53 protein-coding genes and 1 pseudogene (2 of these 54 cut by a window edge) are annotated in these 56,989 nt (G+C 65.0%); 36 read left to right on the plus strand and 18 right to left on the minus strand.

The genetic code is table 11. The features are described 5' to 3' along the window. From AC56LU_RS09425 to AC56LU_RS09440, 4 genes are all read right to left on the minus strand, one after another. Positions 1-971, minus strand: the 5' portion of a protein-coding gene (locus tag AC56LU_RS09425; RefSeq protein WP_497175328.1) for a glycosyltransferase. The gene continues 421 nt to the left of window position 1, outside the view; the window shows 971 of its 1,392 coding nt (coding positions 1-971); the start codon lies at positions 969-971; the stop codon falls past the left edge of the window. A gap of 25 nt (positions 972-996) precedes the next feature. Beyond that, positions 997-1,995, minus strand: a complete 999-nt coding sequence (locus AC56LU_RS09430; protein ID WP_497175329.1) for a glycosyltransferase family 2 protein — start codon at positions 1,993-1,995, stop codon at positions 997-999. 191 nt (positions 1,996-2,186) lie between these two features. After that, positions 2,187-2,504, minus strand: coding sequence for a hypothetical protein (locus AC56LU_RS09435; RefSeq protein ID WP_497175330.1), 318 nt, complete (start codon positions 2,502-2,504; stop codon positions 2,187-2,189). Then, the gene (locus AC56LU_RS09440; RefSeq protein ID WP_497175331.1) at positions 2,501-3,070 is read right to left on the minus strand and encodes a hypothetical protein; all 570 of its coding nucleotides are present in this window, start codon (positions 3,068-3,070) and stop codon (positions 2,501-2,503) included. Before AC56LU_RS09440 ends, AC56LU_RS09435 begins: the two co-directional genes overlap by 4 nt. A 320-nt stretch (positions 3,071-3,390) precedes the next feature. On the opposite strand from AC56LU_RS09440, the gene AC56LU_RS09445 reads away from it, so the two are divergent. The 6 genes from AC56LU_RS09445 (at position 3,391) to AC56LU_RS09470 (ending at position 9,583) form a co-directional block, all read left to right on the plus strand. Then, the gene (locus tag AC56LU_RS09445) at positions 3,391-3,699 is read left to right on the plus strand and encodes a KGG domain-containing protein (protein ID WP_497175332.1); all 309 of its coding nucleotides are present in this window, start codon (positions 3,391-3,393) and stop codon (positions 3,697-3,699) included. A gap of 157 nt (positions 3,700-3,856) precedes the next feature. Beyond that, positions 3,857-4,261, plus strand: coding sequence for a hypothetical protein (locus AC56LU_RS09450; protein ID WP_497175333.1), 405 nt, complete (start codon positions 3,857-3,859; stop codon positions 4,259-4,261). Between the two features lie 29 nt (positions 4,262-4,290). Further along, a complete protein-coding gene (locus tag AC56LU_RS09455; RefSeq protein ID WP_497175334.1) occupies positions 4,291-5,412 on the plus strand; it encodes a M14 family metallopeptidase in 1,122 nt (373 codons plus the stop codon). 16 nt (positions 5,413-5,428) lie between these two features. Next, a complete protein-coding gene (locus tag AC56LU_RS09460; protein ID WP_497175335.1) occupies positions 5,429-5,902 on the plus strand; it encodes a CYTH domain-containing protein in 474 nt (157 codons plus the stop codon). Continuing rightward, entirely contained in the window at positions 5,899-7,062 is a 1,164-nt protein-coding gene (locus tag AC56LU_RS09465; RefSeq protein WP_497175336.1) for a serine hydrolase domain-containing protein, read from the plus strand. Before AC56LU_RS09460 ends, AC56LU_RS09465 begins: the two co-directional genes overlap by 4 nt. Positions 7,063-7,315: 253 nt before the next feature. Further along, the gene (locus AC56LU_RS09470; RefSeq protein WP_497175337.1) at positions 7,316-9,583 is read left to right on the plus strand and encodes a catecholate siderophore receptor Fiu; all 2,268 of its coding nucleotides are present in this window, start codon (positions 7,316-7,318) and stop codon (positions 9,581-9,583) included. Between the two features lie 23 nt (positions 9,584-9,606). On the opposite strand, the gene AC56LU_RS09475 is transcribed toward AC56LU_RS09470, so the two are convergent. Next, a complete protein-coding gene (locus AC56LU_RS09475) occupies positions 9,607-10,314 on the minus strand; it encodes a carboxylesterase family protein (RefSeq protein WP_497175338.1) in 708 nt (235 codons plus the stop codon). Between the two features lie 148 nt (positions 10,315-10,462). Further along, the gene (locus tag AC56LU_RS09480) at positions 10,463-11,716 is read right to left on the minus strand and encodes a DUF2863 family protein (RefSeq protein WP_497175339.1); all 1,254 of its coding nucleotides are present in this window, start codon (positions 11,714-11,716) and stop codon (positions 10,463-10,465) included. A gap of 212 nt (positions 11,717-11,928) precedes the next feature. Between AC56LU_RS09480 and AC56LU_RS09485 the strand changes: the two genes are divergently transcribed. Both AC56LU_RS09485 and AC56LU_RS09490 read left to right on the plus strand, forming a co-directional pair. Beyond that, positions 11,929-14,280, plus strand: a complete 2,352-nt coding sequence (locus AC56LU_RS09485) for a TonB-dependent receptor (RefSeq protein WP_497175340.1) — start codon at positions 11,929-11,931, stop codon at positions 14,278-14,280. An 86-nt stretch (positions 14,281-14,366) separates the two neighbouring features. Continuing rightward, positions 14,367-15,050 carry a Fe2+-dependent dioxygenase gene (locus AC56LU_RS09490; RefSeq protein WP_497175341.1) on the plus strand — a complete coding sequence of 228 codons (684 nt, stop codon included), beginning with the start codon at positions 14,367-14,369 and terminating at the stop codon, positions 15,048-15,050. A gap of 64 nt (positions 15,051-15,114) precedes the next feature. Here AC56LU_RS09490 and AC56LU_RS09495 read toward each other — a convergent pair whose 3' ends face one another. From AC56LU_RS09495 to AC56LU_RS09530, 8 genes are all read right to left on the minus strand, one after another. After that, a complete protein-coding gene (locus AC56LU_RS09495) occupies positions 15,115-15,261 on the minus strand; it encodes a lmo0937 family membrane protein (RefSeq protein WP_497175342.1) in 147 nt (48 codons plus the stop codon). A gap of 144 nt (positions 15,262-15,405) precedes the next feature. Beyond that, entirely contained in the window at positions 15,406-16,167 is a 762-nt protein-coding gene (gene budC / locus AC56LU_RS09500; protein ID WP_497175343.1) for a meso-2,3-butanediol dehydrogenase, read from the minus strand. Positions 16,168-16,219: 52 nt separating this feature from the next. Further along, positions 16,220-18,337: a hybrid sensor histidine kinase/response regulator gene (locus AC56LU_RS09505; RefSeq protein WP_497175344.1), complete on the minus strand. Its 2,118-nt coding sequence runs from the start codon at positions 18,335-18,337 to the stop codon at positions 16,220-16,222. Between the two features lie 2 nt (positions 18,338-18,339). Then, positions 18,340-19,551, minus strand: a complete 1,212-nt coding sequence (locus tag AC56LU_RS09510; RefSeq protein ID WP_497175345.1) for an ABC transporter substrate-binding protein — start codon at positions 19,549-19,551, stop codon at positions 18,340-18,342. Between the two features lie 186 nt (positions 19,552-19,737). Next, positions 19,738-22,446: an aconitate hydratase AcnA gene (acnA, locus tag AC56LU_RS09515; protein WP_497175346.1), complete on the minus strand. Its 2,709-nt coding sequence runs from the start codon at positions 22,444-22,446 to the stop codon at positions 19,738-19,740. A gap of 74 nt (positions 22,447-22,520) precedes the next feature. After that, positions 22,521-23,063, minus strand: a complete 543-nt coding sequence (locus tag AC56LU_RS09520) for a hypothetical protein (RefSeq protein ID WP_497175347.1) — start codon at positions 23,061-23,063, stop codon at positions 22,521-22,523. Further along, a complete protein-coding gene (locus AC56LU_RS09525; protein WP_497175348.1) occupies positions 23,063-24,052 on the minus strand; it encodes an HpcH/HpaI aldolase/citrate lyase family protein in 990 nt (329 codons plus the stop codon). The genes AC56LU_RS09520 and AC56LU_RS09525 overlap by 1 nt, the downstream gene beginning before the upstream one ends. A 95-nt stretch (positions 24,053-24,147) precedes the next feature. Then, positions 24,148-25,137: a malate dehydrogenase gene (locus tag AC56LU_RS09530; RefSeq protein WP_497175349.1), complete on the minus strand. Its 990-nt coding sequence runs from the start codon at positions 25,135-25,137 to the stop codon at positions 24,148-24,150. Positions 25,138-25,396: 259 nt separating this feature from the next. On the opposite strand from AC56LU_RS09530, the gene AC56LU_RS09535 reads away from it, so the two are divergent. The 14 genes and pseudogenes from AC56LU_RS09535 to ybgF all read left to right on the plus strand — a co-directional run bounded on the left by AC56LU_RS09535 (position 25,397) and on the right by ybgF (position 37,651). Continuing rightward, a complete protein-coding gene (locus AC56LU_RS09535) occupies positions 25,397-26,161 on the plus strand; it encodes a GntR family transcriptional regulator (protein ID WP_497175350.1) in 765 nt (254 codons plus the stop codon). A gap of 256 nt (positions 26,162-26,417) precedes the next feature. Continuing rightward, on the plus strand, positions 26,418-26,831 hold the full coding sequence (gene sdhC, locus AC56LU_RS09540) for a succinate dehydrogenase, cytochrome b556 subunit (protein WP_497175446.1): 414 nt from the start codon (positions 26,418-26,420) through the stop codon (positions 26,829-26,831). Between the two features lie 2 nt (positions 26,832-26,833). Next, positions 26,834-27,202: a succinate dehydrogenase, hydrophobic membrane anchor protein gene (sdhD, locus tag AC56LU_RS09545; RefSeq protein WP_497175351.1), complete on the plus strand. Its 369-nt coding sequence runs from the start codon at positions 26,834-26,836 to the stop codon at positions 27,200-27,202. Positions 27,203-27,204: 2 nt separating this feature from the next. Then, complete coding sequence (gene sdhA / locus AC56LU_RS09550; RefSeq protein ID WP_497175352.1) at positions 27,205-28,983, plus strand: succinate dehydrogenase flavoprotein subunit; 1,779 nt, start codon at positions 27,205-27,207, stop codon at positions 28,981-28,983. Positions 28,984-29,035: 52 nt separating this feature from the next. Continuing rightward, entirely contained in the window at positions 29,036-29,746 is a 711-nt protein-coding gene (locus AC56LU_RS09555; RefSeq protein WP_159703315.1) for a succinate dehydrogenase iron-sulfur subunit, read from the plus strand. Positions 29,747-29,953: 207 nt separating this feature from the next. After that, positions 29,954-30,244, plus strand: a complete 291-nt coding sequence (locus AC56LU_RS09560; RefSeq protein WP_497175353.1) for an FAD assembly factor SdhE — start codon at positions 29,954-29,956, stop codon at positions 30,242-30,244. 56 nt (positions 30,245-30,300) lie between these two features. Beyond that, positions 30,301-31,602, plus strand: coding sequence for a citrate synthase (gene gltA / locus AC56LU_RS09565; protein WP_497175354.1), 1,302 nt, complete (start codon positions 30,301-30,303; stop codon positions 31,600-31,602). Between the two features lie 159 nt (positions 31,603-31,761). After that, the gene (locus AC56LU_RS09570; protein ID WP_497175355.1) at positions 31,762-32,790 is read left to right on the plus strand and encodes an SIR2 family protein; all 1,029 of its coding nucleotides are present in this window, start codon (positions 31,762-31,764) and stop codon (positions 32,788-32,790) included. A 7-nt stretch (positions 32,791-32,797) separates the two neighbouring features. After that, positions 32,798-34,543, plus strand: coding sequence for an ATP-binding protein (locus AC56LU_RS09575; protein ID WP_497175356.1), 1,746 nt, complete (start codon positions 32,798-32,800; stop codon positions 34,541-34,543). A 123-nt stretch (positions 34,544-34,666) separates the two neighbouring features. Continuing rightward, a pseudogene (locus AC56LU_RS09580) lies at positions 34,667-34,858 on the plus strand (citrate/2-methylcitrate synthase); the annotation flags it as partial. Between the two features lie 111 nt (positions 34,859-34,969). After that, positions 34,970-35,851, plus strand: a complete 882-nt coding sequence (locus tag AC56LU_RS09585; protein WP_497175357.1) for a PhzF family phenazine biosynthesis protein — start codon at positions 34,970-34,972, stop codon at positions 35,849-35,851. Positions 35,852-35,878: 27 nt separating this feature from the next. Then, positions 35,879-36,412 carry a DinB family protein gene (locus AC56LU_RS09590; protein ID WP_497175358.1) on the plus strand — a complete coding sequence of 178 codons (534 nt, stop codon included), beginning with the start codon at positions 35,879-35,881 and terminating at the stop codon, positions 36,410-36,412. 110 nt (positions 36,413-36,522) lie between these two features. Beyond that, complete coding sequence (locus AC56LU_RS09595) at positions 36,523-36,879, plus strand: excalibur calcium-binding domain-containing protein (RefSeq protein WP_497175359.1); 357 nt, start codon at positions 36,523-36,525, stop codon at positions 36,877-36,879. A gap of 1 nt (position 36,880) precedes the next feature. After that, entirely contained in the window at positions 36,881-37,651 is a 771-nt protein-coding gene (gene ybgF, locus AC56LU_RS09600; protein ID WP_497175360.1) for a tol-pal system protein YbgF, read from the plus strand. A 37-nt stretch (positions 37,652-37,688) separates the two neighbouring features. On the opposite strand, the gene AC56LU_RS09605 is transcribed toward ybgF, so the two are convergent. Next, on the minus strand, positions 37,689-38,933 hold the full coding sequence (locus AC56LU_RS09605; RefSeq protein ID WP_497175361.1) for a glycoside hydrolase family 1 protein: 1,245 nt from the start codon (positions 38,931-38,933) through the stop codon (positions 37,689-37,691). Positions 38,934-39,073: 140 nt separating this feature from the next. Here AC56LU_RS09605 and AC56LU_RS09610 point away from each other — a divergent pair, with 140 nt between their 5' ends. The 8 genes from AC56LU_RS09610 to AC56LU_RS09645 all read left to right on the plus strand — a co-directional run bounded on the left by AC56LU_RS09610 (position 39,074) and on the right by AC56LU_RS09645 (position 48,460). Next, complete coding sequence (locus tag AC56LU_RS09610; protein ID WP_497175362.1) at positions 39,074-39,442, plus strand: hypothetical protein; 369 nt, start codon at positions 39,074-39,076, stop codon at positions 39,440-39,442. Between the two features lie 61 nt (positions 39,443-39,503). Continuing rightward, positions 39,504-41,492 carry a TonB-dependent receptor gene (locus tag AC56LU_RS09615; protein ID WP_497175363.1) on the plus strand — a complete coding sequence of 663 codons (1,989 nt, stop codon included), beginning with the start codon at positions 39,504-39,506 and terminating at the stop codon, positions 41,490-41,492. 74 nt (positions 41,493-41,566) lie between these two features. Next, a complete protein-coding gene (locus AC56LU_RS09620) occupies positions 41,567-41,953 on the plus strand; it encodes a hypothetical protein (protein WP_497175364.1) in 387 nt (128 codons plus the stop codon). A gap of 76 nt (positions 41,954-42,029) precedes the next feature. Next, positions 42,030-43,238, plus strand: a complete 1,209-nt coding sequence (locus AC56LU_RS09625) for a TolC family protein (RefSeq protein ID WP_497175365.1) — start codon at positions 42,030-42,032, stop codon at positions 43,236-43,238. Continuing rightward, on the plus strand, positions 43,235-43,798 hold the full coding sequence (locus AC56LU_RS09630) for a hypothetical protein (RefSeq protein WP_497175366.1): 564 nt from the start codon (positions 43,235-43,237) through the stop codon (positions 43,796-43,798). Before AC56LU_RS09625 ends, AC56LU_RS09630 begins: the two co-directional genes overlap by 4 nt. A 2-nt stretch (positions 43,799-43,800) precedes the next feature. After that, a complete protein-coding gene (locus tag AC56LU_RS09635) occupies positions 43,801-44,910 on the plus strand; it encodes an efflux RND transporter periplasmic adaptor subunit (RefSeq protein WP_497175367.1) in 1,110 nt (369 codons plus the stop codon). A gap of 7 nt (positions 44,911-44,917) precedes the next feature. Beyond that, the gene (locus AC56LU_RS09640) at positions 44,918-48,025 is read left to right on the plus strand and encodes an efflux RND transporter permease subunit (RefSeq protein WP_497175368.1); all 3,108 of its coding nucleotides are present in this window, start codon (positions 44,918-44,920) and stop codon (positions 48,023-48,025) included. 60 nt (positions 48,026-48,085) lie between these two features. Continuing rightward, positions 48,086-48,460 (plus strand): hypothetical protein, encoded by a 375-nt coding sequence (locus tag AC56LU_RS09645; RefSeq protein WP_497175369.1) that lies wholly within the window; start codon positions 48,086-48,088, stop codon positions 48,458-48,460. Positions 48,461-48,486: 26 nt separating this feature from the next. Here the strand turns inward: AC56LU_RS09645 and AC56LU_RS09650 are convergent, their stop codons facing one another. After that, positions 48,487-48,933: a hypothetical protein gene (locus AC56LU_RS09650; RefSeq protein WP_497175370.1), complete on the minus strand. Its 447-nt coding sequence runs from the start codon at positions 48,931-48,933 to the stop codon at positions 48,487-48,489. A 115-nt stretch (positions 48,934-49,048) separates the two neighbouring features. Here AC56LU_RS09650 and AC56LU_RS09655 point away from each other — a divergent pair, with 115 nt between their 5' ends. From AC56LU_RS09655 to rnk, 6 genes are all read left to right on the plus strand, one after another. Continuing rightward, positions 49,049-49,390, plus strand: coding sequence for a TfoX/Sxy family protein (locus tag AC56LU_RS09655; RefSeq protein WP_497175371.1), 342 nt, complete (start codon positions 49,049-49,051; stop codon positions 49,388-49,390). A 280-nt stretch (positions 49,391-49,670) separates the two neighbouring features. Continuing rightward, complete coding sequence (gene paoA / locus AC56LU_RS09660; RefSeq protein WP_497175372.1) at positions 49,671-50,333, plus strand: aldehyde dehydrogenase iron-sulfur subunit PaoA; 663 nt, start codon at positions 49,671-49,673, stop codon at positions 50,331-50,333. Next, the gene (locus tag AC56LU_RS09665; protein ID WP_497175373.1) at positions 50,330-51,280 is read left to right on the plus strand and encodes an FAD binding domain-containing protein; all 951 of its coding nucleotides are present in this window, start codon (positions 50,330-50,332) and stop codon (positions 51,278-51,280) included. The genes paoA and AC56LU_RS09665 overlap by 4 nt, the downstream gene beginning before the upstream one ends. Positions 51,281-51,294: 14 nt before the next feature. After that, positions 51,295-53,553 carry a molybdopterin cofactor-binding domain-containing protein gene (locus AC56LU_RS09670; protein ID WP_497175374.1) on the plus strand — a complete coding sequence of 753 codons (2,259 nt, stop codon included), beginning with the start codon at positions 51,295-51,297 and terminating at the stop codon, positions 53,551-53,553. A 120-nt stretch (positions 53,554-53,673) separates the two neighbouring features. Beyond that, positions 53,674-54,618, plus strand: coding sequence for a hypothetical protein (locus tag AC56LU_RS09675; RefSeq protein ID WP_497175375.1), 945 nt, complete (start codon positions 53,674-53,676; stop codon positions 54,616-54,618). A 326-nt stretch (positions 54,619-54,944) separates the two neighbouring features. After that, complete coding sequence (rnk, locus tag AC56LU_RS09680; protein ID WP_497175376.1) at positions 54,945-55,352, plus strand: nucleoside diphosphate kinase regulator; 408 nt, start codon at positions 54,945-54,947, stop codon at positions 55,350-55,352. Here the strand turns inward: rnk and AC56LU_RS09685 are convergent. Continuing rightward, entirely contained in the window at positions 55,349-56,578 is a 1,230-nt protein-coding gene (locus AC56LU_RS09685; RefSeq protein ID WP_497175377.1) for an ATP-binding protein, read from the minus strand. The genes rnk and AC56LU_RS09685 overlap by 4 nt on opposite strands. Beyond that, positions 56,565-56,989, minus strand: partial view of a response regulator transcription factor gene (locus tag AC56LU_RS09690; protein ID WP_497175378.1) — the 3' portion only. Its footprint extends 277 nt past the window's final position; the window shows 425 of its 702 coding nt (coding positions 278-702); its start codon lies off the right edge, out of view; it ends in the stop codon at positions 56,565-56,567. The genes AC56LU_RS09685 and AC56LU_RS09690 overlap by 14 nt, the downstream gene beginning before the upstream one ends.

Consider the following 56,989-nt stretch of genomic DNA (forward strand, 5'->3'; position numbering starts at 1 on the left):
AGGTCGGCAGCGACACCCCGCAGGCGCGCCAGTTCGAAACCGTCGCCCGGATGGCCGGCCGCGCCGTGGCCGGCGTCGCCGCCGACCACCAACAGTTGCGCATCGGCGCCGTGGCGGTGGCGCAGCATGGCGACGCCCTGGATCACGGTGTCGACGCCCTTGCGCGGCACCAATCGGCCGAGCTGGAGCACGATGAAGCGGCTCTCGTCGAGACCCAGGCGGGCGCGCGCCTCGTGCATCGGAACCGGCCACAGTTCGTCCGGCGAGAAGCCGCAGGACGCGATGGCGATGCGCGAGAGCGGGGCGCCGTAGAGCCGCTCCATGTCGAGGCGGTCTTGCGGGCATTCGGCGATGATGCGGTCGGCCGCGCGCATCAGCGAGGCTTCGATGCGCATGCGGGCAATGGGGAAGGTGTCGGCGGTGCCCTGCGCCAGCCGGCGCACCCGCCCCAGCGAATGGAAGGTGAGCACGAAGGGCAGCCCGAGTGCCGTCTTGAGGTGCTGGGCCACCATGCCCGACATGAAGAAGTTGGCGTGCGCGATGTCGTAGTGATGCGGCTGGCGCCGCGCGAAGCGGGTGACGTAGCGCGAGAACGCATCGACGTGCGGCAGCATCTGCTCTTTCGCCACGTAGTGCGGCGGCCCGGCCGGCACGTGGATGACGCGGATGTTCTCGAGCCAGTGCACGAGCGGCCGCTGCCCGGGTGCGTCACGCCGCGTGAACACGTCGACCAGGTGCCCGGCGCCCGCCAGTTCGCGCGCAAGCTGGGCCACGTAGACGTTCTGGCCGCCGCAATCGACCTTGCCGAGCCCTGCCAACGGCGAGGCATGCTCGCTGATGATCGCGATGCGGCGCCGCGCGCCAACGATGGCGGCGGGCCGCTGTGGGATCGGGTGTGCCCCCGATTGCATTGCCGTTTCCATCGCTTCCATCGCTGCGTCGGAAGCCGGCGTGGCCTGGACTTCATTCAAACCTGGGCCTCCACGCATGGCGGCCTCATGCGAAACGGACGCGGTAGCGCACCGCGCCGGCCAGGCGCCAGAACACGGCCAGCGGCGGCAGCAGCGCCGACGTGATCACCATTTCCGCCACGTGCGCCGGGGTATGCGTGACGCCGCGCAGCCGGTGCGCGCACAGGCGGCCGGTGAGCAGCACCCAGGCCGCGAAGGTCAGGCCCGCCAGCACCGGCAGGCCGGCCAGCAAACCGGCCAGCGTGAGCAGCAGCACGCCGACGATGGCATAGTGGTCCCAGCGCGGGCGCGCCTCGACTTTCTGGCGGTACAGGGCCGGGTGTTTCTTGTAGAGCAGGGCATCGAAGACCGCGTGGCGGATCTGCAGCAGGCTCGCGCCCCAGGGCACGGGCCGCACCGGGTGGACCACCAGCGCACGCGGCGCGCGCATGATGGAGACGCCGTGCTCCAGCAGCCGGAAGTACATGTCGGCGTCGCTTCCGCGCGGCACGCTGAAGCGTTCGTCGAAGCCGTCGAGCCGTTCGAGTACCGGTTTGCGGAAAAAGCAGCTGGCGCTGGTGAAGTCGGCGGCGTCGTGCCCGTGGGCGCTGCGCTGGTATTCGGTGGGGCGGGCCGGGACCGGGGTCTGGATGCGCCCGCACACCACTTCGCCGTCATTGGCGAAGGCGGCCATGCCCGCGGCCAGCCAGCCGGGCTCCGGCACCGCATCGTCGCTGGTAAAGGCAACGACGGGGCCGCGCGCGGCGCGCCAGCCGCGGTTGCGGCTCGATGCCGGCCCGACCGGCCCCGGGTTGGCAACGTAGGACAGGCGCGGTCCGCGCTCGAGCATGCGGGTGCGCCAGCCGGCGACCAGGTGTAGTGTGTTGTGGTTGGGCTCGTCGTCGACGACGACGATTTCGAAGTGTTGCGGATCGAACTGCTGGCGCATCAGTGCGTCCAGGCAGCGGTCGAGCAGGTCCATGCGGCCACAGGCGGGGACCACCACCGACACCGCGATTCTTGCGTCATCCGTCGTTGCAGACATCACTCTTCTCCGCGTCGAGGCACGTGTGCCGCCACCGCGACGTGCGGACAACGGGACGTGTTCAGTGCGGTTGGAGTCGCGCCGGAACGGATGGGTTCCGTTAGAGAAGTGCCGCTTGGAGCTGCATCAATGTTCGGCCCGGATGAAAGCCGGTTGAGTGCGTGGCCGGCGCTGCCGGCCACGCCAGGCGCCTACTTGCGCGAGAAGCCGGTATCGTCGTCCATCTTGCGGTCGCCCGCCAGGCGGTTGGCGCCGGCCGGGCTCTTCGGCAAGCCGCCGGCGACGTCGTTCGACTCGTGGACCGGGTTCTTTTCCGCGTCCACGCTCTGGGCTGGCAGCCAGCCCGGGTTGTCGCTGCGCGGGCCGCTATTGCCCGGGCTGCGCGGCAACCCGCCGGTGGTGTCGTTCGATTGATGTCGCTCGGCTTTTCCTTCGTTTCCGGAAGGACCCGTCTGCGAACCGCTGCGGTCGGTGCTGTCCTGACGGTTCTGATTCGACTCCTGGCTCATGGTTCCCTCCGTTGCTGGTTGCGATGCGGGCCGACTGCCATCCCGGTGCCTTCGTGACTACCAGGCGCGCTCTGCCGGTTTCCCTCCCCGCCCCGCAGCTCCGCTTGCGCCGCGTCCTGCGGATGCATCGCGTGCGCATGCAGGTCGGTGCCGGAATGTTTGTCGCGGTTGCCGACAGGCTGCTCGAGCAGGCCCCAGGCGCCCGAGTGCTGTTCCATCTGGCGCTGGTGGCTGTCGGTAATGCCTTGCTGCGGACCCGAGCCGCCGGTCTGCTGGCTTTGCAGCGAGCCGCCCGGCAGGTCCGACTCGACGGCGCCGGGCAGGGTGGCCTCATGGCCGGCGTGTCCGCCGTCCTCGGCTGCCACTTCCTGCTGGCCCATGCGCGAAGGATCCTGCGCTGAATGCATTTGGTTCTCGCCGCGGATCGCGTTCTGCCGGCCCGGCCCCTGCGGGTAGGTGTGGTCCATCGGGCCGCTCCCGGTATTGCCCTTGGCGCCCGGCGTCCACTTTTCGTTGGCGCCGTTATTGGTCTGGTTATTGACCTCGCTACGTTGGTTCGCGTCCATATCGACTCCTTTCGTGATGCTCATCCTGCCATGATGCGCGCGCTCTCTTGAATGCAGTATAGGAAGGCGTAGGGGGTCTGTGTAGGACGGATACTGAAGGGTTTTGTTGACGACTGGAAGTACACTTTCGCAGATGCATTTTCTGTCGCGTGAATTCCTACAAAGTCATCTGAAAACGTCCTATACCCTCATTCATCAGTGCTACCTAAGATGATTTCGCCGGTCACTCATCTGGCCTCGAACGCGGGCTTTCGAACGTGATGGGTAACAGCCTGCCGCAGGACGCGGCGGTTCAATAGCGTACAAGGGAGAAGATCATCATGGCCTCAAGTAATCAAGCTAGCAAGCAAGGCAGCAACCAGGGCGGCAACAGTCAGAGCAGCGGTACCCGCAACCGCGGTTTCGCTTCGATGGATCCGGCCCGCCAGCGCGAAATCGCCAGCCAGGGCGGCAAGGCTGCCCACGCCAAGGGCACGGCCCACGAGTTCACTTCGGAAGAAGCCCGCCGGGCCGGCAGCATGAGCCACGGCAACCGCCAATCGGCCAACGCCGGTTCGGGTGGTCCTTCGCGCGCCGCTTCGAGCAAGGGCGGCCGCAGCTCGCAAGGCGGCCGCGGCTCGAAAGAGTAAGCCGTCGCCGCCGCTCCAAGGGAGCGCACCGGCAACCTCGACACGGGGAGCGCAAGCTCCCCGTTTTGCATTTTGCACTGCGGATAGCACACAACAGGACGGTGGGATGCGGTAGAATCGCTGCGCCTTTTTCAACCTTTTCCCTAGGAATATCGTCGTGAAACCTGCGCTTATTCGTGAAGTCAAGACCATGGCCATGTCGTGCGATCGCGTCGGCAACCTGTTGCTGGTCAAGTTCGCCTGCAAGGGCGCGAGCGACGTGGGCATCTATATGCCGGCTTCGATCGTGTTCTGGCTGCTCAAGCATCTGCCACCGAACCGCGACCCGAACCTGGCTGCGCCACCGCAGTCCGCACCGGTGACGCAGCAGGATTGGGACAATCCCTATACGCCGCGTGCCGAATACGTGCAGTGCCGGGAACTGCGCGGTGCGCTGCGCATGACCTTCGTCTCCAACGCCAAGGAAGACCTGACCGTCGTGCTGGACCGTAGCAACGTCGAACTGATGCGCCAGATCATGATCATGTACGCCAAGGACCTGATCGACCTCGACGCGCAGTAAGCTCGTCGTCTTTCACGAAAGGAGTCGCCATGTCCATCAAAATCAGCCAGAGCTTCGATTCCGGGGCCATCGAAGTCGTGCGGGCCGATGGCCCGAAGGCGATCGACCTGAACCTGCGCAAGGATTCGCACGCCGACATCCACCAGTGGTTCCATTTCCGCCTGCAGGGCGCGCGCGGCCAGGCCTGCACGATCCGCTTCCTGAACGCCGGGCAGGCCACCTATCCGAAGGGCTTCGAGGACTACCAGGTCGCGGCCAGCTACGACACCGAGAACTGGTTCCGCGTTCCCACCAGCTTCGACGGCCAGGTGATGACGGTCAATCACACGCCTGAACTCGACAGCATCTACTACGCATACTTCGAGCCTTACACCTGGGAGCGCCACCTGCGCCTGCTGGGCGAAGTGGCCGAGAACCCGATTGCCCGCGTGCACGACATCGGCACCACGGTCGACGGGCGCGACATGAACCTGGTCGTGATCGGCAACCCGCAGGCGGAAAAGAAGATCTGGGTGATCGCGCGCCAGCATCCGGGCGAGACCATGGCCGAATGGTTCGTCGAGGGCATGATGGATGCGCTGCTGGACAACGCCAACCCGGTGGCGCGCAAGCTGCTGGAGCGCGCCGTGTTCTACATCGTGCCGAACATGAACCCGGACGGCTCGGTGCGCGGCAACCTGCGCACCAATGCGGCGGGCGCCAACCTGAATCGCGAATGGATGACGCCTTCGCGCGAGCGCAGCCCGGAAGTGCTGTGCGTGAAGAACAAGATCCACGAGACCGGGGTCGACATGTTCTTCGACATCCATGGCGATGAAGCACTACCGTACAACTTCGTGGCGGGCAGCGAGATGCTGGCCGACTTCACCCCGGAGCGCCTGGCCTCCCAGAATGCATTCATCGAGCAGTACATGGCGGCCAGCCCGGACTTCCAGAACGTGCATGGCTATGCGGCCAGCAAGTACAACGAAGAACTCCTGACCCTGGCCTCCAAGTACATCGGCCACACCTTCAAGTGCCTGTCGCTGACGCTGGAGATGCCGTTCAAGGACAATGCCAACCTGCCCGACCAGCACACCGGCTGGAACGGTGCGCGCAGCGCGGCGCTGGGTGCGGCGATCCTGCAGCCGATCCTGCAGTCGCTGGACTGAGGGGTAGGAACCAGGCATGGGCGTCGAAATCGAGCGCAAGTTCCTGCTGGCGGGCGACGGCTGGCGCCAGCTGGGTGAGCCGACCCTGCTGCGCCAGGGCTATTTATGCTCGGACCCCGAGCGCACGGTGCGCGTGCGCATCGAGGGCGATACCGGTGTCCTCACCATCAAGAGCAAGAGCACGGGCGCGACCCGCGGGGAATGGGAATATCCGATTCCGCTGATGGAAGCCGAGGAACTGTTAGAGCGCCTGTGCAAACGCCCGCTGGTCGAGAAATACCGGCGCCGCATTCCCTACGCCGGCTTCACTTGGGAAGTCGATGAATTCCTGGGCGAGAACGCCGGCCTGGTGGTGGCCGAGATCGAGCTGCCGTCGGAAGACGCGGCGTTCGACAAGCCCGACTGGCTAGGTGCGGAAGTCACCGGCGACAAGCGCTACTACAACTCCAGCCTGATCCGTTATCCGTTTTCCCAGTGGACCAATCCATGACTCACGTTTCACGCCGCGGCGTGCTGGCCCTTGGCCTCGCCGCGCTGCTGCCCCTGGTCGCGGGCTGCGCCGCAACCCCGGGCGTCACCACCTCCGCAAGCTACTTCCCCCCCGCCGGCGAATGGGCCCGCAAGTCGCCCGCCGAGCTCGGCATTGACGTGAAGGCCCTGGCGGCGGCCGTGCAGTTCGCGCAGTCGCGCGAAACCGCGCGTGCGGTCGATTTCTCGGACCAGGAAGCGACTTTCGGGAGTCGCCTGGGTTCGATGCCGACCAAACGCGCCCGCACCAATGGACTGGTGATCTACAAGGGCTATGTGGTGGCCGAATTCGGCGACACGCAATTTGTCGACCCGACTTATTCGGTGGCCAAGAGCATGCTGGCCACGGTGGCCGGCGTGGCCGTGCGCGATGGCCGCATCGCGGTCGACGAGGCGGTGGGCAAGCGCGTGAGCGATGGCGGCTACGCTTCGCCGCGCAATGCCCAGGTGACATGGAAGCAGCACCTGCAGCAGGAGACGGAGTGGGAGGGCAGCCTGTGGGGCAAGAACGCCGACTTCATCGGCAAGGAAGCGTTCGGCGCGGGCGAGCGCAAGCCGCGCGCGCTGCAGGCGCCGGGCAGCTTCTACGAGTACAACGACGTGCGCATCAACCGCTTCGCCTTGTCGCTGCTGCGCGTCCTCAAGCAGCCGGTGCCGGAGGTGTTCCAGCAGCAGGTGATGGACCCGATCGGCGCCTCGAACAGCTGGAAGTGGGTGCCCTACCATAACAGCTACGTCGAACTGGACGGCAAGCCAGTCGCCTCGGTCAGCGGCGGCACGCGCTGGGGCGGCGGCATGTGGATCAATTCCTGGGACATGGCGCGCTTCGGCTACCTGTGGCTGCGCGGTGGCGCCTGGGACGGCAAGCAGGTCCTGCCGCCGTCCTACGTGAAGGAGGCGCTTACGCCAAGCGCCCACGGTCCCGACTATGGCTACCTGTGGTGGCTCAATACCAAGGGCAAGAACCTGCCGGGCCTTCCCGCCAGCGCCTATGCCGCACTGGGTGCGGGCAGCAACACCATCGTCGTTTCGCCCGAGCACGATCTGGTGATCGTGTGGCGCTGGCACGCCGGCAATCCTGCCGAGTTCGCCACTAAAGTCATCGCCAGCCTGCCGCGCTGACATCCCGCCGGCCTGCGCCCGCAGGCCGTCCTTACCGGCAGCTGCGATGTCGCGCTGCCGTTCAGATTCCCTCCAATCTTCCGTGCCCGTTGAATCGTCGGCTGCTCCTGCTCGTCCATGGCGGGGTTTGTCATCAATGCGAATGTAAACGATAATGAGAATGATTCCTGTTTACATGTCAGAGCGTTTTCTTTACAATAATTTTCATTGATGACCTTTTTCCCAACTTTTGACTGCCAAGGAACAGCTTCGTATGAAAACAATAAAAAGCGCAATAAAAAGCCGCAAACACCCTCAATCGCGCGTGGTGGGCACCGCCCTGGCTGCCGTCCTGCTGCCGATGGCGGCGCATGCGAGTGGGGTCGACGTCGCGGCGCTGGACATCGCACCCGCGTCCACCGTGGAGGTCGTTGGCAAGGCGGAAAACGCCTTCAAGGCCGAGCACGCCTCGTCGCCGAAGTACACCGAGAAGCTGGTCGACACCGCGCAGACGGTGCAGGTCATCAAGAAGGAATTGTTCGAGCAGCAGGGCGCGCTGACCCTCACCGAAGCGCTACGCAACACGCCGGGCGTGGGCGCCTTCTTCCTGGGCGAGAACGGCAACACGAATACCGGCGACGCGATCTTCATGCGCGGCTTCGATACCTCCGGCAGCATTTTCGTCGACGGCGTGCGCGACATCGGTTCGGTCTCGCGCGACGTCTTCAACCTCGAGCAGATCGACGTCCTCAAGGGACCGGCGGGCACCGATACCGGCCGTGGCTCGCCGACCGGTTCGGTCAACCTGGTGAGCAAGAAGGCGCAGATGGCGGATGCGGCAAGTAGCTCCCTGACCGGCGGCAGCGCTTCGCAGAAACGGGCCACGGCCGACCTGAACACGGTCTTGAGCGCCGAACGCGGCATCGCGCTGCGCCTGAACGTGCTGGCCCAGGATTCCGGCAATCCGGCGCGCGATGTGGTCAAGAACAAACGTTGGGCAGTGGCGCCGAGCCTGGGCTTCGGCCTGAACGGCCCGACCCGCGTGCACCTCGATTTCCTGCACGTGGACCAGGACAACGTGCCGGACGGCGGCGTGCCCACCATCGGCCTGCCTGGCTACACCAGCCCGGACCTGACCCGTCCGTTCATCGGCAACGCAGCGCCGGTCGATCCAGACAATTTCTACGGCTCGGAAAGCGACTACGACAAGGTCAAGGCCGACATGGCAACCGTGCGCATCGAACACGCGTTCGCGCCGAACCTGCGCCTGTCGAACGTCAGCCGCTACGGCCGCACCAAACAGGACTACCTGTTGACCGCCTGGCTGGCCAGCGCCGCCAATTTCAAGACGCCGGTCGAATCCGATCCCTCCACCTGGACCGTGGCGCGCAGCACCCGCACCGTCAAGGACCAGGAAAACAAGATCCTCACCAACCAGACCACGCTCACCGCCGACTTCACGACCGGTGCGCTGCGCCACACCCTGGTGACCGGCCTCGAATTCGTCAACGAAACCCAGGTGACCTACGGCCGCACCGGCCTCGGCAGCATGCCGGCTGCCAGCTTGTACCACCCGAACCCGCGCGATCCGGTCAGCGGCATGACCATGGCCCGCACTGGCGCCTTCAACGAAGGCGACGTCGATACCCAGAGCCTGTACGCCTTCGACACCATCAAGTTCGGCGAGCGCTGGATCTTCAATGGCGGCGTGCGCGTGGACCGTTTCCGCGGCGACTACAACGTGGTGGCGCTGACCAATAACGTGCTTGTGCCGACCCGCTTCAGCGTCAGCGACACCTTTGTGAACGGCAAGGCCTCGCTGCTGTACAAGCCAAGCACCAACAGCAGCGTGTACGCGCTGGTGGCCAGCTCCAAGCTGCCGCCGGGTTCGAATTTCACCGTGTCCGGCAACGTGAACAGTGCCCAGAACCCGATCTACGATCCGCAGTCGACCCGGACCTACGAGCTGGGCGGCAAGCTGGACCTGCTGCGCCAGAAACTGTCCCTGAGCGCGGCCCTGTTCCGCACCGAGGTGAAGAACGAGCTCGAGCAGGACCCGGTCGACCTCAAGTGGTACCAGACCGGCCACAAGCGCGTGCAGGGGATCGAGCTGGGCGCCACCGGCGCGCTGGCCGCCAACTGGCTGGTGAGCGCGGGCTACCTGTACATGGACACCAGCGTGGAAGCGGGGCGCATGGTGACCGCACTCGGCGAGAACGGGCTGAGCTATACGCCGAAGTCCTCGTTCACGCTGTGGACGGCCTACGATGTCACCCCGGACTTCAAGATCGGCGGCGGGGCGCGCTTCAGCGACGAACTCAAGCGCGGCACCGACGGCGCGATCGGCACGCCGAAGTATACGGAGTCGTATTGGGTGTTCGATGCGATGGCGTCGTATCGCATCAGTCCGAACCTCGACCTGCGCCTGAACGTGTACAACATTGCGGACGAGCGCTATGTCGCGAGCATCAACAAGAGCGGTTACCGCTATACGCCGGGGGCGCCGCGCTCGGCCAGCCTGACTGCCAACTTCCGGTTCTGAGCCGAGTGATCAGGGCGCCGGCATCACTGCCGGCGCTGCTGCGCCAGCCACTCGAACAAGCCGGCCTCGCCGTAGGCATGCACCCATGCCGCGATGTGGCCGGCTTCCGGCAGCACCGTATATTTCACGTTGCCACCCTCCGCCTTCAGCGCCTCGACCATGCGTGCCGATTCCTGTTCCGGCACCGCGTCGTCCTTCAGGCCGTGGAAGGCCCACACCGGAATGTCCTTCAGCCGGCCCGCAAGGCGCGGGATGCCGCCGCCGCAGATCGGGGCGACCGCGGCGAAATAGTCCGGATAGCGCGACGCGAAATCCCAGGCGCCGTAGCCGCCCATGCTGATGCCGGTCAGGTAGACGCGCTTGCGGTCGACGTTGTAGCGCTTCAGCACGTCGTCGAGCATCGATTTCAACAGGTAGGCATCCCACCACTGGCCTTCCCCGACCTGGGGTGAGACCACCATGAAGGGAAAGTCCGGGTCCTTCTCGACGATGGCCGGCGGGCCCCATGCTTTCACCTTGTTCAGGTCGGTACCGCGCTCGCCGGAGCCGTGCAGGAAGACGATCAGCGGAACCTTGTCGCCCTTGGCGGAGTAGGACTTGGGGAGGAAGGTCAGGTAGTTGACCTTGGTCTTGATGCTGGTGCTGCGGGCTTGCTGGGGGGATTTGCCTGGGGCGGCGAAGACTGCGCCCGCGGTGCAGAGGGCGAGGGTGGCGACAGCGAGGCGGAGCATCGGGGGCTTCTCCATTTGGCACGGGAATCGTAGGGTGGGCGGGTCTCCCGCCCACGCGTTCAAACAGTGTATGCGTGAACGCGGCAGCAAAAATTCATATGTGATTTGAACGCGTGGGCGGCATAGCCGCCCACGCTACGAAATCCGATCAGTGGAAGTGCTCGGAACCCGCCGGCGCATCGTCCGGCATTTCAGCATGCACCAGCTCGCCGGTCGGATCGGCGAACAGGGGGCCGCCGCAGTCGTCGCAATATTCAGCCGGGTAGCGCTCGTTGATGCGCTTGATGTGGGCGATGCCGGCCTCGTTCAGGTGGGCGACGATTTCGTTGATCGGGGTCAGCGGGGCAGGGCCGGCGGCGAATGGGCCTTCCATCGGCGTGCCGCTCTCGTCTTCCTGCCCGTACAGCGGCCACACGATGCCGTACATGACATCGCTGTCCTGGCGCATGGTGAACGCCACCCGGTATTCGTCGATCTGGATGTCGGCCGACTCTTCGCCGAAGCCGGCGATCACGGCACGCAGGTCCGAAGGTTCCACGCCCAGCGTATGGGTCAAGTAGTGGACCGCGGCGCGGATCGAGATCGGGCGGATCAGTTTATCCGCTTCGCGGCAGGCCACGTAATACGCTTCCGGCAGCAGCAGCTCGACGCCGCAGCCCGGCAGCAGGCGCGCGATGTTGGCCGTGCCCTGCGTGCGCCACTGCTCCAGCGCGCGGTTGCGCTCTTCGGCGAAACCGATGTGGTGCTGCGGCTCTTGCCAGCGGAACATCGGTGCGTTCTGTGGTGCGACGATCGCCACCAGCAGGAAGCGGGTGTCGGCCAGGAAGGGCGCGGTTTCCTCCGCGCGCGCGGCCGGCTTGACCGTGCCGCCCTTGTGCGCGGCGGCGGCCAGCTTGTGCGTCAGCGCGTAGGTTTCGGCATGGGTGCGCGGCAGCTGGTCGATCGAGTACAGGGTAGGCGCCACGGCGATGCGGGTGCCTTCGGCCAGCAGGTGGGCCGAGAAGTGCGCCTGCAGCGTGCCCAGCATCTCGGCCGGGATGTTTCCGGAAGCGATGTTGAAGCGGGTCCAGGCGAGCACCGGCGCGGCCACCAGCAGGGCCTGCCAGGTGACTTCGCTGCCATCCTGCTGCTCGACCATGGTGGCCGATTCGCTCACGGCCTCGACCGCATCCATCAGCACGTCGTACGAGGCGAGGTCGTCCTTGAACAGGGCGTTCAGCGCGGCGTCGATGCTGTCCTGGTGGTTGGTCTTGAGCAGCTTCTGCAGTTGCGTGTCCAGTTGGCGCTCCCAGGTCCGTTCCTCGACCCGGCTGGCGGCCTGCATGATGGCTTGCGCAATGCTGACGAGACGCTGGCTTTCGGCGGAGAGTTTGGGGGTTGAATCTTTGGAAGGACGACGCATGGCGCTAGGGGTCTCTCTTTACAGTAATGGACAAGGTCATGATAAACCCATATCCCCGTTATTGTAGTTGATTCGGCCACATGCCACGAACACATGGTCCCTTCGGAGAGAAAAGGCGGGCTTGCAAAAAACCTGAATAGAAAACATAATGCGAATCGTTCTCATTAAAATTCAGGTTTTGGCGCTGCCGGAACACCCCAACTAAGAAGAAAATGACCACGATCACTTCGCAGGCAAGCAGCACCTTCATCAAGAGCAAGAAACACACCCGACCTTCCGCTCCCCTCATGTCGGCCCCGGCGCTTGCCGTGCTGGCGACGCTGGCCATGCCGCTCGGCGTGCACGCCAGCGGCGTGGCCCCGGCCGCCCCTGAACTGGCCGACGGCGCCACGCTGCCCAAGGTGCACGTCACCGGCGGCAACGACCGCGCCGTGCAGGGTCCCGTCAAGTCGAGCTCCGACAAGTTCACCGCGCCCCTGCTCGACACGCCGAAATCGGTCACCGTCGTCACGTCGGAAACCATCTCGCAGACCGGCGCCGTGTCGCTGACCGACGCGCTTCGCACGGTGCCGGGCATCACCATCGGCGCCTCCGAAGGCGGCAACCCGGTGGGCGACAACCTGTTCATCCGCGGCTACAACGCCCAGACCGACACCTATATCGACGGCGTGCGCGATTCCGGCTCGCAGTCGCGCGAGATCTTCGCGATCGAGCAGGTCGAAGTGGTCAAGGGCCCGAATTCGGCGCTGGGCGGTCGTTCCTCGGCCGGCGGCGGCATCAACATCGTCACCAAGACCGCCAAGGACAGCAACTTCAGCAACGCCACGGTCGGCCTGGGCACCGACAACTATGCCCGCGTCACCACCGACATCAATCGCGTCGTCGGCGACAACACCGGCTTCCGCCTGAACACGATGGTGCATACCAACGACGTCGCCGGCCGCGACGTGGTGGGCGGCGAGCGCTGGGGCGTCGCGCCGAGCATCACCTTCGGCCTGAACGGCCCAAGCCGCGCGATCCTGAGCTTCTACCACATGGAGAGCAGCGAGATCCCGGACACCGGCATCCCCTTCGACAACCCGATCGCCAGCGGCCCGAACACGGCGAAGAACGGCGGCGGCACCCCGTTTACCAATGACCGCGAAGCCTTCTATGGCCTGAAGAACCGCGATTTCCGTGACACGAACACCGACGTCGCCACCGTCGACCTGCGCCACGAATTCGCTTCGGGCCTGGCCATCCGCAACGTGACCCGCTGGGGCAAGAGCGGCCAGGACTACATCTACACCCAGCCGGACGATTCGAAGGGCAACACCGTCTTGTACGGCACCGTCTGGCGCCGCGCCAACACCCGCGTGGTCGACACCGACACGCTGGCCAACGCGACCAGCCTGAGCGGCACCTGGAACACCGCCGGCATCAAGCACAGCTTCAACGTCGGCGTCGAGTTCTCGCGCGAAGAGACCGACCGCGGCAGCTTCCTGTTCAGCCCGGGCACCAACAACCCGCTGACCGGCAGCTTCACCTGCCCGACTGCGGGCGCGGCCACCCTGTACAACTGCACCACGTTGGTCAACCCGAACCCGAACGATCCGTGGGTCCATACCCGCAGCGTGTCGCCGGCCCTGACCAATGTCGTGACCCGCACCCGCGCCGTGTACGGCTTCGACACCATCGAGTTCAGCCCGCAATGGCTGCTGAACCTGGGCGCGCGCTGGGACGACTTCTCGAGCTCCCTCTACACCGCGCCGGCCACCGCTGGCGGCGCGGCCACCCGTGCCCGCGTCGAGTCCACCTTCGATACCTACCAGGCCGGCCTGGTGTACAAGCCGAAGGCGAACGGCAGCATCTACCTGTCGTGGGCGACCTCGGCGACCCCGCCGGGCAACGACGGCGGCGACGGACTGGATGCCTTGACCGTCGCGATCCAGAACCTGCAGCCGCAGACCAGCCGCAGCATCGAGCTGGGCACCAAGTGGGAAGTGCTGCCGGGCGGCCGCCTGTCGGTGAGCGCCGCCGTGTTCAAGAGCGACATGGACAACGCCCGCGTCACCGCGCCGGACGGCACCAGCCAGAACGTGGGCCGCAAGGAACTGGAAGGCGTCGAATTCGGCCTGTCGGGCCGCATTACCAACGCCTGGACCGTGTTCGGCGGCTACACCTACCTGGATGGCGTCATCGCCGACAACGGCTTCGTGAATACTGCCGCTACCGGCGCGCCGCCGCGCTGGACCCCGTCGCCGTTCAACGGCAACGCCTTCCCGACCACGCCGAAGCACAGCGCCTCGCTGTGGACGACCTACGCGCTGGACAAGGCCTTCACCATCGGCGGTGGGGCCAACTTCGTGGATCGCCAGTTCGCCAACGTGAACAACACCAAGTACTCGCCGTCGTACACCCGCTTCGACGCGATGGCGACCTGGATGCTGAACCCGAGCGTGTCCTTGCAACTGAACATCCAGAACCTGACGGACAAGCTGTACTTCGACCGCGTCTCGTCGCCGCACTATGCGGGCGTGGGCGCAGGCCGTTCGGCTTCGCTGATGGCGAACCTGAAGTTCTAAAGACCGCGTACCACCCCCGCCGGGCAACCGGACTTTGCCCTCCTGATATGATCGGGAGGACTTTTTTCTTTGCGAGGAGTCGAACCATGATGCTGCATATCCCGGGCGTGTTGACGCGTGAGCAGGTCGCCGCCATCCGCGCCCGCATGGACAGTGCGCCGGAATGGGTGGACGGGCGCGAGAGCGTCGGTCCGCAGGGCGCCCAGGTCAAGCGCAACCGCCAGCTCAAGGAAGGCTCTCCGCTGGCGCTGGAGCTGGGGCAGGTAGTGAGCGCTTCCTTGATGAACAACCCGCTGTTCTTCTCGAGCGTGCTGCCGCTGCGGATCCTGGCGCCTTACTTCAATGCCTACGGCGGGGGCGAGCACTACGGGCTGCACGTGGACGGCGCGGTGCGCACGCAGCGCGGCGGCCTGCCGCCGGTGCGGGCCGATGTGTCCACCACTGTTTTCCTGAGCGACCCGGAGGACTACGACGGCGGCGAGCTGGTGGTGGTGGATGCCTACGGGACGCACGAAGTGAAACTGCCGGCGGGCGACGCGATCGTGTATCCCTCGGGGAGCGTGCACCAGGTGCTGCCGGTGACGCGCGGCGAGCGGGTGGCTTCGTTCCTGTGGACCCAGAGCATGGTGCGCGACGACAGCCGGCGTGCGATGCTGTTCGAGCTGGATACGAATATCCAGAAGATCCGGGCGGCGTATGGGGAGAGCGAGGCCACCGTGGGGATCACGGGGCATTATCACAACCTGCTCAGGATGTGGGCGGAAATGTGATCGCACAAACGAAAAAGCCGGAACTGTCGAGGTTCCGGCTTTTTCGTTCGGCAGCGTGTATTCGTCAGAGTACTTTTCGGCCGGTGAACAGGCGGATCAGGATGACGACGGCGGCGACGACGAGGAGAATGTGGATCAGTCCGCCACCCACCGACGTGACCATGCCGAGCAGCCACAGGACGAGCAGTACGATAGCAATGGTATATAGCATGTGTGCCTCCGCTTGGGATGAAGGGTGCAGAAGCAAGATGCTGTCTGCTTTCCCGATAAGCCATCATCCCCCGCGAGCTCCCTTGCTTCCGTGCGCAGCCGTACAGAACGCTTGTTCTTATGATATTTTCTTTGTGATCAATGATTACATGGGCGGCTGGCCGTTGGAGGCGCTCAAGCCGTTGTCGACCGGCAGGTTGACCCCCGTGATAAGGCGGGCATCGTCACTTGCCAGGAATACCATCGCCGCCGCAACGCCTTCCGGATCCTCGGGTGCACCGAGCGGCATGCGTTCCCTGAACTTCGCGACCAGCTCGGGATTGTCCACCATGTCCTCGGTCATCCGGGTCTTCGTGAAACTTGGGTTGACCGCGTTCACCCGGACACCATTCTTTGCCGCATCCATCGCCATCGCGCGCACCATGTTGGTGACGGCGCCCTTAGAGGTGTTGTAGGCGAACAGTTCCCAGTCCCCGCCCAGCCCCGAGACCGACGAGGTCATGACGATCGAACCGCGCGTCTTGACCAGTTCCGGCATCGCCGCCTTGGCCATGTGGAAGTAGCCGGCCACGTTCACCGCCATGACCCGTTCGAAGTCTTCTTCGCTGGTCTGCATGATGTCGCCCTCGGTCGCCATGCCGGCGTTATTGACCAGCACATGCAGCCCGCCGAAGCGCTCGACGGCGGCGTTGACGGCGCTTGCTGCGGTCTTCCGGTCGGCCGTATCTCCGACCTGCACCAGGATGCGGTCCTGGGGGAGTGTGGCGGCGGATTTCTTCAGGCAGGGCGCGTCGATATCGAGCAGCACGACGCGGGCGCCTTCATCCAGGAAGCGGCGGGCGACCGCCAGGCCGATGCCGGACGCCGCACCGGTCACCAGGACGACCTTGTCTTTGAAACGGTCCATTGGTTCTCCTTCGATGCTGTGTCGGTCGCGGCCACCTTATCACAAGCCTCGGCTACGGATTTTCCGATTCGGGCAGGCAAGCTCGGCGTTGCGCGCCAAGGCGTGCGATGGCGCCGGTGAGTTCGTCTGCCACGACGGGTTTGACGAAGTGTTCGGCGAAGCCGGCCTGCTGCGACATGCTGCGATCCTGCGCCTGGCCATAGCCGCTGACGGCGATCAAGGTGGCCTTGGCGCTGCGGGCCTGGCGCGACAAGGCCCCGGCCAGCGCGTGTCCGCTCATGTCCGGCAAGCCGATATCGAGGAGGATGAAGTCGAAATCAGCGTGCCCGGCCAGCGCCAGTGCAGCCTGTGCCGAGTGCTCGACCTGCACGTCGTGGCCCGATGCCTGGAGCAGCAGGGCCAGCGTTTCCGCAGCGTCGACATTGTCGTCAACCACGAGGATGCGGCTGGCGCGCGCGGGCGCCGCCGCGGCCGGCGCGGCAACTGCTGGCGCCGCGTGCAGGCTCGCAACCAGGGGCAGGCGCACGGTGAAGGCGCTGCCCCGGCCCGGCCCCTCGCTGTACGCATGGACGCTGCCATCGTGCAGTTCGACCAGCTTCTTCACGAGGGCCAGGCCCAGTCCGAGCCCGCCCTGGGCGCGGTCGGGCGTGCGCTGGCCCTGGGTGAACAGGTCGAAGACCACCGGCAGCAGCTCAGGGGCGATGCCGATGCCGTTGTCGCGTACTTGCAGCACCGCTTCCGATCCCTCGGCCTGGAGCGAGACCTGCAGCTCGCCGCCGTCCGGCGTGTACTTGGCCGCGTTATTGAGCAGGTTGGCCGCTACCTGGATCAGCCTGGTACGGTCGCCGCTGACCGGCAGCGGGCCGTCCGCCACATCCAGGCGCAGGCGGTGCCCGCGCGCCTCGATCACGGGGACGACCTGTTCCACCGCCTCGCGCAGCATGTCGCCCAGGTCGACGTGCGCCTTGTCGATCGTGACCAGGCCACGGGTAACGCGCGACACATCCAGCAGGTCGTCGACCAGGTGGGTCATGTGCGTGACCTGGCGCGAGATGACTTCGCTCGCTTGCCTGATCCGCGGTTCGCCTTTGACCAGCATGCGCAGCAGCTGGGCGGCGCTGTTGATCGGCGCCAGCGGGTTGCGCAGCTCGTGCGCCAGCATGGCCAGGAATTCGTCCTTGCGCCGGTGCTCGTGCTGCAAGTGTTCGTGCTGGTGCTGCAGCCGGTCGAGCATGCCGTTGATCGAGCGGGCCAGGGTGATGGTTTCGCTGCTGCCCGCCAGCTCGGCGCGCTGCTCGTCGATGCCTTCTTCGCCCAGCCGGCTGGCGAATTGCTCGAGCTTGCGCAGTTCCTGGGTCAGGCCGAGCGCCAGGCGCGTGCCCAGGAGGAACATGACCGCCGCGACGGCGACGGCGATGACGGCGATCAGGCTGTACTGGTGCCAGGGCGTGGCCAGCACATGCTCGAGTTCGGATGGATCCAGGCGCAGGCTCAGGCCCAGGTGCGCAAGCCGCGCGGGAACCCTGACCGGCACGTCCAGCGATCGTTCGTCCTGCACGCCGCCGGAGTGCCCCGTCCACAGCAAGGCGGACGCCGGGGTCGGATGCAGGTCGCCGATCCGCAGCTTGTACACCAGCGCGCCTTCCGGCGTATTCGTGCGCGAGTAACGCAGCAGGCTGACGCCGACCAGTTCCGCCTCGCCGGCCTGTCCGAAGATGGCGGTGCTCTCCACGCCCTGGTCGATGCGCGCGCGCAGCCAGGCGAGCTGCCCGGGCGTGAAGCGCTCGAGGCCGTTGCCCGCCACCGCCTTGCCTTCGAAATCGGTAAACAGCAGCTGGACCGGGATGCCGTTGATCTGGCGCAGGCCGCCGAGGAAGGGCGCCAGGTAGGTTTCCCTGCCCGCGCTGTCGACCAGGCCGGTTGCCAGGATGGGACTGTTCGCCACCTCGTCGATGCGGGTAACGAGGGTGGCCAGCGTGTTGCCGACAGTGCGCGCATTGAAGGCGGCGTCGCGCTGCCGCAGCAGGGTCTCCGCGGAAGCGTGCTGGCGGTCCACCAGGAAGAACGAGGCGGCCGCCACCAGCAACACCGCAGCGGCGGCCAGGATCGCCGATGCGAAGGCGAAACGCTGGGTCAGGCTCGCAGCCCGTGTCGTCAGCCAGGCTTGCATGCTCAGTCTTTGCTCGGAACCAGCACGCCGTCGGCCCGGTAACGGGCAACCAGCAGGTCGCGTACCCCGAGCGCTTCGTGACGGGCCGGCGTGAAGGGGGGAGCGTAGGTCTTCACCAGCCCGCGGTGGCTGCGCACGCGTTCGAGGGCGTCGCGCACGGCCTTGCGGTCGGCACTGCCGGCCAGGTCAATCGCCTTGGCCAGGATGTGCACCAGGTCGTAGGCATGCGCCACGCCCACCGGGCCCTTGATGTCCTCGATCCGCCGTACCGGCGACACCTTGGCGACGCTGTCCATGAAGCGCGCCAGTTGCCGCTTGTCGGCCTGGAAGAAGGAGAAGGTCTGGATCACGGAAAAATCGACCTGGTGGAGGGCCGGCCCGGCCTGGCGCACGAACTCGCCGCCGGTGACGCCCCAGTGGCTCAGGATCGGAATGCGCTCGGCCTTCGGCAGGGCGGCCACTTCGCGCACCAGGACAGCTGCCTCGTCGTCATTGGCGACCAGGACGATCGTCTCGGCGCCGGCGCTACGCAGGGCCTGGTACTTGGAGAGCAGGGTCTGGTCGCGCCAGTTGTACCAGGCGGTCTGCACGATCCGGATATTTTTGTTCGCCGCAGCATGTTTTTCGGCCGCGGCCAGGTTGCTGCGGCCCCAGGACGTATTCGTCAGCAGCAGGCCGACCTTGTGCAGGCCGCGCCGGCTTGCCGTCTGCAGCAGCTTGGGCATGGCCAGGCTGTCCCGCAGCGACAGACGGAAGACGTAATTGGGTGTCATGCCGTTGTCGATGATCATGTCGGCCGAGGACCACGGCGCCATGAACAGGGTCCTGGTCGCCTTCAGGGTCGGCAGCTCTTCGATGATCACGGGGCTGAAGCGGCCGCCGAACACGGCGACCAGCCCGGGCATGCGGGCGAACTCCTCGATATTGCGGATGCCGCGGGCCGGGATCGAGCGGTGGTCGCGGGTGACCAGTTCGAGGGGCCGGCCGTTCAATACGCCGCCGGCGCGGTTGATCTCGTGAATGGCGGTGCGCATGCCCAGTTCGACGGCCTGGGCCGAGGTGCTGTTATCCAGGCCGAATTCGGCGTCGAGGCCGAGACGCACCGGCGCCGGCTGGGCCTGCGCAGTGTGGAAAGAGATGCACAGCATCAGCAGGAGAACAAGGGCGAGGGCGCGGGCAGGCGTCCGGCCCGACGCTTGGAAAATCGAACTCAACATATCTTTGCGGAAAATGCGGTCACGTATTGTAAACGTTAACACTTTGCCTTAGTTCACAATCCAATTGTGCGCAGGAAATTCATTTTTGCAATGGGATAAGGACGGCGCATGAAAAAAGGCCGGGACCTTCGCAGGTCCCGGCCTTTTCGGCTGCTAGCAGCCCGCTCGCGCGGGCCGGTCCGATTACGCAGCCAGCAGCTGGCGCAGCACGAACGGCAGGATGCCGCCATGCTTGTAGTAGTCGACTTCGATCGGGGTGTCGATACGCAGCAGCACTTGCACTTCCTGCGATTCGCCGTTTTCGCGGTGGATCACCAGGGTGGCCAGTTGTTGCGGCTTGATCTCGCCTTCCAGGCCCTTCAGGTCGTAGGTTTCCTTGCCGGTGATGCCCAGGGTTTCGACGCTGTCGTTGCCGATGAACTGCAGCGGCAGCACGCCCATGCCGACCAGGTTCGAGCGGTGGATGCGCTCGTACGAACGCACGACCACGGCCTTCACGCCCAGCAGCTGGGTGCCCTTGGCTGCCCAGTCGCGCGACGAGCCGGTGCCGTATTCTTCGCCGCCGAAGATCATGGTCGGGGTGCCTTCCGCCACGTACTTCATTGCCGCGTCATAGATCGACAGCTGTTCGCCCGACGGCTGGTGGATGGTGATGCCGCCTTCGACCGCCGAACCGTCCGGCTTGGCCGGGATCATCTTGTTCTTGATGCGCACGTTGGCGAAGGTGCCGCGCATCATGATCTCGTGGTTGCCGCGGCGCGAGCCGTAGGAATTGAAGTCGGCCTTCAGGACGCCATGGTCCTTCAGCCACTTGCCTGCCGGGCCGTCTTCCTTGATCGAACCGGCCGGGGAGATGTGGTCGGTGGTGATCGAGTCGCCGAACACGCCCAGGGCGCGCGCGCCCTGGATGCCGGTGGCGGCTGCCTTCGGGGTCATCTCGAAGTCGCTGAAGAACGGCGGCTCGGCGATGTAGGTCGACTCAGGCCAGTTGTAGACCTGGCCTTCGGTCGAGGACACGCGCTCCCACAGTTCGCCCGGGTTGCCCTTCACGTCGGCGTAGTTCTTCTGGAACACTTCCGAGTTCATCGCGAAGCGCATCAGTTCGCCGATTTCCTGCGAAGTCGGCCACACGTCGCCCAGGTAGACGTCGACGCCGTTCTGGTCCTTGCCCAGCGGCTCGCTCATCAGGTCGCGGGTCATGTTGCCGGCGATGGCGTAGGCGACGACCAGCGGTGGCGAAGCCAGGAAGTTCGAACGGATGTTCGGGTGGATACGTGCTTCGAAGTTACGGTTGCCCGACAGGACGGCCGAGGCGACGATGTCGTTGTCGGTGATCGCGGCGTTCAGTTCCGGGGTCAGGTCGCCGGCATTGCCGATGCAGGTGGTGCAGCCGTAGGCGGTCACGCCGAAGCCCAGCTTGTCCAGGTAGGGCAGCAGGCCGGCGGCGGTCAGGTACTCGGTGACCACGCGCGAGCCAGGGGCCAGCGAGGACTTGATGTGCGGAGCGACGGTCAGGCCGCGTTCGACGGCTTTCTTGGCCAGCAGGCCGGCAGCCAGCAGCACGCTCGGGTTCGAGGTGTTGGTGCACGAGGTGATCGCGGCGATCAGGACGTCGCCGTTCTTCACGCGCACGCCGTTGGTGGTCTCGTAGACCTTGTGCAGGTCGTCCGGCGATTTATTGAAGCCGTTGGCGGTGGTCGGCTTGCTGAACAGGTCGGTGAAGGTGTTCTTCACCGAACCCAGTTCGATACGGTCCTGCGGGCGCTTCGGGCCGGCCAAGGATGGAGTAACAGTCGAGAGGTCGAGGTGCAGCACGCGGGTGTAGTCGATCTCGCCGGCCTGCGGCACGCCGAACATGCCCTGGGCCTTGTAGTAGCCTTCGAAGGCTGCCAGCTCGGCTTCGGTACGGCCGGTGCCGCGGAAGTAGTCGACGGTTGCTTCGTCCACCGGGAAGAAGCCCATGGTCGCGCCGTATTCCGGGGCCATGTTGGCGATGGTGGCGCGGTCGGTGGTCGACAGCGAGCGGGTGCCTTCGCCGAAGAACTCGACGAACTTGCCCACGACTTTTGCATGGCGCAGCATTTCGGTGATGGTCAGCACCAGGTCGGTCGCGGTGCAGCCTTCGCGCAGCTTGCCGGTCAGGTTGACGCCGATGACGTCCGGGGTCAGGAAGTAGACCGGCTGGCCGAGCATGCCGGCTTCGGCTTCGATGCCGCCCACGCCCCAGCCGACGACGCCGACGCCGTTGATCATGGTGGTGTGCGAGTCGGTGCCGACCAGGGTGTCCGGGTAGTACACGTCGCCTTGCTTCATGACGCCGCGCGCCAGGTATTCCAGGTTGACCTGGTGGACGATGCCGAAGCCCGGCGGCACGACGCCGAAGGTGTCGAAGGCCTGCATGCCCCACTTCATGAACTGGTAGCGCTCGTTGTTGCGCTGGAATTCCAGCTTCATGTTCAGGTCGAGCGCGTTCGGCTCGCGGAAGTGGTCGATGGTGACCGAGTGGTCGACCACCAGGTCGACCGGCACCAGCGGCTCGATCTTCTTGGCGTCCACGCCCATCTTGTTGGCGACGTTGCGCATCGCGGCCAGGTCGGCCAGCAGCGGCACGCCGGTGAAGTCCTGCAGCACGACGCGGGCCACGACGAACGGGATCTCGTCGGTGCGCTCGGCGGTGGCGCCCCAGTTCGCGAGCTGCTTGATGTGCTCTTCGGTGACCTTCTTGCCGTCGCAGTTACGCAGCACGGATTCGAGCACGATACGGATCGACACCGGCAGGCGCGACAGGTTCACCCCGAGGGCTTCGCCCAGCGCCGGCAGCGAGTAGTACTGGCCGGTCTGGCCGGCGCCGGCCGGGAATTCCTTCAGGGTGTTCAGGGTGTTGTGAGACATCATCTCTCCTTCAGTGGGATATTGTTATTTCAATACCAAAAAAACAGGTGGCGAACCGGGGCTTGCGCCGCGGATCAGGTTTTCTTTTCTTCAGGCAGTGCCGCGACGACCGGCTCCACCTGCTGGGCGTTCTTGCATTCGTTGGCCAGCTGGCGGTTCAGCTTGGAATCCAGCAGGATGCCCTTGGCCGGGATGCCGATCCAGATCAGCCCCCAGTGCGGGTTCTCGAAGCGCTGGGCGCCGGTGGTGGTGCCGACACGGGTCAGGCGGTGCAGGCGCTTTTTCCAGCGCAGCGCGATATGGCCGTCTGCGCCTTCGTTCTTGTAGATCGTGATCTTGTTGCCGAGTTCGCAATCGAATTCGGTGACCACCGTGTCGGTGATATCCGGCTCGTCGACGACCTCGGCGCCGTAGACCGGCGCAACGACAGCCGCGGCGGCGGCGGCCTTCTTTGCCTTGGAGGCCGGCCTGGCCTTCGCCTTGGCCTTCGCCTTGGCTTTCAGGACCGCTTCGGCCTTCGGGTGTTTTTCAGGGGCGGCGGCTGCGTTGGTGCAGATGCCTGCGGCTGCGAACGCAAATGCGCCGGCAGCAAGAATGCGGGAGAGGAGGGTGGCCATCAGTTGGAATCCGTGTAGTTGACGATCGCGGCAGCGGCTTCCGGCAGCGCCAGGCCAGCCAGTTTTGCGCGCTGCAATACGGTCCAATAATATCGGTAGCTCGCGCGGTCGTGCAAGCGGCCGTGCTGCGCGATCGGGCCCCACCCGGCGTTCATCGCCTCGGTGAGGATGTTGGTGGCTTCGTTGACTTCCGAAAGGCGCGGCGTGAAGGCCTTCAGGATCGGCTTGATCTGGTCCGGGTGGATGCTCCACATGCGGGTGAAACCGAATTCGGCGCCGGCGCGCTGGGCGTCGTTGGCGACCACCGCGCTGTCCTTGATGTCGGTGGTGACATTGTGCGATGCGACCTTGCCGTGCGCGTGGCAGGCCGCCACCATTTCGAGCTTCGCGCGCACCACCAGCGGGTGCGTGAACTGGCCAGGGGTGCGCATGGCGCTGGCCGGCACCGCGCCATAATGTGCCGATACAAAGTCCATGATGCCGAACGACAGGCACTCGACCTGGGGCAGGGCGGCAATGTCGTAGGCCGCGCGCAGGGCGCCGTGGGTTTCGACCAGCACGTGCACCGGCAAGTCCGTACGGCCGGCTTTCGCGGCATGCTGGTTGATCAGGTCGATCGCGCGGATGGTCTCGTCGACGCTCTCGACTTTCGGCAGCACCACGTAGGCCAGGCGGCTTGCCGTGGCGCCGACGATCGCGGCGACGTCGCCCGCGAAGTGTGGACTGCCCGTATCGTGCAGGCGCACGCCGATGCGGTTGAAGCGGTTGTCCTCGCTATTGATCAACCCGGTGACCAGCAGCGCATGTTCGGCCTCGCTGCCGGCGGCGGCGCCGTCCTCGCAGTCGAAGGTGATGTCGAACAGGGGGCCAAGCTCTTGTTGCAGGGCCATCGATTTGCGCATCAGCTTTTCCGAACCGGCGTAGTGATCGCAGGCGGGAAGGAGGAGCGGCTGGCGTTTGCCCTGGAATAAAACCTCGGAAGGATGCATGGTATGTCTTGAAACGAATCGGCCATGCCGTCAGTCGATCACGGCATGGCGCGGTTAGCGCGGCCCGCGGAATGCGGACCGCGCCGGGATGATACTCAGGCCAGCAGGTGAGCGACGCCGGCCTTCTCTTCTTCGAGCTCTTTCAGCGTGAGGTTGATGCGCTCGCGCGAGAACTCGTCGATTTCCAGGCCTTGCACGATGGTGTACTCGCCGTTCTCGGTGGTGACCGGGAAGCCGAACATGGTGCCTTCCGGGATGCCGTACGAACCGTCCGACGGGATGCCCATGGTGGTCCACTTGCCGCCCGTGCCCAGCACCCAGTCACGCACGTGGTCGATCGCCGCGTTGGCCGCCGATGCCGCCGACGAAGCACCGCGTGCCTCGATGATGGCGGCGCCGCGCTTGCCGACGGTCGGCAGGAAGGTGTCGCGGTTCCAGACGTCGTCGTTGATCGCTTCTTTCACCGACTGGCCGTCGATGGTGGCGAAGCGGTAGTCGGCGTACATGGTCGGCGAGTGGTTGCCCCACACGGCCATCTTTTCGATGTCGCCCACTGCCTTGCCCAGCTTGGTCGCAACCTGCGACAGGGCGCGGTTGTGGTCCAGGCGCAGCATGGCGGTGAAGTTCTTGCTAGGGAGGTTCGGGGCCGACTTCATGGCGATGTAGGCGTTGGTGTTGGCCGGGTTGCCGACCACCAGCACCTTGACGTTGCGCGAAGCGACGGCGTCGAGCGCCTTGCCCTGCACGGTGAAGATCTGGGCGTTGGCTTCCAGCAGGTCCTTGCGTTCCATGCCAGGGCCGCGCGGACGCGCGCCGACCAGCAGGGCCACGTCGGCATCCTTGAAGGCGGTCATCGGGTCGGCGTGGGCGGTCATGCCGGCCAGCAGCGGGAATGCGCAGTCGTCGATTTCCATCATGACGCCCTTGAGCGCCTTCTGTGCCTTCTCGTTGTCGATCTCGAGCAGCTGCAGGATGACCGGCTGGTCCTTGCCGAGCATGTCGCCGTTGGCGATGCGGAACAGCAGGGAATAGCCGATCTGGCCGGCCGCGCCGGTAACGGCGACGCGCATTGGGGTTTTAGCCATGATGAATCTCCAAAGTGGGAATGAAAACAGTCGAGCCGAGGTGCGTGCGATTCGGGAAAGCTGCAATGATACCAAAAGCGCACCCTGTCAATTGGATATCGCGCGCGTAGCGGGAGCAGGCGCGGAGGTCCAAGCCGACCGCGAGTTTATGCCCCGACTGTTCTATCTGTCAATTCATATCATATGTCTTATATAAGACACATGTCTGAGCAGTCATATACTAGACGACCATGCCCGTTTTGTGGTGAAATCGCGGTCTATGAATCCCCTCCAGTCCAACAGCAGCGATGCACCAGGCAGTGACGCATCGCCGTCGTTCCGCCCGCTGTACCAGCAGATCAAGGCCCTGATTACGCAAAGCTTGCAGTCGGGCGAGTGGAAGCCGGGCGAGCTGATGCCCAGCGAAGTCGAGCTGGCGGGACGGTTCAAGGTCAGCCAGGGCACGGTACGCAAGGCCATCGACGAGCTGGCGGCCGAGAACCTGGTGGTGCGCCGGCAAGGCAAGGGGACCTTCGTCGCCACCCATGCCGAGGAGCGCGCCCACTTCCGCTTCCTGCGCCTGAATCCCGACGAGGGCATTCCCCACCATCCGGAAAACCGCTTCATCGCCGTGCTGCGCATCCGCGCCACCGCGGAAGTGGCGCGCCTGCTCGAACTCAAATCGGGCGACGCCGTGGTCTACATCAAGCGCGTGCAGTCCTTCGACGGCGTGCCGACCATCCTGGAAGAGCTGTGGCTGCCGGGGCAGTTGTTCAAGGGCCTGACGGCCGAGCGGCTGGTGGAATACAAGGGGCCGATGTACGGGCTGTTCGAGTCCGAATTCGGCACCCGCATGATCCGCGCGACCGAGAAGATCCGCGCCGTGGCGGCCGATGCCGTGGCCGCCGAGCACCTCAAGGTGCCGGAAGGTACGCCGCTGCTGTGCGCGGACCGGGTGTCGTTCAGTTATGGCGACAAGCCGGTCGAGTTGCGCCGCGGCATCTATTCGACCGCCCGCCATCACTACCAGAACGAATTGTCGTAACGATGAAAGACACGGCGCCGGCATGCCGGCGTCATCTGCGGCGGGCCCGACCGGTCCACAGCAGGGATCGCATGAAGCGATTAAAATAAGTTGGTTTTGAGTAAGCGGCGAACAGTGCCCGGTTCGGCGCAGGGTTGTTCAGGTATCTGCATGCGATCTGCATGCAGAAGCTTGGTGCCCCGTCACAAAATCGGCGAAAATGAAGGGTTCATTAAAAAACTGTCGTCATAGAGGGAGGTGTTTCATGTCCGAAGCCGTGAGAGAAGCTGCAAAAAAAGGGCGGCCGGAGTTCCGCAACGTTGGTATTGGCGATATTACAAGTAAATATCGCATGCCGCCATCGGCCATCGTGTCGATCCTGCACCGCGTCAGCGGCGCTGGCCTGTTCCTGTTCCTGCCGTTCCTGCTGTACCTGCTGCAGGAAAGCCTGCTGTCGGAAATCTCGTTCGAGCATTTCCGCGGTGTCGTTGGCAACCCGTTTGCCAAGATCATCCTGGTCGGCCTGTCGTGGGCTTACCTGCACCACTTCGTGGCCGGCGTGCGCCACCTGTTCATGGATAACCACCTGGCCTTGGACAAGGATGCTGCGCAGAAGACCGCACGCTGGGTGCTGGTCATCAGCCTGGTGCTGACCGCGCTGGTCGCCCTGAAACTGTTCGGAGTGTTTTAATCATGGCAAACAAGAATAACATCGGACCGCGCCGCCTCGTCGTCGGCGCCCACTACGGCGTCAAGGACTGGCTGGCGCAGCGCGTCACCGCGATCGTCATGGCCGTCTTCACCGTCGTGCTGCTGGTCTCCTTCCTGACCGGCCAGAATTTCACCTACGAAGGCTGGGCCGGCATGTTCTCGCGCCAGTGGTTCAAGCTGTTCGCGCTGGTGACTTTCCTGGGCCTGTTCTACCACGCCTGGGTCGGCATCCGTGACATCTGGATGGACTATGTCAAGAACGCAGGCGTCCGCCTGATCCTGATGCTGGCGACGATCTTCTGGCTGGTCGCCTGCGCCGCCTGGACCGTGCAAATTCTCTGGAGTGTGTAATCGTGGCAGCAATCAAAACTGCAATCCCTACCCGCCGCTTTGACGCGGTCATCGTTGGCGCCGGCGGTTCCGGCATGCGTGCATCGCTGCAACTGGCCGAAGCCGGCCTGAACGTCGCGGTGCTGTCGAAAGTGTTCCCGACCCGTTCGCACACCGTGGCTGCCCAGGGCGGCATCGGTGCTTCGCTGGGCAACATGAGCGAAGACGACTGGTACTGGCACATGTTCGACACCGTCAAGGGTGGCGATTACCTGGGCGACCAGGATGCGATCGAATTCATGTGCCGCGAAGCCCCGAAGGTCGTGTACGAGCTCGAGCACTTCGGCATGCCGTTCGACCGCAACCCTGACGGCACCATCTACCAGCGTCCGTTCGGCGGCCACACCGCGAACTTCGGCGAGAAGCCGGTCCAGCGCGCCTGCGCCGCGGCCGACCGTACCGGCCACGCGCTGCTGCACACCCTGTACCAGCGTAATGTCCGCGCCCGCACCCACTTCTTCGTCGAGTGGATGGCCCTGGACGTCATCCGCGACGCCGATGGCGACGTGGTCGGCGTGCTGGCCCTGGAAATGGAAACCGGCGACGTGATGATCCTGGAAGCGAAGACCACCATCTTCGCCACCGGCGGCGCAGGCCGCATCTTCGCCGCATCGACCAACGCCTTCATCAACACCGGCGACGGCATGGGCATGGCGGCGCGCGCCGGCCTGCCGCTGCAAGACATGGAGTTCTGGCAGTTCCACCCGACCGGCGTGGCCGGCGCGGGCGTCCTCATCACCGAGGGCGTGCGCGGCGAGGGCGGCATCCTGATCAACTCGAACGGCGAACGCTTCATGGAGCGCTACGCGCCGACCCTGAAAGACCTGGCGCCGCGCGACTTCGTCTCGCGCTCGATGGACCAGGAAATCAAGGAAGGCCGCGGCTGCGGTCCGAACAAGGACCACGTGCTGCTGGACCTGCGCCACATCGGCAAGGACACCATCGAGAAGCGCCTGCCGTCGATCCTGGAAATCGGCCACAAGTTCGCCAACGTCGACGCCACCAAGGAACCGATCCCGGTGGTCCCGACCATCCACTACCAGATGGGCGGCATCCCGACCAACATCCACGGCCAGGTCGTCGCACCTGACGGCATGGGCGGACAGAAGATCGTCAATGGCCTGTACGCGATCGGCGAATGCGCCTGCGTCTCGGTCCACGGCGCCAACCGCCTCGGCACCAACTCGCTGCTCGACCTGGTGGTGTTCGGCCGCGCGGCCGGCAACCACGTGGTGGCCTCGAACCTGAAGCAGAAGGTCAACAAGCCGCTGCCGAAGGACGCCGCCGACTTCGGCATGGACCGCCTAAACCGCCTCGAGACCTCGACCGGCAGCGAAAAGGTGCAGGGCGTCGCCAACGACATCCGCGCCACGATGCAGAAGTACTGCGGCGTGTTCCGTACCCAGGAACTGCTGGAGACGGGCGTCAAGGAAATCATGAAGCTGGACGAGCGCCGCAAGCATGTCTCGTTCAAGGACAAGTCGAAGGTGTTCAACACCGCCCGCGTGGAAGCGCTCGAACTCGACAACCTGATCGAGACCGCCAAGGCGACCATCGTGTCGGCCGCCGCGCGTCCGGAATCGCGCGGCGCCCACGCCCACAGCGACTACCCGAACCGCGACGACGCCAACTGGATGAAGCACACGCTGTGGTTCTCGGAGAACAACCGCCTGGAATACAAGGCCGTCGTCACCAAGCCGCTGACCGTCGACACCTTCAAGCCGAAGGCCCGTACTTTCTAATATTTTCCCGGGCCGGGAGTGCGCTCCCGGCTTGACCAGAACAGGTAAAAACATGGCACGCACCGTCCAACTGAAGATCTACCGCTACGATCCTGACAAGGATGCCAAGCCTTACATGCAAGACGTCACCGTCGAGCTGCAAGACACCGACAAGATGCTGCTCGACGCCCTCCAGCGCATCAAGTCGGACGTCGACGATTCGCTGGCCCTGCGCCGCTCCTGCCGCGAAGGCGTGTGCGGTTCGGACGCAATGAACATCAACGGCAAGAACGGCCTGGCCTGCACCACCAACCTGAACGAGCTGACCCAGCCGATCGTGCTGCGTCCGCTGCCGGGCCTGCCGGTGGTGCGCGACCTGATCGTCGACATGACCAACTTCTTCAAGCAGTACCACTCGATCAAGCCGTTCCTGATCAACGACTCGATCAAGCCGGAGAAGGAACGCCTGCAGTCGCCGGAAGAGCGCGAAGAGCTCGACGGCCTGTACGAGTGCATCCTGTGCGCCTGCTGCTCGACCTCGTGCCCGTCGTTCTGGTGGAACCCGGACAAGTTCGTCGGTCCGGCCGGCCTGCTGCAGGCCTACCGCTTCATCGCCGACTCGCGCGACGAAGCCACCAACGAGCGCCTGGACAACCTGGAAGACCCGTACCGCCTGTTCCGCTGCCACTCGATCATGAATTGCACGGACGTGTGCCCGAAGGGCCTGAATCCGAACAAGGCGATCGGCAAAATCAAGGAACTGCTGGTTCGTCGCGCGATTTAAGGCGCGTCACGACGCGCTCACGTGCGTACCGCGTGGGCGGGAGACCCGCCCACCCTACAAAGGCCACAATCCCGTAGGGTGGGCAGGTCTCCTGCCCACGCGTTCAAGCGGCAGAAGCATCGCCGCATAAATTGCGACATCTGCATATAAAGCTGCCGCAAATACAGTAAAAGTACCGTACTGCCTATTCCCGGCCTACGGAGTATGATGTTGACCCAACAACGGACTCTAGTGAAAACGCATCAATCCGACCCCGCGAACCGCGCCCGCCTGCGCTGGCGCTCCCGCCGCGGTCTGCTCGAGAACGATTTGATCCTCACGCGCTTCCTGGATGCGCATGAAGAAGAATTGAGCGACGAGGACGTCGATGCGCTGACCCGCTTGCTCGACCTGGCGGACAACCCGCTGATGGACCTGCTGCTGGGCCGTGCCGAGCCTGAAGGCGAGGTCGACCAGCCGCACGTGCGCGCCTTGCTGGCGCGCCTGCGCCAGGCCTAATCAGCCCCAAGTTTTCGTTAATTGTTTTTAGATCCACTCCCAAAGAAGGAAGTGCCATGAATATCTCTGATACCAAAGCCACCCTGTCGTTCTCCGACGGCAGCCCGTCGGTCGACATGCCGATCTACAAGGGCACCATCGGCCCGGACGTCATCGACATCCGCAAGCTGTACGGCCAGACCGGCAAGTTCACCTATGACCCAGGTTTCATGTCGACTGCGGCGTGCAACTCGAGCATCACCTACATCGACGGTGACAAGGGCGAACTGCTGTACCGTGGCTACCCGATCGAGCAACTGGCCGAGAACTGCGACTTCCTGGAAACCTGCTACCTGCTGCTGAACGGCGAACTGCCGAACGCTGAAGAAAAGGCGAAGTTCGACGACACCGTGACCAAGCACACGATGATCCACGAGCAGATGAACTTCTTCTTCCGCGGCTTCCGCCGCGATGCGCACCCGATGTCGGTCCTGGTCGGCACCGTCGGCGCGCTGGCCTCGTTCTACCACGACTCGCTCGACATCAACGACGCCAAGCAGCGCGAGATTTCGGCGATTCGCCTGATCGCCAAGCTGCCGACCCTGGTCGCGATGGCCTACAAGTACTCGGTCGGCCAGCCGTTCATGTACCCACGCAACGACCTGTCGTACAGCGCCAACTTCATGCACATGATGTTCGCCAACCCGTGCGAAGAGTACAAGGTCAACGACGTGCTGGTGCGCGCCCTCGACCGCATCCTGATCCTGCACGCCGACCACGAGCAGAACGCCTCGACCTCGACCGTCCGCCTGGCCGGTTCGTCGGGCGCCAACCCGTTCGCCTGTATCGCAGCCGGCATCGCCTGCCTGTGGGGCCCGGCACACGGCGGCGCCAACGAAGCCGCACTGACCATGCTGAAGGAAATCGGCTCGGTCGACAACATCCCGGCCTTCATCGAGAAGGTCAAGGACAAGAACTCGGGCGTGAAGCTGATGGGCTTCGGTCACCGCGTGTACAAGAACTTCGACCCGCGCGCCAAGCTGATGCGCGAAACCTGCCACGAAGTGCTGAACGAACTGGGCCTGCAGGAAGACCCGCTGTTCAAGCTGGCGATGGAACTGGAACGCATCGCGCTGGAAGACGAATACTTCGTGTCGCGCAAGCTGTACCCGAACGTCGACTTCTACTCGGGCATCGTGCAGTCGGCCCTGGGCATCCCGGTCTCGCTGTTCACCGGTATCTTCGCGATGGCCCGTACCATCGGCTGGATCGCCCAGTGGAACGAGATGATCGCCGATCCGGAACAGAAGATCGGCCGTCCGCGCCAGCTGTTCGTGGGTTCGCCGGTGCGTGATGTGCCGGCTATCGACAAGCGTTAATCTTTAACGCGGCGTTATCAAGAAAGCGGACTTCGGTCCGCTTTTTATTTGCCTATCATTTCTAATAGGTAGAAGGTTAGTAAAAAAATGATTGGACGGGTTGGTTCCTATTGGCAACAGGAGTAGAATATAACTTGCCAAACACTCATCAAGCTTCATATGGACGTCCTTAAAGTTGTCAGAACGCTGGCCCAGGATTGTATTCGTCAAACTCCAGTTATCGTGTTAGGTAGTGGTGCCTCAGCCGGGTACGGCATTCCTGGCATGTGGCATCTCGGAGAACATCTTAGTAAATCGCTGCCACCAGCGGACTCAGTGCCTGCAGACTTAAAAGGATGGCAAGAGTTCCTCGAGTTTTTGCCAAATTCCGATCTCGAGCGTGCGTTGACCGAAATTAGCCTATCACAGCGTATGACAACTCACGTTGTGAATACAACCTGGGCATATTTGAACAAGGCTGACCTATCGATCTTCCAAAAAATATGCGCAGACCGGCATCATCTTGCGCTTACTAAACTCTTCACGCATCTATTTCGTAGCACTAATCGCGAGATCCAAGTAGTAACTCCAAATTATGATCGCTTAGCGGAATATGCAGCTGAAGCTGGCGGATTCATGGCGTATACAGGCTTTTCATACGGTCTAATTGGTAGGCGTTCGACTTCCCCCCACCCACGAGTTATCCACGGAAAAACACCTGCTCGTACCGTAAATGTATGGAAAGTTCACGGTTCTTTCGGGTGGTTTGGTGATGCGATAGGTGAGCTCGTGAGCTTGCCTCCTACCACGGAGATTCCACTAGGCCTCGAGCCTATGATTATCACTCCAGGTATCGAAAAATACCGCCGAACGCATGATGAGCCATTTCGAACGATCATGCATCAAGCCGATCAAGCGATTAGTTCGGCCTCCGCTTTTCTCTGTGTCGGCTACGGGTTCAATGACCAGCACCTTCAAACATTGCTCGTTCAGCGTTGTCACTCGTCGACCGCACCGCTTGTTCTAATCACTAAACAGATCAGCCCTACAGCACGAGATTTCTTGAAGAGTGGAAGATGTCAAAGGTATTTGGCATTAGAAGAAAATGAAACTTCTACAAGAGTATACTGCAACGAAGCTCCTGATGGCATCGATATGCCGGACACAGCGGCTTGGCGTCTTGAGAATTTCCTTAATTTAGCTATGTAGAGGTCATATGAGTATTTTTTCTTACAATGACGGTGAGGCGCTGGGCCGAGTTCGATCAGTTGATACCGCGACTGTCTTAGTTGCCGTGGACGATGTAGAGCGACTGAGGAAACTGCAGGTAAACCGTTTAGCTGTGCTGCAGAGTAGCCGTCCAGGACAACATCTGGTTGGAATAATACAGAAAATTACTCGAACTGCTGTTGAGGGAGCCCATTCCATTGACGACGTCGAGGGAGTGGAAGAGCGCGATGAGATTAATGTAGTGCGAATTGTTTTAATTGGTACCTTTGCTGACAAAATTGGTGACAAGGAAAACTGCTTTTTAAGAACACTCGAGACAGTGCCGGAAATCGATGCGAATTGTTTCGCATTGGAGGGCGACCGGCTGACCCGATTTATGCGGGTGATTGCAGCAATTGGCTCAGATTCACAAAAGCTTTCGTTAGGGCATTACACCTTAGACGAAAAAGCCGAGGCTTATATTAATGGCAACAAATTCTTTCAGCGTCACGCAATTATAGTTGGGAGTACTGGCTCAGGAAAATCTTGGACTACTGCACGAATTCTTGAGCAGGTTGCCGAGCTCAAAAATGCTAACGCAATCGTCTTCGACGTACATGGTGAGTATTCTCCCCTCGTCGGAGATGGCATAAAGCATTATCGGATAGCCGGACCGGGTGATATCGATGCCGGGCGAGGCTTGAACGAAGGAATAATTTTCTTGCCTTATTGGTTGCTGAGTTACGAGGCTATGACGGCAATGTTCGTAGACCGTTCTGATCAGAATGCACCGAACCAAACGATGATGATGTCCAGGGCTGTAGTAAATGCAAAGCGGAAGTATTTGGCAGAACAAAGTGAGCAGGAAATTCTAGATAATTTTACTATCGACAGTCCAATTCCATTTAGTTTGGACGAGGTTATGGATGAGTTGAATGGCATCAATACTGAAATGGTCGCGGGAGCTCGCGGCGAAAAACAGGGTGATTTTCATGGTAAGCTCAGCCGCTTAATCCAGCGTTTCGAGAATAAGCGTACCGATCGCCGCTTGGGATTTTTATTTCAAGGAGGCGCAGAGACGGCAGAGTTCAGTTGGCTTGAAAAGATGGTCGTGGCTCTGCTGGCTGGATGTAAAGATCAGGCCGATGAAAAGGGCGGCGTCAAAATAATTGATTTTTCTGAGGTTCCCACCGACATTTTGCCAGCGATTGTAAGCTTAGTGGCTAAGATCGCATTTTCTGTGCAGCAATGGTGTCACCCTGGTTACCGTCACCCAATTGCTTTGTTTTGTGATGAGGCCCATCTTTATATTCCGGAAAGAAATCAAGCTGGAGGAACTGGAGAGATAGCAGTTGAAATTTTTGAAAGAATCGCAAAGGAAGGTAGAAAATATGGCGTCGGATTAGTCGTAATTAGCCAGCGTCCATCGGAAGTAAATCGAACGGTATTGAGCCAATGTAATAACTTAGTGGCAATGCGGTTAACAAATGGTGATGACCAGTCTGTTGTGCGGCGACTGTTGCCAGATTCACTCGGCGGATTTGGCGACTTATTGCCAGTGTTAGACACAGGAGAGGCATTGGTCGTTGGGGATTCGAGTTTGCTACCTACTCGCGTCCGAGTGACTCAACCGAACCAACGGCCCAATAGTGGTACTGTTGAGTTCTGGGAACGGTGGGGAGGGGATTCTGCGTTAGGGGGGCATGCCGCTGCTGTAGCCGGATGGCGTAAGCAAACCATGCAGACGCCTTAGTAGACCTATCCTGTTACGGATAAAGGGTCGCAACTAGATGTAAGTTGACAGTGAAACTGAATTGTACCAAGTGCGCAGTAAATACTTGGTATAGCGTAAGGTGTGCTCGGCCATCGACTTAACTCGGGCATCGTGCAATCGGCCCTGGGCATCCCGGTCTCGCTGTTCACCGGTATCTTCGCGATGGCCCGTACCATCGGCTGGATCGCCCAGTGGAACGAGATGATCGCCGATCCGGAACAGAAGATCGGCCGTCAGTGCCAGCTGTTCGTTGGCTCGCCGGTGCGTGATGTGCCGTCGATCGACAAGCGTTAATCTTTAACGCGGCGTTATCAAGAAAGCGGACTTCGGTCCGCTTTTTTGTTTGTTGCGGCGAGTGCGGTTACACTCGCTGTCAGTCCTTTTTCCCACATACCGGGAGCAAACATGGCACGCCTACCCATCAAAACCGTCGACGTCTTCACCACCGTCCCGTTCAAGGGCAATCCGGTCGCCGTCGTGCTCGACGCCACCGGGCTCTCGACCGGTCAGATGCAGCAGATCGCCAGCTGGACGAACCTGTCCGAAACCACCTTCGTGCTGCCGCCGACGGAGCAGGGTGCGGATTACCACGTCCGCATCTTCACGCCCGGTTCTGAACTACCGTTCGCCGGCCACCCGACGATCGGCACCGCGCATGCCTTGCTGGAAGCGGGCATCGTGCAAGCCAAGGATGGCGCCCTGGTGCAGCAATGCGGCGCCGGGCTGGTCAAGCTGAGCGTCGAAGGAGGAGGGCAGGGCGGCGCTCCCTGGATCTCGTTCGAGCTGCTCGCGCCAGGTTTTACCGCCTTGGACCCGCGCGAGGCCGCGGAACTGGAAGCCATCCTCCGCGCCGACCTGGAAGTGAACGTCGTGCCCTACCTGGTCGATGTCGGCCCACGCTGGGTGATCGCCCAGCTGACCAGCGCCCGCGCGGTACTGGCCTGCGAGCCGGACCTGCAGCGCATGAAGGCGCAGGACACCAAGGGCAGGCATACGGGCGTGGTCATCTTCGGCGAGCATGATCCGGGCAGCGAGGCCGGCATCGAAGTGCGCGCCTTTGCGCCGGCCCATGGCGTCAATGAGGATCCGGTGTGCGGCAGCGGAACCGGTGCCGTGGCGGCCTACCTGCGCCATACGCGGCAGCTCGGCAGCTTCGGCACTGACCTGCTGGCCACCCAGGGTGAAATGGTCGGGCGTGCAGGACTGCTGCGACTGTCGATCTCGGACGAGGCGATCCTGGTCGGCGGCCAGGCGCTCACCTGTATCGACGGCACGCTGTCCGTCTGAACGAACCAGCAAAGGAAACAAGCCAGCATGCCGACACGGGAAGATATAGTTTTATTTGCCTCTTATAACGCATCCATGAACGGCAAGCTGTATGCCGCTGTAGCGACCCTTCCCAAGGAGGTGCTGGACGCGGACCGGGGCGCTTTCTTTGGTTCGATCCTCGGCACCCTGAACCACATTGTCGCTGGCGACACCATCTGGCTGCGCCGCTTCATGGGACATCCCTCAGGCTTCCACTCCCTGGCGTCGATGGCCGACATCGCGCCTCCAACAGGGCTCGCCTTCCGATACAGCGACGACCTGGAGACGCTGCTGAAACATCGCCAGCGGTTGGACGCGATCCTCACGGACCTGGCGGCGGAGGTATCGGATGCAGACCTGGCCCAGCCGCTCGCGTACAAAAATGCGCGCGGGGACAACCTGAAGCATTTCGGCAGCCTGCTGCTGCATCTTTTCAATCACCAGACCCATCATCGCGGCCAGGCAAGTACGCTGTTATCTCAATCGGGCGTCGATATCGGCGTCACCGACCTGCTGGAGTGGATTCCCGACCATCGTTGATGCTTCCAGTTTGAAATATTTATTGCCCGAAAATCCGTAACTAATTAACATCGACCGTGGTTACTCAGTAGTCGCGAGTATTGGTCGTCCTGAATTCGGTCGGGTGAAATATGAAACAGCATGTTCGCGTCTTGGTACTGGCAGCTGCCGGCGTCGTGCCGCTCGGCGCGAGTGCCCATGGCGGTGGCCTGAATGCCGAGGGTTGCCACAACAATCGCAAGATTGGTGACTACCATTGCCACCGCAGTCCCGCAAAGGCGCCGGTTTCCAGTGCCTCAGGCCCCGGCCTGGCCCCGCCGAACACCAGCGCGCCGGGAGGTACGCGCAGCCGAAGCGCGTTCGCCAATTGCGCGGCGGCGCGCGCGGCAGGCGCGGCGCCGGTGAGACTGGGCGAGCCAGGTTACGGCGCCCACCTCGATCGCGATGGAGATGGCATCGGCTGTGAACCCTACCGTGGACGACGCTAGCATGCACTTTAAGCGCGCACTCCTTGCCGCTATCCTGGCCGCCTGCCTGCCCCTGCAAGCGGGGGCCGGACTGCTCGACGACGACGAAGCCCGCAAGGCCATCCTGGCGCTCAGCGCGAAAGTCGACAGCAAGCTGCGCGACATTGATGCACTCATGCGCGACCTCCATACGCGCCTCGATACCAAGGGCGACAAGACGATCGGTCTCGACATGCTGAACCAGCATGAACAAACCATGCGCGAACTGGCAGTCCTGCGTGGCCAGATCGAGGTACTGACGCACGACATCGCCAACGCACGGAAAAACCAGAAGGACTTGTACGCCGACCTCGATGCGCGCATCAAGCAGCTCGAGCTGCCCCAGGCGCCAGCCGATAGTCGGGTCGCCCAGGCCGCTTCGGCGGAACAACGATCCTACGAAACCGTGATGAACACCTTCAAGGCAGGTGACTACAAGGACGCCGCCACCGGCCTGCATGCCTTCCTGCGCCTGTTCCCGCATTCCGACAACGCGGCCGATGCCCGGTACTGGCTGGGCAACGCCTACTTTGCCCAGGGCGACTACAAGAAAGCCATCGCGGCCCACGAGACCCTGGTCGCCCACCATGGCGACAGCAGCAAGGTGCCCGAGGCGATGCTCAACATCGCCGCCAGCTTCTCCCAATTGAACGACAAGAAGAACGCGCGGAAATCGCTTCAACAGCTGATCGCAACGCATGCGGGAACGGACGCCGCGAGTATCGCCAGATCGCGGCTGGCGCAACTGAAATAGACCAGTCCCTCAGTGCCAGTCCCTCAGTGCCAATCCCTTAGTGCCAATCTTTATCGGGCTGCACATTCAACCGGTGCGCCGCATCCACCACATCCTGCAAGTCCACCGGATCGCTGAGCGGATCCGCGTCCAGGCTGGTGACCCGGTTCAGCTCCTTCTGCCAGCGCCGCAGTTCCTCGACGTAGGCCTGGTTCGGCACCCGTTTCAGGTCGCCGACATCCTCGACCAGGTCGCAGATGCCGTTGCCCACCCATTCGCCGGTATGCCAGTCCGGCATGTCGACCGCGGGGAACAGGCACACGCCCTGCAGGTCCATGCCGCGCCGTACCGCCGCCAGCGACTCGCCCATCACGTCGCGCAGCCAGTCGGGGCGACCCTGTCCGAGGCCGCTGGTTTCGCCGATGATCATCGGCCTGCGGTAGCGTTGCCATACCGTGTCGAGCATGTCGCACAGCGGCGCGATGCGATCGTCGCCGGGGGGCAGCGGCGCATGCGGCCCGCTCTCGCGGTATTCCATCTGCCCGAAGGAATACACGTTGGCGCCGACGATGTCCAGGATCTCGGGCGAGCCGCCGTATTCCGGGTTTTCGCGCCCGCTGATGATGTCCCAGGCCAGGAAGGTGTCGACATGGGTCTCGTGGCGCGCGGCCTCGATCTGGTCGGGGCGGTCGCGCGGCGCCACCACCCGCACCAGCGGATCGATGTGCACCATGCGCGCTTGCGGATCGATGTCGCGGATCGCCTTTACCCCGGCGATGGCGGCGCGGCACAGTGCCTTCAGGAGGCGGTCGCGGTCTTCGCGCGAACAGCGGTAGGGCGCGGCCCATCCCCATTCGCCGGCGCAGAAAGAGAAAAAGGTGATCTCATTGATGGGCGTGAAGAAGTGCGGGCCAGGGACTTTCGGCAGCACGTATTCGGCGGCGGCGCGGCAGTATCGGGCGAAGCGGTCGGCAAACTCGCTTGAGAACGGATCGAGATCGTCCGGATAGCCGTAATGGCAGAGGTCCCAGATCGGCGTGATTTTTGAGGCGTTCATGGCTTCGATGTAGGAATCGACCATGGAAAAGTCGTATGCGCCGCCCCGGTCCACCAGCGGCCAGGGAATGCCCTCGCGCGACACGGCGATGCCGAGGGTGTTCAGGAGGCGGTAATCCTCGGCGGCGTGACGGTCGTGCCCTGTCTCGGCAACCAGGTTGCGCCGCCTGCCGTCTTTCCACAGGAAGTTGGAGCATTCGAAGCCGGACAGGAAGAAAGTAGGGAAGATGCCGGGATGCCGTGCCATGCGTCGCTCCTTATGGGTTCGGTTGCCTAGCATGCCACGTTTGCGGCGCGTGCCGCGCATGCCCGCTTTCAGTCCACCTTCCACGGCGTTATAATTCCTGCCTTCAGTAGCGTCCACGATCCGGTCCCTCATCAATTCAGATGTTCGCCAAGCACCCACGCATCCATTCAACCCGCGCCGTCATTGCATTGCTGCTGACGTTGGCGATGGTGTTTGCGCACTGGCAGGGCCTGGCGCACCGGGTCGCGCACGCCTGGCAGACTCCTTCGGCCACGGTCGACACCGCCGACATTGGCGCGGCGGCCCCGCATCAGAGTACCGACCAGAAGACCGTCTCGCATTCCTGTCTCGCCTACGACGCCGCCACGGTGGCGCCGGCGCTCGGCACGCCGCCCTGCACGACGATCGCCTTGCCGCCGGCCCGCGTGCTGGCCCAATGGACCGCATTCGCATCCTGGCATGCGCCGTTCACGCCGTATTTCTCTTCCCGCGCTCCTCCCGTCGCCTGATGTCCTGATTCCCTGACCCGTCCGTACGGGTCCGTCCTCGTTTCGTTTCAAGGAATTCATCATGCACGTCCAGCGTACCCTCCTGGCGAGCGCGGTTCTCGCCGCACTCGCGCCACTGTCGTTCGCCCAGACCACCGCCAAGCCCGTCGCGACCGTCGTCGTCACCGCCAGCCCCTTCAATGCCACCGAAGGCGACCAGATCCTCACGCCGGCCAAGGTGCTGGCCGGCGACGAACTGCGCAGCAAGCTCGGTAGCTCGCTGGGCGACACGCTGTCGAACGAACTGGGCGTGTCGGCCTCGGCTTTTGGGGCCGGCGCCTCGCGTCCGATCATCCGCGGCCTGGAAGGCAACCGCGTCAAGGTGCTGGAAAACGGCATGTCGGTGTCCGACCTGTCCGGCCTGTCGAACGACCATGCCGTCACCGGCGAAGCGGCCACCGCGCGCCAGATCGAGATCCTGCGCGGGCCGGCGGCGCTGCTGTATGGTTCGGGCGCGATCGGCGGCCTGGTCAACGTCGTCAACGAGCGCATTCCGACGGAATTGCACGAGCATCCCACCGGCGTGCTGGAGACCCGCTACAGCAACGTCGATCATGGCCGCGCCGTCTCGTTCTCGGGCGACGCCGCCAGCGGCCAGGTCGCGCTGCACGTGGATGGCAGCGGGCGCGACGCCGGCGATTACCACGTGCCGGGGCAGCCGGCCGGCGACACGCTCGTCAATTCCTCGCTGCGCCAGCACACGCTGGGCGCCGGCGCTTCCTACATCGGCGCCCGCGGCTTCCTGGGCGCCTCGGTCAGCTCGCTGAAAAAGAACTACGGCATCCCGGGCGGCGAGGGCGCGACGATCGACCTCGACCAGACCCGCTACGACATCGATGGCCAGCTCGACGCGCCGATGGCGGGCTTCGAGAAGCTGCGCTTCAAGGCCGGCTATTCCGACTACGGCCATGTGGAATTGAATGCCGAGGGCGGTCCCGAAACCCTGTTCTCGAACCGCTCGACGGAAACGCGGCTGGAGCTGACCCACAAGCCACTCAGTGGCTTATTGAATGGCTGGGAAGGCAGCTTCGGCATCCAGACCGAGCACACCCGCTTTTCGGGCCTGAGTGCGGACAGCGGCGAAGCTGCGACCGTGCCGGTGACCGTATCGGATACCCACGCCGCCTTCCTGGTCGAGCAGCGCCAGTTCGGCAAGACGCGGGTCAACGCCGGCGTGCGGGTGGAATCGGTCAAGCGCGAACCGGAAGGCGGCGCACGCCACCGCAGCTTCGATTTGCTGTCCTACTCGGCGGGCGCGGTCTGGCCCCTCGCCAAGGACTACACGGTGGGCGTCACCGCCTCGGTGGCCCAGCGCGCGCCCGGCACCGACGAGCTGTATTCGGGCGGCCCGCACGAGTCGACCCTGACCTACGACATCGGCAATCCGAATTTCAAGAAGGAGACCTCGCGCAACCTGGAACTCTCGTTCCGCAAGGTCGAGGGGCTGGTGCGCTGGCAGGTCAACCTGTTCGAGAACCGGGTGCGCGACTTCATCTACGGCGAAGTCAACGACACCCTGCTCGACGACGAAGGGAATCCGGGCGACGAACTGCGCGAGCGCATCTTCCGCCAGGCCGATGCGACGATCCGCGGCATGGAGGCCGAGATCAGCTACAACCAGCATCCGCACGTGCAGGGACTGTCGCTGCGCGCCTTCGGCGACCTGTCGCGCGGCTCGCTCGACGACGCCGGCAGCCTGCCGCTGCAGCCGGCCAAGCGCATCGGCCTGGAGGCCGGCTACCGCCAGGGCGCCGTGCGCGGCGGCGTCTCGGTGCTGCGCGCCCTGAAGCAGGAGCGCCTGGCCTCGTTCGAGTCGACGCCGACCCCGGCCTATACCCAGCTGGATGCCAACCTGTCGTACACCCAGCGCTTGCGCAAGGTGGACCTGACCTGGTTCATCATCGGCAAGAACCTGCTCGACGAGGACATCCGCATCTCGACTTCGGTGCTGAAGGACGTCGCGCCGCTGCCGGGACGCAACCTTACCGTCGGCGTGCGCGCGGCGTTTTGATCCGGCGCGTGCGGCCGGCCTGAACCTGCCGGCCGCCGCGCTGCTATAATCGGCGCATTCCCCGAGGTGAACCTGTGCGCCGGATTATCGTCATCTTTCTGCTGCTCTGCCTGCCCCTGTATGGTTTCGCCATGCAGGGTGGCTTGACGCAGGCCTACGGCGCAGGCACGCTCGCGCACGCGGTGGCGCACGACGAAGGCATCCTCCACCATCACCACGACGACGACAGCTCGGTCCACTACGACGCATCCGAGAAGTCGCTCGCCCATGCGCAGGACCACCACTCCTGCGCGCAGGCGATCGACCTGTTGCTCCCACCGCTCATCGTTCCGCCGGAACAACGGCTGTCCCGCGTGCTCGCCCCCGCTGCCGAAGCGGTGCCGGAGCCTTTCCTCGACGGACCACGAAAACCGCCCCGCCTCGCCCCCGGCCACGCCGCCGGGGGATTGACGCACGCCTGAACGGAGCCTAGCGCGCGACCTGGTCGCGCCCGTGCGTCATCTCCCGGTGATTTCGATTTTCACCGATGGAGAACACATGCGCACCCGCCGCCTGTCCCTTTACCTGCTCGGTGCTGCTGTCGCCCTGCCATGCTGGGCCCTTGCAGCGCCACCCGCCACATTGAAAAACGCCGTCGACGGCGCCTGGCAGCGCGTGCCCGACGCGCGCACGATCGAAGCGCGCCAGAGCGAAGCCGCGGCGGTGCGCGCCACGGCTGGCTCGTGGCTTGCCGCGCCGCCCGCGCTCGGCCTGTCCCATCGACGCGACGAGAGCGGGTCGGAACGTGCGCAGCGCGAATCCGAGATATCTGTCTCGTCCTCCTTCTGGCTGCCGGGCCAGAAGACGGCCAGGGAAGCGCTGGCCGCGCGCAGCACCATCGAGGCGAGCACGCAGCTGGCCGCCACCCGCCTGGCCGTGGCCGGGCTGGTGCGCAGCCGGATGTGGGAAGCAGCCAGCGCCCAGGTCACGCTGGAAGAAAAGCAGGATCACCTGCACCATCTCGAAGGATTCGCCGGGGAGGTGGAGCGCCGCGTCAAGGCCGGCGACCTGGCGCGCAGCGACGCGCTGCTGGCCAACCAGGAAGTGCTGGCCGCACGCATCGAGGTCGGCAAGGCCCGCAGCGCCGCCGCCGAAGCGCTGGCGCGCTTCCAGGTCCTGACCGGACTTCCGGAACTGCCCGCGCTGGAACCGGAGCCGTTGCGCGAAGGCGAGGCGCCCGCCAATCCACGCCTGGCGGCGGCCCTGGCGTCCGAGCTGCGCGCGCGCGCCGCCCTGCGCCTGGCCGAAGTGAACCGTTCCGCGCCGCCGACCGTCGCGCTGTCGGTGCGCCGCGAAGACGAGCGGACCTTCCGGGAGCCGGTCCGCAGCGTCGGCCTTGCCCTGCAGATTCCGTTCGGCAGCGCCGCACGCAACCGCGGCGTCGAAGCCCAGGCCCGGACCACGATCGCGACCGCCGCCGCCGAAGCGGCCGAGGCCCAGGCGAACCTCGGCGCCGACCTCGCCATCGCACGCGAACGCCTCGCGAATGCCAGGACGGCGCTGGAGGATGCCATTGCCCGCGCCAGGGCCTTGCACGAGCACACCGCGCTGTTCGACAAGGCGTTCCGCCAGGGCGAGCGCGGCCTGGCCGACCTGCTGCGCTCGCGCGCCCTCACCCATGAGGCCGACGTCGCCGTGGCCCAGCAAAAAGTCGCAGTCGGGCACGCCCATGCGCAACTCAATCAAGCATTAGGAATTCTTCCATGAAAATCTTGACCCTGTTTTTCGCCGCCATGCTCGCCATACTCACCACCTTGCAGGCAGCGGCCGGTCCCGGCGCGCATGGGCCGAACGGCGAACACCTCGACGCCCCGGCCAGCGCCGCCGGCGCCGCGCTGCCGCGCATCGAGACCTTTACCGAAGCCTTCGAGCTGGTCGGCCAGCTCTCGGGGGGCGAACTGTCGATCATGATCGACCGCTACGAGACCAATGAGCCGGTGCTGAATGGCGTGCTGGAAGTCCAGTACAAGAACCTCAAGGCGAAGGCCACCTTCCATGCCGACATGGGCGACTACGCCGTCGACGATCCGGCCCTGCTCGCCGCGCTGTCGAAGCCGGGCGCGCATCCGCTGCTGTTCACCCTGGTGGCAGGCGAGGAGAGCGACCTGCTGGAAGGGACGCTGCAGGTCGCGCAGGCGTCCGCGGAGCTGGACCACGATCATGAAGATGCCGCGTGGCGCCCGTGGCTGCTGGCGGCCGTCGCGGCGCTTGCCGTCGCTGCGCTGGTGTTCGTCGTGCGCCGCAAGCGTCAACCCAAGGAAGCCTGAGCATGAAACATCGCATTGTCATCGGCATCCTCGCCGGCCTTTTCACGACCTCGCTGCTGGCGTCTCCCGGCGCCCACGGTCCCAACGGCGAGCACCTCGACGAGCAGGCGGCCGGCACGGTCAGCGGCCTGGCGCGCCTGCCGGACGGCAGCGTCAACGTGCCGAAACCGGCGCAGCGCCGCATGGGCGTGCGCACCCTGATGGTGAAGGAGGGCGAGTTCGCGCGCACGGTCCTGCTCAACGGCCGGGTTGCGATCGACCCGAATGCCGGCGGCCGGGTGCAGGCGCCGTTCGCGGGACAGATCGCGCCGGGCCCGAACGGCTTGCCGGTTGCCGGACAGCGCGTGGCGAAAGGGCAGGTGCTGGCGCGCCTGCGCCCGCTCGGCGACGCCATCGAACGCGGCAACCAGGCCGCCGAACTGGCCGGACTGCGCGCCAGCCGCGAACTGCTGGCCAAGCGCGTGAAGCGCCTGGAATCGCTGGAAGGCGTGGTGCCGGCCAAGGAAGTGGAAGCGGCGCGCGCCGAGCTGGCGTCGACCGTCGGCCGCGAGCGCGCCGTGGCGAAGTCGATCGGCGGCGTGGAAAGCATCGTCGCCCCAAGCAGCGGCATCCTCGCCAGCGCGGCGGTGCTCAACGGCCAGATGGTGGAATCGCGCGAGGTGCTGTTCGAGATCGTCGATCCGACGCAGATGCTGGTCGAGGCCCTGTCCAGCGACGCTTCGCTCGCGCGCAGGATCAGCAGCGCAACGCTGCGCGACGTGGCGGATGTCGAGCTCACCCTGCTGGGAGGCGGCCGCAGCCTGCGCGAGGGCGCGCTGCCGCTGAACTTCCGCGCGCGCGGCAAGGCCCTCGACCTGGCCATCGGCCAGCCGGTGACCGTGCTGGCGAAGCTCGACACCAGGGTGAAGGGCATCGCCCTGCCGGCGGCGGCGCTGGCCCGCAACCCGGCCAATGAAACCGTGGTGTGGATCAAGTCCGGCGCCACGCGCTTCATCGCGCTGCCGGTGGAGTCGACCGCACTCGATGCGGGGACGGTCATCGTCACGAAAGGGCTAAGCCCGGACAACAGGGTGGTCGTCAGCGGCACTTCCCTGATCAACCAGATCAGGTAAGGCGCCCATGTTCAATACCATAGTCAGTTTCAGCCTGCGCAACCGCCTGTTCGTGCTGGTGGGGGCGCTGCTGCTGATGGTCTACGGCGCCTGGACCGCCTTGCGTACTCCCGTGGACGTGTTCCCCGACCTGAACAAGCCGGTCGTCACGGTGCTGACCGAGGCGGGCGGCATGGCGCCTGAGGAAGTCGAGCAGCTGGTCTCGTTCCCGATCGAGACCTCGCTCAACGGCATGCCGGGCGTGACCCGGGTGCGCTCGGTGTCCGGCGTCGGCCTGTCCATCGTGTATGCCGAATTCGACTGGGGTACCGATGTCTACCGCAACCGCCAGCTGGTGTCGGAGCGCATCACCCTGGTCAAGGAACAGCTGCCGGGGAATCTCGCGCCGATGATGGGGCCGGTGTCCTCGATCATGGGCGAGATCATGCTGATCGCGCTGCCGATCGACGTCGCCAGGACCGATCCGATGAAGGCGCGCGAGTATGCCGACTTCGTGCTGCGTCCGCGCCTGCTGTCGATTCCCGGCGTGTCGCAGGTGATCCCGATCGGCGGCGAGGTGCGCCAGCTGCGCGTGCAGCCCGACACCGCGCGCATGGCGCAGTTCAAGGTGTCGCTGGAGCAGGTATTGACCGCGCTGCGCGGCTTCGCGGCCAACACGAGCGGCGGCTTCATCGACCTGAACAACCGCGAGTACCTGATCCGCAACCTGGGCCGCACCACGCGCCTGGAGGACGTGGGCGGCCTGGCCGTGGCCTACCGCAACGGCATGCCGGTGCTGCTGGAACAGGTGGCGAGCGTCGCCTACGCGCCGGCCTTCAAGCGCGGCGATGCCGGCATGAACGGCAAGCCGGCGGTGATCGTGAGCGTGCAGAAGCAGCCCGCCGGCGACACCGTGCGCCTGACGCGGGAAATCGAGTCCGCGCTGGCGGAACTGGCGCAGGGACTGCCGGCAGGCATCTCGCCGCCGACCGTGCTGTTCCGCCAGGCGAACTTCATCGACGCCTCGATCGGCAACGTGGTCGAAGCGCTGCGCGACGGCGCGATCCTGGTCGCGATCGTGCTGTTCGCCTTCCTGCTCAGCGCCCGCACCACGCTCATTTCCCTGGTCGCCATTCCGCTGTCGCTGGCGGTGACGGCGCTGGCCTTCCACCTGCTGGGCCAGTCGATCAACGTGATGACCCTGGGCGGCCTGGCGATCGCGATCGGCGAACTGGTGGACGACGCGGTGGTCGACGTCGAGAACATCCTGCGCCGGCTGAAGGAACGCGACCAGACCGGGCCGACGGTGCAGACCGTGCTGGAGACCATCTGGCATGCCTCGGTCGAGGTGCGTTCCGGGATCGTCTACGCCACCGTGATCGTGGTGCTGGTGTTCATGCCGCTGTTCGCGCTGCCGGGCATCGAGGGCAGGCTGTTCGCGCCGCTGGGCATCGCCTACATTGCCTCGATCCTGGCCTCGATGCTGGTGTCGATGACGGTCACGCCGGTGCTGTCCTATTACCTGCTGCCGCAAATGAAGCGCCTGCACCAGGGCGACAGCCCGGTCGTGCGGCGCCTGAAGCAGTGGGACACGGCCGCGCTGGCGTGGTCGCTGCCACGCATCCGTCTGGTCCTGGCGGGCGCGCTGATCGTGGTGCTGGCCGCCGCGGCCTCGGTGCCGTTCTTCCCGCGCGCCTTCCTGCCGGCCTTCAACGAAGGCTCGCTGGTGATGGGCATGACCTTCGTTCCCGGCACCTCGCTGGCGGAGGCCAACCGCATGGGGGCGCTGGCCGAGACCCTGATCGCCCGGGTGCCGGAAGTGACCAAGGTCGGGCGCCGCACCGGACGCGCCGAGTTGGACGAGCATGCCGAGGGCGTACACTCGTCCGAGCTCGACATCGACCTGAAGGCATCGGAGCGCAGCCGCGAGGAGATCATGGCCGCCATCCGCAACCAGCTCGCGAGCATCCCGGCCGCGGTGGCGATCGGCCAGCCGATCTCGCACCGTCTCGACCACCTGCTGTCCGGCGTGCGCGCCCAGATCGCCCTCAAGATCTACGGCGACGACCTCGACACCCTGCGCGGCCTGGCCGACGGCCTGCAGGGCCGGCTGCGCGCGGTGCCGGGCCTGGTCGACCTGTCGGTCGAGCGCCAGGTCTTGATCCCGCAGGTCAAGGTGCGCATCGACTATCGCAAGGCGGCGCAGCACGGCCTGGCGGCCGGCGACGTGCTGCAGGCCCTGCAGGCGCTGTCGGAGGGCACGCGCGTGACGCAGGTGATCGACGGCGCGCGCCGCTACGACCTGGTGGTGCGCCTGGCGGACGTCGACCGCTCGCCGGAGGACCTGGGCCGCGTCATGCTCGACAGCCCCGCAGGGCCGGTTCCGCTGACCAGCGTGGCCACGGTGGAAGAGGGCGACGGCCCGAACCAGATCGGCCGCGAAAACGGCCGCCGGCGCATCGTCGTGTACGCCAACACCGACGGCTCCAGCATGTCGCACATCATCGCCGACGTGCGCAAGCAGGTCGCCGCGACCCGGCTGCCGGGCGGCTACTTCGTGAGCGTCGAAGGCCAGTTCCAGGCGCAGGAACAGTCGCAGCGCCTGATCATGGGCCTGTCGCTGGCCTCGCTGGTGCTGATCTTCCTGGTGCTGTATTCGCGCTACCGTTCGTCGACGCTGGCGCTGGTCATCATGGGCAACATCCCCTTTGCCCTGGTCGGCAGCGTGATCGCGATGTGGATCGCGGGCGTGTCGCTGTCGGTCGCCTCGATGGTCGGCTTCATTACCCTGGCCGGCATCGCCACGCGCAACGGCATCCTCAAGATCAGCCACTACATCAACCTGTGCAAGTTCGAAGGCGAGACCTTCGGCTGGCCGATGATCGTGCGCGGCTCGATCGAGCGCCTGACGCCGGTCTTGATGACGGCGCTGGTGGCCGCCTTTGCGCTGACGCCGCTGCTGCTGGCGGCGGACGCGCCGGGCAAGGAGATCCTACACCCGGTGGCGGTGGTCATCTTCGGTGGCCTGATCAGTTCGACGCTGCTGGATTCGCTGCTGACGCCGTTGATCTTCTGGAAGGTCGGACGGCGTCCGCTCGAGCGCCTGTTGGCCGAGAAGCACGGCGACAGCTATTGATTCGATGGGCCGAGTGGCGGCGCCCATCGCGAGCCGCCACGTGTTTTCTGGAGTACGAACATGAAGAAGATCCTTGCAATCGCGCTGGTGTCGGCCGGCGTCATCCTGTCAGGCCAGGCCTTCGCACACGGCGCCAAGCCCAAGCACGGCGGCATCGTGCAGGCCGCGGGCGACCTGTCCTTCGAGCTGGTGGCCAAGGACGGTGCCACCACCATCTACGTCGACGACCACGGCAAGGACAAGCCGACCGCGGGCGCAACCGGTACCTTGACCGTGCTGAAGGGCACGCAGAAGACCGCGCTGCCGCTGGAATCGGGCGGCGCCAACACGCTGGTCGTGAAGGGCAATGCCGTCCTGGCGAAGGGCAGCAAGGCCGTGGCGTCCGTGAGCTTCGCCGACAAGAAGACCGTCAGCGTGCGCTTCTCGGTCAGGTAAGCCTGGCGCCTGCTGCCGCGGCTGGATCAGCGGGTCCAGTTGCACTTGCCGCGCAGGATGGCGGCGGCCCAGAATGGCGCGGCATACAGGCCGCCGACGCCGATCACATAGTCGCCCAGCACGGTCTTGGCGACGAAGCTGTGCGGCTGGTGCTTGAGGGGATCGGGATCGAGGCAGTGCGCTTTCTTCGCTTCCGACACCTTGCGTGCGAATTCGCGATAGGGGCGGCTGCTCAGGACATCGCCGGCGCCCGGTACTGCGCTCAAGGGCATGTCGTCCAGGGTGGCGCGGACGGCAGCCCTGATGGCTTCTTCACTGGGACGCGCACCAGCCAGGGGCGCCGCGGGAGGTGTTGCCGGGATTCCGAAGGGATCGACCGGCGCGGGCTTGCGTGCATCCTGCGCCTCCGCATGGACCGGGACCGCCGGGGCAAGCGCGAAGAATACGAACATCGTCAGGAGCAGGGCTTTCATCGTCATGGCGCAGAGTGGATGGCCTGGCGACTCTACCCGAACGCATTGCCATATTCTTAAGTCTGCATGAAGCGCTGCATTATTATGTGGATCGGATAAACGAGGAGGAAAGCAGATGGGAACCGAGCGCAGCTTCGTCGACTACGTCACCGAGGTGGCCGGGCTGGGCAGCCGGCTGACCCACAAGAAGATGTTCGGCGAATATGCCGTGTACCTGGACGGCAAGGTGGTCGCTTTCGCCTGCGACAACAGCCTGTTCGTCAAGCCCTCGCAAGCCGTGGCCACCCTCGCGCCGGACCTGCCGCAGGGGCCGCCGTATCCCGGCGCAAAGGACTATCCGATCGCCGACGAACTGCTCGACGATCCCGAGGCGCTGCGCCGCCTGCTCGAGGACACCGCGGCCCTGATGCCGCTGCCGAAGCCGAAGAAGCCGCCGGCGAGCAAACGCCCCACCTGACAGCAGGCGCCGAGCCTGTCGGCGATTTCATGAGCGGGTGTACTGACAAGTGCACGGTATTCATGAATGCCATTCATAAGCCCTTGCATTTTTCACATGCAGTGCGGCCCGATCGCGCCCCTACAATCCCGTGCTGGCGCACCGAAGCGAACTGCACGCCGTAAAAGTTAGAAAAGCGCTATGTTCTTGGCTTCGGTTCCAAATGCGCGTTTTCGTCAAATCAACAGGCGTCCAGCTGCGCCGCCGTTCCAATCAGCAACTCTTCAAGAAAGGATGCACGATGCCCGACTTCGATCCAAACCGGCGCCAGCTGCTCAAGGCGTCGACCGTCGCCGTCGGCGGTGTGGCCGTGGCCTCCCAGCTCGCGACGCCTGCCGCGGCCGCGCCCGCCGCCCAGCCGGCGGCCTCCACGACGCCTTCCACCATGAGCATCCGCCTGAAAGTCAACGGCATCGAGCACCAGCTGATGGTCGATCCGCGCACGACGCTGCTCGACGCGCTGCGCGACCGCCTGCACCTCACCGGCAGCAAGAAGGGCTGCGACCAGGGCCAGTGCGGCGCCTGCACGGTGCTGGTCGACGGCCGCCGCACGACCTCGTGCCTGACCCTGGCCGTGATGCAGGAAGGCCACGAGGTCACCACCATCGAAGGCCTGGGCATCCCGACCAACCTGCACCCGCTGCAGCGTGCCTTCATCAAGCACGACGGCTACCAGTGCGGCTTCTGCACCCCGGGCCAGATCTGTTCGGCCGTGGGCATGCTGGAAGAGATCCGCGCCGGCGCGCCGAGCCACGTCACGCTCGATCTCAACGCCAATGCGCCGCTGAGCGAGATGGAATTCCGCGAGCGCATGAGCGGCAACATCTGCCGCTGCGGCGCCTATTCGAACATCCAGGAGGCGATTGCCGAAGTGGCCGGTGTCACCACGGGAGCGAAGCGATGAAAGCCTTTACCTACGAACGGGCGACCAGCCCGCAGGAAGCCGCCGCCGCTGCCGCACGCAACCCGAACACGCGCTTCGTCGCGGGTGGCACCAACCTGCTGGACCTGATGAAGCTCCAGATCGAAACGCCGTCCCACCTCATCGACGTCAACGACCTCGCGCTCGACCGCATCGAGCCGGCGCAGAACGGCGGCCTGCGCATCGGCGCGCTGGTGCGCAATGCCGACCTGGCGGCCGACGGCCGCGTGCGGCGCGACTACGCGGTGTTGAGCCGGGCGCTGGTGTCGGGCGCCTCGGGCCAGCTGCGCAACCAGGCCACCACCGCCGGCAACCTGCTGCAGCGCACCCGATGCCCGTACTTCTACGACACCAACATGCCCTGCAACAAGCGCAGGCCCGGCAGCGGCTGCAGCGCCACCGGCGGCTTCACCCGCCTGCACGCGATCGTCGGCCAGAGCGAGGCCTGCATCGCCACCCACCCGAGCGACATGGCGGTGGCGATGCGGGTGCTGGACGCCCAGGTCGAGACGATCGACCCGAGCGGCGCCACGCGCGTGATCCCGATCGCCGACTTCCACCGCCTGCCCGGCAACACGCCGCACATCGAGCACAGCCTGAAGCCCGGTGAGCTGATCACCGCGGTGACGCTGCCGCCGCCCGTCGGCGGCGTCCAGAGCTACCGCAAGGTGCGCGACCGCGCGTCCTATGCGTTCGCGCTGGTGTCGGTGGCCACCATCGTGCAGCGCGACGGCACCGGCCGGGTGGCGCTGGGCGGCGTCGCCCACAAGCCGTGGCGGGTCGAGGCGGCCGACGCGGCCTTCCCGCGCGGGGCGCAGGCCGTGGCCACGGCGCTCCTGCAGGGAGCACGCACCACCGAAGAGAATGCATTCAAGGTGCCGCTGGTCGAGCGCACGCTGGCCGCCGCAATGGCGGATGCCAAAGCATAAGCAAAGGGACAGCCATGAAATTCAACGAACCAGCCACCACCAACCCCATCGACCAGCTCAAGGTCGTGGGCCAGCCGATCGACCGCATCGACGGCCCGCTCAAGACCACCGGCACCGCGCCGTATGCGCTGGATCGCCATGACGTGGTGCCCAACCAGGCCCACGGCTACGTGATCGGTTCCGCCATTCCCACCGGGCGCATCGTCTCGATGGACCTGGCGGCGGCCAAGGCCGCGCCGGGCGTGATCGCCATCGTCACCGCCCAGAATGCCGGCAAGCTCGCCAAGGGCAATTTCAATACCGCGCTGCTGCTGGGCGGCCCGCGCATCCAGCACTACCACCAGGCCGTGGCGCTGGTGGTGGCCGAGACCTTCGAGCAGGCGCGCGACGCCGCCGGCCTGGTGCGCATCAAGTACGAACGCGAGAAGGGCGTATTCGACCTGGAGGCGGTGAAGAACAAGGCCATCGCGCCCAAGAAGGAAGCCGCCGAGACCAAGGTCGGCAACTTCACCGGCGCCTTCGCATCGAGCCCCGTGAAACTCGACGCCGAGTACCACACCGCGCACGAATCGCACATGATGATGGAGCCGCATGCCAGCGTTGCGGCCTGGGACGGCGACCAGCTCACGGTGTGGACCTCGAACCAGATGATCGCCTGGGCCAAGGGCGACCTGGCCAAGACCCTGGGCATCCCCAAGGACAAGGTGCGCGTGCTGTCGCCGTATATCGGCGGCGGCTTCGGCTCCAAGCTGTTCCTGCGCGCCGACGTGGTGCTGGCCGCGCTGGGCGCGAAGGCGGCCCGGCGGCCGGTGCGGGTGCCGCTGCAGCGCGCGCTGATCCCGAACAACACCACGCACCGCGCGGCGACCCTGCAGCGCATCCGCATCGGCGCCACGCGCGAAGGCAAGATCACGGCGATCGCCCACGAAAGCTGGTCCGGCAACCTGAAGGATGGCTCGCCGGAAAACGCGGCGACCCAGACCCGCGCGCTGTACGCGGGCGAACACCGCATGAGTGCCAACCGGGTGGCCGAGATGGACCTGCCGGAAGCGAACGCGATGCGCGCCCCGGGCGAGGCGCCGGGCATGGCGGCGCTCGAGATCGCGATGGACGAGATGGCGGAGAAGCTCGGCATGGACCCGGTCCAGTTCCGCATCGCGAACGACACCCAGGTGGTGCCGGACAATCCCGAAAAGCCCGCTTCGGCCGACCCGCAATCGAAAAAGCCCGAGAAGGAAAAGCACAACCCCCATCCGCCGTTCTCCAAGCGCCAGTACATCCAGTGCCTGCAGACCGGGGCCCAGCGCTTCGGCTGGGAACGCAGGGCCGCCAAGCCGGGCACGATGCGCGAAGGACGCTGGCTGGTCGGCATGGGTATGGCCTCGGCCTTCCGCGACAACCTGCTCATGAAGTCGGCGGCACGCGTGCGCCTGGACCGGCGCGGCATCCTGACGGTGGAAACCGACATGACCGACATCGGCACCGGCAGCTACACCATCATCGCGCAGACGGCCAGCGAGGTGATGGGCGTGCCGCTCGAGAAGGTGCGGGTGCGCCTGGGCGATTCGAGCCTGCCGGCGTCCTGCGGCTCGGGCGGCCAGTGGGGTGGCAACAATTCCTGCGCGGGGGTGTACGCCGCCTGCATGAAGCTGCGTGAGATGGTGGCGCGCCAGGCCGGGTTCGAACCGGAACGCGCCATCTTCGCCGATGGCCTGATCCGCGTGGGCGATCGCAGCCTGCCCCTGGGGCAGGCGGTGGGCGAGCGCGAACTGGTCGCCGAAGACACCATCGAGTACGGCGACATCGACAAGCGCTTCCAGCAGTCGACCTTCGGCGCGCACTTCGTCGAAGTCGGCGTCGATGCGGTCACCTGCGAGGTGCGCATCCGGCGCATGCTGGCGGTGTGCGCGGCCGGGCGCATCCTGAACCCCAAGACGGCGCGCAGCCAGGTGATCGGCGCGATGACGATGGGCGCCGGCGCGGCGCTGATGGAGGAGCTGGCCGTGGACAAGCGGCTCGGCTACTTCGTCAACCACGACCTGGCCGGCTACGAGGTGCCGGTGCACGCGGACATCCCGCACCAGGAAGTGATCTTCCTGGACGAGGTCGATCCGATGTCGTCGCCCATGAAGGCCAAGGGCATCGCCGAACTCGGCATTTGCGGCGTGGCCGCGGCCATCGCCAATGCCGTGTACAACGCGACCGGCGTGCGGGTGCGGGAGTATCCGATCACGCTCGACAAGCTGATCAGCAAGATGCCGCTGTCGGTGTAATCCCGGCGTGGCCGGCGCGGCCGGCCACGCTCCACGCACGCAATTCCGTCATTGTGATTATTGGCGTATTTGCACGCCCGCGTTTCTGCTATCCTGCGCCGTTTTGGTAGAAATCCCGCGATGCTGTCAGCACCACCGTCGATTCCTCTTCCTGTCACCCGCCACCGCATCGACTGGCTCCCGCTCGCAGCGGCATTCGCACTGCTGTCCTTCATGATCATGGTCTGGCGCTGGGGCGGCACCGTGGCCGACTCTCAGGCCTATTACGATACGGCGCGCTGGCTGCGTGGCGAGCTTCCGGTGAGTAGCCTGGTCGCCCCGTTTCCCTACCGGCTGCTGGTGCCTGCGCTGGCCGCCGCCATGCCCGGCGACCTGCGCAACGGCTTCGCCATGCTCAACTGGGTGCTGGTTACCGCCGGCGCCTGCCTGATGTCGGCCGTCGTGCTGCGCGCCGGACTCGGCCACAAGCGCGCCATCGCGGCAGGACTGATGATGATCGTCTCGCTGCCCACTTTCTGGTTCGCCCCCTATTTGCTGGTCGACCCGGGCTCGGTATGCGCGCGCACCGCCTTCGTGCTGGCCGTGCTGTCAGGCCAGCCGTGGCTGGCTGTCGCCGCAGGCCTCGTCGGCACCGCCCTGCGCGAAGAGAACATCCTGCTGCTGGTGTGGTTGCTCGCGATGCGCCGCATCGCCTTCGTGCCCGGCCTCGCCGTCCTGGCGGTAGCGGGAGCATGGATCCTGGCGGTGCGGTGGTGGCTCATCACCGGGCTGCCTGCCTATGCCTGGGTGCCGAGCCTGGCGCAGATGCTGCACGCGCTGCAGGACCTGCGCTCGCTGGCCACGATCGTGGGCAGCGCGTTCCTGGGCGTGCCGCTGGCGCTGCTGGGCTGGCGCGCCGCGCCGGCCGCGCTGCGGCCCTTCGCCGGCCTGCTGGTGCTGATGGCGCTGCCGCCGCTGTATGCGGCGCTGTGCGTGCGCGTCGACGGCCGCGCCGTGTGGGGCTTGTATCCCTTCCTGCTGCCGTTCGCGGTCTGTATTGGCCTGGATCGAAGCGTGCGGCGTTGACGGATTCTCCACAAGGGCTATACTGGTCCTTGTCTTTTCCTCAGCCACTCATGAATCCACCACGCTTCACATCGCCGCGCTCCAGCGCCTGCCAGCAGGGCAGGGGCTTTGCCGCGTCCGTCGAGCGTGACTGCGCCGCCGTATCGCGAGCGGTGCAGCAGTCGTGCCGCAACCTCGCCTGGCTCGTCCAGGCTCGGTGAGGACCGCATCCCCGCGTTTCTTTTTTTCGTCCTCCCGAGCCACCCCGATCCCGACCAGCCGGCCGCGCCATGCGGCCACATCCGCTATCTGCCCGCTACTTCGCGGGCAAACATCAGGAGTACACAATGAAACCCACCATCCTCGTCTCGTGGCTCGACATGGACCGCCTCGACCGCATGCTGGACTCCCTGCCTTCCGCGCAGGCCGGCGCGCGCGACGCGCTGCTCGATGAACTCGGCCGCGCCGGGCTCGCCGAACCCTGGGAAATGCCGCCCGATGTCGTCACCATGAACTCGCGCGTGCGCTTCGTCTTCGACGGTTCGGACCAGGAAACGACGATGACGCTGAGCTACCCGAAGGACATGAACGGCGAAGCCGACCGGCTGTCGATCCTGACCCCGGTCGGCACCGCGCTGCTGGGCCTGAAGGTCGGCGACAGCATCAGCTGGGAGCGTCCCGACGGCGCGCTGTTCGCGCTCAGCGTGCGCGGTATCGACTACCAGCCGGAGCGCGACGGGCAGTACCACCGCTAACTACGCTGAGGCGTGAAGTCGATCATGAAGCGGCTGCCGCCTTCCGCGCGCGCTTCGTAAATAAACCCGGCGCCGAGGAAGTCGCAGATGCGCCGCGCGAGCGCGAGCCCCAGTCCGGTGCCGCCCGATCCGCTGGAGGGCGAGCCGCCGCTGCCGAGGGTGGCCACCACTGCCGGCGGCAGGCCCGGGCCGGTATCTTCGACCACCACCTGGCCAGGCAGCAGCCGCACCACGACTTCGCCGCTGTCGGTGTACTGGCAGGCATTACGCACCAGGTTGCCGATGGCGGCCGCGCACAGGTCGCGCGGAGCACGCACCGCCAGCGCCGGGCCGTCGACGAAGCGCAGGGCGACCGGCTTGCCCGCCACCAGCATGCGGTATTTTTCGACTTCGTCTTCCGCCACCTGGTGCAGGTCGACCGGCGTGAGGGTGCGCAGGTCGGGCGCGCGCGCCAGCAGCAGGAGCACGGTGACCGATTCCGCGGCTTCGTGCGCGGCGCGGTAGATGCGTTCGGCCGGCGCGCGTACGGCGGGCGTGGACTCTTCCTGCATCAGGATCTCGGCCGCGCCCATGATCACGGTAAGGGGACTGCGCAGTTCGTGGCTGACGTCGCCGGTGAAGTAGCGTTCGCGGTCCAGGAAGGCACGCAGTTCGGCGGTATGGGCGTCGAGGGCGCGGGCCAGCACGCCCAGTTCGTCCTTGCGCCCGGTGAGCGCGCTAGGGGCGCGGTCGCTGCCGACCGCCTGCACCAGCGCACGGATCGGCGTGACCACGCGCGTGCCGAGGAAGCCGCCGAGCAGGGAGGCCAGCAGCACGAAGCCCACGAACACGGCGGCGAACAGCGAGTACACCACCAGCTCGATCTTGTCGTAGTCGCTTTCGTGGTCGACCAGCACCCAGCGGCCGCGCGCGTCCTGCCCGGCCAGCACGTGCAGGCGGGTGGGGCCGACATCGACCTTGTGCACGCCGTCCGGCAGGCCGCGCAGCGGCGCCGGAATTGCCGCCTCGCGGTGGAAGCGCAGGCCGGCCGGCATGTCCACATCCAGTCCCGCGGCCTGGCGCGGCGCAGCCCAGGCAAAGGCGGCTTCCAGCCGCTTGTCGACCAGCTGCACCTCGATGCCTTCCACCGCGATGGCTGCGATAAGGGTGAAGAACAGCGATGCGCCCAGGCCGAACAGGACGAAGGCGACGACGATGCGCCGCTTCAGGGAATCAGCGGGGCGCATCGCGCTGCGGGTCGGCCTGCACCAGCTTGTAGCCGACCCCGGCCACCGTCTGCAGCATCGCGGTGGCGAAGGGCTTGTCGATGGCCTGGCGCAGCGCATGGATGTGGGTGCGCAGGGCGTCGCTGTCGGGACGGTCTTCGCCCCACACGGCCTGCTCCAGGGTCTCGCGCGTGACGATGCGCGGCGCGCCGGCCAGCAGGCAGCGCAGCAGCGTGTAGCCGGTGCGGGTCAGCTGCACCGGCACGCCGGCGCGCGCGGCTTCCTGGGTGTCGGGGTCGTAGCTGAGTTCACCGAAGCGCATGGTCGCATGCAGTGCATGCGTGGCGGCCGAGCGGCGCACCAGGGCTTTCAGGCGCACTTCCAGCTCCACCAGCGAGAAGGGCTTGACCAGGTAGTCGTCGGCGCCGCTGT

The organism is Telluria sp. PB2R4 (genome assembly GCF_059685695.1).

Coding starts and splice junctions, on each gene's coding strand:
- AC56LU_RS09430 (WP_497175329.1), bottom strand. CDS start 1,995: ATGTCTGCAACGACGGATGACGCAAGAATCGCGGTGTCGGTGGTGGTC.
- AC56LU_RS09435 (WP_497175330.1), bottom strand. CDS start 2,504: ATGAGCCAGGAGTCGAATCAGAACCGTCAGGACAGCACCGACCGCAGC.
- AC56LU_RS09440 (WP_497175331.1), bottom strand. CDS start 3,070: ATGGACGCGAACCAACGTAGCGAGGTCAATAACCAGACCAATAACGGC.
- AC56LU_RS09445 (WP_497175332.1), top strand. CDS start 3,391: ATGGCCTCAAGTAATCAAGCTAGCAAGCAAGGCAGCAACCAGGGCGGC.
- AC56LU_RS09455 (WP_497175334.1), top strand. CDS start 4,291: ATGTCCATCAAAATCAGCCAGAGCTTCGATTCCGGGGCCATCGAAGTC.
- AC56LU_RS09460 (WP_497175335.1), top strand. CDS start 5,429: ATGGGCGTCGAAATCGAGCGCAAGTTCCTGCTGGCGGGCGACGGCTGG.
- AC56LU_RS09465 (WP_497175336.1), top strand. CDS start 5,899: ATGACTCACGTTTCACGCCGCGGCGTGCTGGCCCTTGGCCTCGCCGCG.
- AC56LU_RS09470 (WP_497175337.1), top strand. CDS start 7,316: ATGAAAACAATAAAAAGCGCAATAAAAAGCCGCAAACACCCTCAATCG.
- AC56LU_RS09475 (WP_497175338.1), bottom strand. CDS start 10,314: ATGCTCCGCCTCGCTGTCGCCACCCTCGCCCTCTGCACCGCGGGCGCA.
- AC56LU_RS09480 (WP_497175339.1), bottom strand. CDS start 11,716: ATGCGTCGTCCTTCCAAAGATTCAACCCCCAAACTCTCCGCCGAAAGC.
- AC56LU_RS09485 (WP_497175340.1), top strand. CDS start 11,929: ATGACCACGATCACTTCGCAGGCAAGCAGCACCTTCATCAAGAGCAAG.
- AC56LU_RS09490 (WP_497175341.1), top strand. CDS start 14,367: ATGATGCTGCATATCCCGGGCGTGTTGACGCGTGAGCAGGTCGCCGCC.
- AC56LU_RS09495 (WP_497175342.1), bottom strand. CDS start 15,261: ATGCTATATACCATTGCTATCGTACTGCTCGTCCTGTGGCTGCTCGGC.
- budC (WP_497175343.1), bottom strand. CDS start 16,167: ATGGACCGTTTCAAAGACAAGGTCGTCCTGGTGACCGGTGCGGCGTCC.
- AC56LU_RS09505 (WP_497175344.1), bottom strand. CDS start 18,337: ATGCAAGCCTGGCTGACGACACGGGCTGCGAGCCTGACCCAGCGTTTC.
- acnA (WP_497175346.1), bottom strand. CDS start 22,446: ATGTCTCACAACACCCTGAACACCCTGAAGGAATTCCCGGCCGGCGCC.
- AC56LU_RS09520 (WP_497175347.1), bottom strand. CDS start 23,063: ATGGCCACCCTCCTCTCCCGCATTCTTGCTGCCGGCGCATTTGCGTTC.
- AC56LU_RS09525 (WP_497175348.1), bottom strand. CDS start 24,052: ATGCATCCTTCCGAGGTTTTATTCCAGGGCAAACGCCAGCCGCTCCTC.
- AC56LU_RS09530 (WP_497175349.1), bottom strand. CDS start 25,137: ATGGCTAAAACCCCAATGCGCGTCGCCGTTACCGGCGCGGCCGGCCAG.
- AC56LU_RS09535 (WP_497175350.1), top strand. CDS start 25,397: ATGAATCCCCTCCAGTCCAACAGCAGCGATGCACCAGGCAGTGACGCA.
- sdhD (WP_497175351.1), top strand. CDS start 26,834: ATGGCAAACAAGAATAACATCGGACCGCGCCGCCTCGTCGTCGGCGCC.
- AC56LU_RS09555 (WP_159703315.1), top strand. CDS start 29,036: ATGGCACGCACCGTCCAACTGAAGATCTACCGCTACGATCCTGACAAG.
- AC56LU_RS09560 (WP_497175353.1), top strand. CDS start 29,954: ATGTTGACCCAACAACGGACTCTAGTGAAAACGCATCAATCCGACCCC.
- gltA (WP_497175354.1), top strand. CDS start 30,301: ATGAATATCTCTGATACCAAAGCCACCCTGTCGTTCTCCGACGGCAGC.
- AC56LU_RS09570 (WP_497175355.1), top strand. CDS start 31,762: ATGGACGTCCTTAAAGTTGTCAGAACGCTGGCCCAGGATTGTATTCGT.
- AC56LU_RS09575 (WP_497175356.1), top strand. CDS start 32,798: ATGAGTATTTTTTCTTACAATGACGGTGAGGCGCTGGGCCGAGTTCGA.
- AC56LU_RS09585 (WP_497175357.1), top strand. CDS start 34,970: ATGGCACGCCTACCCATCAAAACCGTCGACGTCTTCACCACCGTCCCG.
- AC56LU_RS09590 (WP_497175358.1), top strand. CDS start 35,879: ATGCCGACACGGGAAGATATAGTTTTATTTGCCTCTTATAACGCATCC.
- AC56LU_RS09595 (WP_497175359.1), top strand. CDS start 36,523: ATGAAACAGCATGTTCGCGTCTTGGTACTGGCAGCTGCCGGCGTCGTG.
- ybgF (WP_497175360.1), top strand. CDS start 36,881: ATGCACTTTAAGCGCGCACTCCTTGCCGCTATCCTGGCCGCCTGCCTG.
- AC56LU_RS09605 (WP_497175361.1), bottom strand. CDS start 38,933: ATGGCACGGCATCCCGGCATCTTCCCTACTTTCTTCCTGTCCGGCTTC.
- AC56LU_RS09610 (WP_497175362.1), top strand. CDS start 39,074: ATGTTCGCCAAGCACCCACGCATCCATTCAACCCGCGCCGTCATTGCA.
- AC56LU_RS09615 (WP_497175363.1), top strand. CDS start 39,504: ATGCACGTCCAGCGTACCCTCCTGGCGAGCGCGGTTCTCGCCGCACTC.
- AC56LU_RS09625 (WP_497175365.1), top strand. CDS start 42,030: ATGCGCACCCGCCGCCTGTCCCTTTACCTGCTCGGTGCTGCTGTCGCC.
- AC56LU_RS09630 (WP_497175366.1), top strand. CDS start 43,235: ATGAAAATCTTGACCCTGTTTTTCGCCGCCATGCTCGCCATACTCACC.
- AC56LU_RS09635 (WP_497175367.1), top strand. CDS start 43,801: ATGAAACATCGCATTGTCATCGGCATCCTCGCCGGCCTTTTCACGACC.
- AC56LU_RS09640 (WP_497175368.1), top strand. CDS start 44,918: ATGTTCAATACCATAGTCAGTTTCAGCCTGCGCAACCGCCTGTTCGTG.
- AC56LU_RS09645 (WP_497175369.1), top strand. CDS start 48,086: ATGAAGAAGATCCTTGCAATCGCGCTGGTGTCGGCCGGCGTCATCCTG.
- AC56LU_RS09650 (WP_497175370.1), bottom strand. CDS start 48,933: ATGAAAGCCCTGCTCCTGACGATGTTCGTATTCTTCGCGCTTGCCCCG.
- AC56LU_RS09655 (WP_497175371.1), top strand. CDS start 49,049: ATGGGAACCGAGCGCAGCTTCGTCGACTACGTCACCGAGGTGGCCGGG.
- paoA (WP_497175372.1), top strand. CDS start 49,671: ATGCCCGACTTCGATCCAAACCGGCGCCAGCTGCTCAAGGCGTCGACC.
- AC56LU_RS09665 (WP_497175373.1), top strand. CDS start 50,330: ATGAAAGCCTTTACCTACGAACGGGCGACCAGCCCGCAGGAAGCCGCC.
- AC56LU_RS09670 (WP_497175374.1), top strand. CDS start 51,295: ATGAAATTCAACGAACCAGCCACCACCAACCCCATCGACCAGCTCAAG.
- AC56LU_RS09675 (WP_497175375.1), top strand. CDS start 53,674: ATGCTGTCAGCACCACCGTCGATTCCTCTTCCTGTCACCCGCCACCGC.
- rnk (WP_497175376.1), top strand. CDS start 54,945: ATGAAACCCACCATCCTCGTCTCGTGGCTCGACATGGACCGCCTCGAC.
- AC56LU_RS09685 (WP_497175377.1), bottom strand. CDS start 56,578: ATGCGCCCCGCTGATTCCCTGAAGCGGCGCATCGTCGTCGCCTTCGTC.